General features: G+C 71.6%; 40 protein-coding genes, 1 tRNA gene and 2 pseudogenes (1 of these 43 running past the window's edge). 24 read left to right on the top strand and 19 right to left on the bottom strand.

The genetic code is table 11. The annotated features are described in order from the left end of the window. A protein-coding gene (locus tag WMF14_RS00215) for a hypothetical protein (protein WP_437798133.1) crosses the window boundary here: on the top strand, nucleotides 1-389 show its 3' portion. It extends 319 nt beyond the left edge of the window; 389 of the gene's 708 nt are visible here — the last part of the coding sequence; the start codon falls outside the window, past its left edge; the stop codon is at nucleotides 387-389. Next, nucleotides 358-672 (top strand): annotated as a pseudogene (locus tag WMF14_RS00210) (alkaline phosphatase PhoX); the annotation flags it as partial. The gene WMF14_RS00215 and the pseudogene WMF14_RS00210, both read left to right, overlap by 32 nt. Nucleotides 673-759: 87 nt before the next feature. On the opposite strand, the gene WMF14_RS00205 reads toward WMF14_RS00210, so the two are convergent. Beyond that, entirely contained in the window at nucleotides 760-3,210 is a 2,451-nt protein-coding gene (locus WMF14_RS00205) for a PBP1A family penicillin-binding protein (RefSeq protein WP_437798131.1), read from the bottom strand. Between the two features lie 639 nt (nucleotides 3,211-3,849). Beyond that, nucleotides 3,850-5,052, bottom strand: a complete 1,203-nt coding sequence (locus tag WMF14_RS00200; RefSeq protein WP_437798130.1) for a serine/threonine-protein kinase — start codon at nucleotides 5,050-5,052, stop codon at nucleotides 3,850-3,852. Between the two features lie 86 nt (nucleotides 5,053-5,138). Between WMF14_RS00200 and pgeF the strand changes: the two genes are divergently transcribed. Continuing rightward, a complete protein-coding gene (pgeF, locus tag WMF14_RS00195; RefSeq protein WP_437798128.1) occupies nucleotides 5,139-5,951 on the top strand; it encodes a peptidoglycan editing factor PgeF in 813 nt (270 codons plus the stop codon). Between the two features lie 9 nt (nucleotides 5,952-5,960). Continuing rightward, nucleotides 5,961-7,223: a bifunctional nucleoside/nucleotide kinase/histidine phosphatase family protein gene (locus tag WMF14_RS00190; RefSeq protein ID WP_437297096.1), complete on the top strand. Its 1,263-nt coding sequence runs from the start codon at nucleotides 5,961-5,963 to the stop codon at nucleotides 7,221-7,223. A gap of 78 nt (nucleotides 7,224-7,301) precedes the next feature. On the opposite strand, the gene WMF14_RS00185 is transcribed toward WMF14_RS00190, so the two are convergent. The 3 genes from WMF14_RS00185 to rpoN all read right to left on the bottom strand — a co-directional run bounded on the left by WMF14_RS00185 (nucleotide 7,302) and on the right by rpoN (nucleotide 10,983). Beyond that, the gene (locus WMF14_RS00185) at nucleotides 7,302-8,300 is read right to left on the bottom strand and encodes a hypothetical protein (protein WP_272097081.1); all 999 of its coding nucleotides are present in this window, start codon (nucleotides 8,298-8,300) and stop codon (nucleotides 7,302-7,304) included. Between the two features lie 126 nt (nucleotides 8,301-8,426). Continuing rightward, nucleotides 8,427-9,401 carry a hypothetical protein gene (locus tag WMF14_RS00180; protein ID WP_437798126.1) on the bottom strand — a complete coding sequence of 325 codons (975 nt, stop codon included), beginning with the start codon at nucleotides 9,399-9,401 and terminating at the stop codon, nucleotides 8,427-8,429. Nucleotides 9,402-9,462: 61 nt separating this feature from the next. Further along, nucleotides 9,463-10,983: an RNA polymerase factor sigma-54 gene (gene rpoN / locus WMF14_RS00175; protein WP_272097078.1), complete on the bottom strand. Its 1,521-nt coding sequence runs from the start codon at nucleotides 10,981-10,983 to the stop codon at nucleotides 9,463-9,465. A gap of 343 nt (nucleotides 10,984-11,326) precedes the next feature. Between rpoN and WMF14_RS00170 the strand changes: the two genes are divergently transcribed. Beyond that, nucleotides 11,327-12,085 (top strand): Crp/Fnr family transcriptional regulator, encoded by a 759-nt coding sequence (locus WMF14_RS00170; RefSeq protein ID WP_437798124.1) that lies wholly within the window; start codon nucleotides 11,327-11,329, stop codon nucleotides 12,083-12,085. On the opposite strand, the gene WMF14_RS00165 is transcribed toward WMF14_RS00170, so the two are convergent. Then, entirely contained in the window at nucleotides 12,039-12,746 is a 708-nt protein-coding gene (locus WMF14_RS00165) for a response regulator (RefSeq protein WP_437798122.1), read from the bottom strand. The genes WMF14_RS00170 and WMF14_RS00165 overlap by 47 nt on opposite strands. 457 nt (nucleotides 12,747-13,203) lie before the next feature. Here WMF14_RS00165 and WMF14_RS00160 point away from each other — a divergent pair. The 5 genes from WMF14_RS00160 (at nucleotide 13,204) to WMF14_RS00140 (ending at nucleotide 18,453) form a co-directional block, all read left to right on the top strand. Continuing rightward, nucleotides 13,204-13,288: transfer RNA gene (locus tag WMF14_RS00160), tRNA-Leu, on the top strand. Nucleotides 13,289-13,628: 340 nt separating this feature from the next. Further along, on the top strand, nucleotides 13,629-16,664 hold the full coding sequence (gene secA / locus WMF14_RS00155; RefSeq protein WP_437798120.1) for a preprotein translocase subunit SecA: 3,036 nt from the start codon (nucleotides 13,629-13,631) through the stop codon (nucleotides 16,662-16,664). 137 nt (nucleotides 16,665-16,801) lie between these two features. After that, the gene (fsa, locus tag WMF14_RS00150) at nucleotides 16,802-17,452 is read left to right on the top strand and encodes a fructose-6-phosphate aldolase (RefSeq protein ID WP_437798118.1); all 651 of its coding nucleotides are present in this window, start codon (nucleotides 16,802-16,804) and stop codon (nucleotides 17,450-17,452) included. Then, a complete protein-coding gene (ybeY, locus tag WMF14_RS00145) occupies nucleotides 17,424-18,080 on the top strand; it encodes an rRNA maturation RNase YbeY (RefSeq protein ID WP_437798116.1) in 657 nt (218 codons plus the stop codon). Before fsa ends, ybeY begins: the two co-directional genes overlap by 29 nt. Nucleotides 18,081-18,144: 64 nt before the next feature. Further along, a complete protein-coding gene (locus WMF14_RS00140) occupies nucleotides 18,145-18,453 on the top strand; it encodes an HU family DNA-binding protein (protein WP_272097071.1) in 309 nt (102 codons plus the stop codon). Here the strand turns inward: WMF14_RS00140 and lnt are convergent. Both lnt and WMF14_RS00130 read right to left on the bottom strand, forming a co-directional pair. After that, on the bottom strand, nucleotides 18,440-20,197 hold the full coding sequence (gene lnt / locus WMF14_RS00135) for an apolipoprotein N-acyltransferase (protein ID WP_437798114.1): 1,758 nt from the start codon (nucleotides 20,195-20,197) through the stop codon (nucleotides 18,440-18,442). The genes WMF14_RS00140 and lnt overlap by 14 nt on opposite strands. 138 nt (nucleotides 20,198-20,335) lie before the next feature. Continuing rightward, the gene (locus WMF14_RS00130) at nucleotides 20,336-21,247 is read right to left on the bottom strand and encodes an outer membrane beta-barrel protein (RefSeq protein ID WP_437798112.1); all 912 of its coding nucleotides are present in this window, start codon (nucleotides 21,245-21,247) and stop codon (nucleotides 20,336-20,338) included. Between the two features lie 236 nt (nucleotides 21,248-21,483). On the opposite strand from WMF14_RS00130, the gene WMF14_RS00125 reads away from it, so the two are divergent. The 3 genes from WMF14_RS00125 to WMF14_RS00115 all read left to right on the top strand — a co-directional run bounded on the left by WMF14_RS00125 (nucleotide 21,484) and on the right by WMF14_RS00115 (nucleotide 25,614). Continuing rightward, nucleotides 21,484-22,683 carry a class I SAM-dependent rRNA methyltransferase gene (locus WMF14_RS00125; protein WP_272097067.1) on the top strand — a complete coding sequence of 400 codons (1,200 nt, stop codon included), beginning with the start codon at nucleotides 21,484-21,486 and terminating at the stop codon, nucleotides 22,681-22,683. A 10-nt stretch (nucleotides 22,684-22,693) separates the two neighbouring features. Further along, entirely contained in the window at nucleotides 22,694-23,548 is an 855-nt protein-coding gene (locus tag WMF14_RS00120; protein ID WP_272097066.1) for an HAD family hydrolase, read from the top strand. A gap of 182 nt (nucleotides 23,549-23,730) precedes the next feature. Further along, entirely contained in the window at nucleotides 23,731-25,614 is a 1,884-nt protein-coding gene (locus WMF14_RS00115; protein ID WP_272097065.1) for a serine/threonine-protein kinase, read from the top strand. A gap of 219 nt (nucleotides 25,615-25,833) precedes the next feature. Here the strand turns inward: WMF14_RS00115 and WMF14_RS00110 are convergent, their stop codons facing one another. After that, entirely contained in the window at nucleotides 25,834-26,157 is a 324-nt protein-coding gene (locus WMF14_RS00110; protein WP_272097947.1) for a CxxC-x17-CxxC domain-containing protein, read from the bottom strand. A 138-nt stretch (nucleotides 26,158-26,295) separates the two neighbouring features. Then, nucleotides 26,296-26,436, bottom strand: a pseudogene (locus WMF14_RS00105) (zinc-ribbon domain containing protein); the annotation flags it as partial. A gap of 367 nt (nucleotides 26,437-26,803) precedes the next feature. Between WMF14_RS00105 and WMF14_RS00100 the strand changes: the two are divergent. The 3 genes from WMF14_RS00100 to WMF14_RS00090 are packed head-to-tail and all read left to right on the top strand — an operon-like array spanning nucleotide 26,804 to nucleotide 32,002. Continuing rightward, nucleotides 26,804-28,225, top strand: a complete 1,422-nt coding sequence (locus WMF14_RS00100) for a hypothetical protein (RefSeq protein ID WP_437798109.1) — start codon at nucleotides 26,804-26,806, stop codon at nucleotides 28,223-28,225. Nucleotides 28,226-28,250: 25 nt separating this feature from the next. Continuing rightward, the gene (locus WMF14_RS00095; protein WP_272097063.1) at nucleotides 28,251-30,047 is read left to right on the top strand and encodes an ABC transporter ATP-binding protein; all 1,797 of its coding nucleotides are present in this window, start codon (nucleotides 28,251-28,253) and stop codon (nucleotides 30,045-30,047) included. 29 nt (nucleotides 30,048-30,076) lie between these two features. After that, on the top strand, nucleotides 30,077-32,002 hold the full coding sequence (locus WMF14_RS00090; RefSeq protein WP_437798106.1) for an ABC transporter ATP-binding protein: 1,926 nt from the start codon (nucleotides 30,077-30,079) through the stop codon (nucleotides 32,000-32,002). Nucleotides 32,003-32,013: 11 nt separating this feature from the next. Here WMF14_RS00090 and WMF14_RS00085 read toward each other — a convergent pair whose 3' ends face one another. The 3 genes from WMF14_RS00085 to WMF14_RS00075 form a co-directional block, all read right to left on the bottom strand. Next, complete coding sequence (locus WMF14_RS00085) at nucleotides 32,014-32,526, bottom strand: hypothetical protein (RefSeq protein WP_437798104.1); 513 nt, start codon at nucleotides 32,524-32,526, stop codon at nucleotides 32,014-32,016. A gap of 66 nt (nucleotides 32,527-32,592) precedes the next feature. Then, nucleotides 32,593-33,576, bottom strand: a complete 984-nt coding sequence (hemB, locus tag WMF14_RS00080) for a porphobilinogen synthase (protein ID WP_272097060.1) — start codon at nucleotides 33,574-33,576, stop codon at nucleotides 32,593-32,595. 216 nt (nucleotides 33,577-33,792) lie between these two features. Continuing rightward, nucleotides 33,793-34,170, bottom strand: a complete 378-nt coding sequence (locus WMF14_RS00075; RefSeq protein WP_272097059.1) for a DUF4339 domain-containing protein — start codon at nucleotides 34,168-34,170, stop codon at nucleotides 33,793-33,795. 143 nt (nucleotides 34,171-34,313) lie between these two features. Between WMF14_RS00075 and cobA the strand changes: the two genes are divergently transcribed. Beyond that, nucleotides 34,314-35,978 (top strand): uroporphyrinogen-III C-methyltransferase, encoded by a 1,665-nt coding sequence (gene cobA / locus WMF14_RS00070; RefSeq protein WP_437804442.1) that lies wholly within the window; start codon nucleotides 34,314-34,316, stop codon nucleotides 35,976-35,978. A gap of 331 nt (nucleotides 35,979-36,309) precedes the next feature. Here cobA and WMF14_RS00065 read toward each other — a convergent pair whose 3' ends face one another. Both WMF14_RS00065 and WMF14_RS00060 read right to left on the bottom strand, forming a co-directional pair. Continuing rightward, the gene (locus tag WMF14_RS00065) at nucleotides 36,310-39,132 is read right to left on the bottom strand and encodes an ArnT family glycosyltransferase (RefSeq protein WP_437798102.1); all 2,823 of its coding nucleotides are present in this window, start codon (nucleotides 39,130-39,132) and stop codon (nucleotides 36,310-36,312) included. 260 nt (nucleotides 39,133-39,392) lie between these two features. Beyond that, entirely contained in the window at nucleotides 39,393-40,463 is a 1,071-nt protein-coding gene (locus WMF14_RS00060; protein ID WP_437798101.1) for a response regulator transcription factor, read from the bottom strand. Here WMF14_RS00060 and WMF14_RS00055 point away from each other — a divergent pair. Beyond that, nucleotides 40,462-41,532, top strand: coding sequence for an RluA family pseudouridine synthase (locus tag WMF14_RS00055; protein ID WP_437798099.1), 1,071 nt, complete (start codon nucleotides 40,462-40,464; stop codon nucleotides 41,530-41,532). The two genes, WMF14_RS00060 and WMF14_RS00055, sit on opposite strands and share 2 nt — an antisense overlap. Here the strand turns inward: WMF14_RS00055 and hrcA are convergent. Then, nucleotides 41,525-42,568 (bottom strand): heat-inducible transcriptional repressor HrcA, encoded by a 1,044-nt coding sequence (hrcA, locus tag WMF14_RS00050; RefSeq protein ID WP_437798097.1) that lies wholly within the window; start codon nucleotides 42,566-42,568, stop codon nucleotides 41,525-41,527. The genes WMF14_RS00055 and hrcA overlap by 8 nt on opposite strands. Nucleotides 42,569-42,900: 332 nt before the next feature. Here hrcA and WMF14_RS00045 point away from each other — a divergent pair, with 332 nt between their 5' ends. The 3 genes from WMF14_RS00045 (at nucleotide 42,901) to WMF14_RS00035 (ending at nucleotide 45,445) form a co-directional block, all read left to right on the top strand. Continuing rightward, the gene (locus WMF14_RS00045) at nucleotides 42,901-43,695 is read left to right on the top strand and encodes a hypothetical protein (RefSeq protein WP_437798095.1); all 795 of its coding nucleotides are present in this window, start codon (nucleotides 42,901-42,903) and stop codon (nucleotides 43,693-43,695) included. A 77-nt stretch (nucleotides 43,696-43,772) separates the two neighbouring features. After that, nucleotides 43,773-44,834: a hypothetical protein gene (locus WMF14_RS00040; RefSeq protein ID WP_437326871.1), complete on the top strand. Its 1,062-nt coding sequence runs from the start codon at nucleotides 43,773-43,775 to the stop codon at nucleotides 44,832-44,834. Nucleotides 44,835-44,932: 98 nt separating this feature from the next. Beyond that, the gene (locus WMF14_RS00035; RefSeq protein WP_437798093.1) at nucleotides 44,933-45,445 is read left to right on the top strand and encodes a Fur family transcriptional regulator; all 513 of its coding nucleotides are present in this window, start codon (nucleotides 44,933-44,935) and stop codon (nucleotides 45,443-45,445) included. 49 nt (nucleotides 45,446-45,494) lie between these two features. Here the strand turns inward: WMF14_RS00035 and WMF14_RS00030 are convergent, their stop codons facing one another. Next, nucleotides 45,495-47,933, bottom strand: a complete 2,439-nt coding sequence (locus tag WMF14_RS00030; RefSeq protein ID WP_272097049.1) for an HAD family hydrolase — start codon at nucleotides 47,931-47,933, stop codon at nucleotides 45,495-45,497. A gap of 1 nt (nucleotide 47,934) precedes the next feature. After that, nucleotides 47,935-49,197, bottom strand: a complete 1,263-nt coding sequence (locus WMF14_RS00025; protein ID WP_437798091.1) for an aspartate aminotransferase family protein — start codon at nucleotides 49,195-49,197, stop codon at nucleotides 47,935-47,937. A gap of 259 nt (nucleotides 49,198-49,456) precedes the next feature. Here WMF14_RS00025 and grpE point away from each other — a divergent pair, with 259 nt between their 5' ends. The 3 genes from grpE to WMF14_RS00010 all read left to right on the top strand — a co-directional run bounded on the left by grpE (nucleotide 49,457) and on the right by WMF14_RS00010 (nucleotide 56,129). Continuing rightward, the gene (gene grpE, locus WMF14_RS00020; RefSeq protein WP_272097046.1) at nucleotides 49,457-50,041 is read left to right on the top strand and encodes a nucleotide exchange factor GrpE; all 585 of its coding nucleotides are present in this window, start codon (nucleotides 49,457-49,459) and stop codon (nucleotides 50,039-50,041) included. Between the two features lie 187 nt (nucleotides 50,042-50,228). Further along, a complete protein-coding gene (gene dnaK / locus WMF14_RS00015; protein WP_437798088.1) occupies nucleotides 50,229-52,091 on the top strand; it encodes a molecular chaperone DnaK in 1,863 nt (620 codons plus the stop codon). A gap of 120 nt (nucleotides 52,092-52,211) precedes the next feature. Then, the gene (locus WMF14_RS00010; protein ID WP_437798087.1) at nucleotides 52,212-56,129 is read left to right on the top strand and encodes a serine/threonine-protein kinase; all 3,918 of its coding nucleotides are present in this window, start codon (nucleotides 52,212-52,214) and stop codon (nucleotides 56,127-56,129) included. 126 nt (nucleotides 56,130-56,255) lie between these two features. On the opposite strand, the gene dnaA is transcribed toward WMF14_RS00010, so the two are convergent. Next, nucleotides 56,256-57,671, bottom strand: a complete 1,416-nt coding sequence (gene dnaA / locus WMF14_RS00005) for a chromosomal replication initiator protein DnaA (RefSeq protein ID WP_437798086.1) — start codon at nucleotides 57,669-57,671, stop codon at nucleotides 56,256-56,258.

Below are 57,671 nucleotides of genomic sequence, written 5' to 3'. Positions count from 1 at the left end.
TCGCGAAGGGGCTGGCCCGAGAGGCGATGAGGGCCGCGGGCCGGGAGGTCCTGAAGGGCGCGGGCAAGGCGGCCGGTATCGGGTTCGTGCTCGACGGCGCCTTCGGTGCCTACGAGGGCGTCACGGCCTACCAGCGAGGCGAGATGACGCGGAACGAAGCGCTCGCGCACGCGGCGCAGGAGGCCTCGACAGGCGCGGTGGCGACCGGCGCCGGCGTGCTGCTCGCGGCGGGCCTCGTCGCGGTGACCGGCGGCGCCGCGGCGCCGCTCGTCTTCGCGGTCGGCGCTGGCGGCGCGATCGGCGCGAAGCAGGTCCTGCGGCGGCTCATCGGCCGGGTGTCCTCGAAGGTCCTGGCCCGTGACGTTGCTGACGGCGGCCAGGTGGGGTGACGCCGCAGAGTCGGAGTGTGTCCCGGCCAGCGCGCTCGCCGACTCGACCTCTCGGCGTGTGTGGCATTGCGTTCCTCCCGTTGCATCGGCCCCGCGGCGCCCCTGTGGCAATCGCCCCGTGCCTTTCGCGTGGTGGTGCTCCGACGTGGATCATCCCCATGCGACGACGCATCCGCCGGACAACATCACCATCGCCCCCTGGGGAGAGCTCTTCCTGGCGGAGGATGGCTATCGAGGGAACTACCTTCGAGGCGTGACGCTGGACGGGCAGATCTTCGATTTCGCGCGCAACGCGCGGAGCATGAGCGAGAGTCTCTCCCTCCACCTCGGCCTCCCCCGCCTCTCTCGCCGATCAGAGCGCTCGTGCCGCTCAGAACGGCGGCGGCGCCGTCTCGCCGGCCGGCAGCGGGCCCGGCTCCGGCGCGTGCTCCGACTCGACCGGCGCTGGCGCGCCCTCCGGCTCTACTGGCCGCGGCCCCTCCCCTGGCGCCGGCGCGGTCCCCTGCGGCTCGGCTGGCGCCCCGCCGTCCGCCGGCTCCGCGCCCGCGTCCGCCTCGGGGATCTGCGCCTCCTCGGTCGGCTCCGTCCCGGCGACGAACACCTCCTCGATGGCGTCTTCCTGCCCCTCGCGCGCGAGGAGACCCGTCCGCGGATCGATCTTCACGCGCACGACGCCGCTCGGCACCGGGAAATCGGCGGCCGGGCGCTTCGCGTGCGCCTGCTTCATGAAGTCCACGAACGCCGGCAGCGCCGCCGTGGCGCCCACCTCGCCGTTGCCGAGCGGCGCCGCGTCGTCGTAGCCGGTCCACACGGCGCACGCGATGTCGGTCGAGTAGCCCACGAACCAGGTGTCCTTCGCCTGGTTCGTCGTCCCCGTCTTGCCGGCGATCGGGCGCCCCAGCGAGCGCGCCTGCTTGGCGGTCCCGCTCTGCACGACCGACGTCAGCACGCTCGTGAGCACGTAGGCCTCCGCCTCCTCCATCACGCGATGCCCCGGAGGGCGCGGCGGCAGCGGGATCTCCACCCCGCCGGGCCCGACGATCTTCGTGATCAGGACCGGCTGCTCGTGGACGCCGCCCGCGGCGATGCTCGCGTACGCGGCGGCCATCTCGCGCGGCGTGACCTCGTAGGCGCCGAGGGCGAGCGACAGGTCTGCGCCGAGCTTCGACTGGACGCCGAGCGCGCCGGCGAAGGCGACCACGTTCGAGGCGCCGACGCGCGACAGCGCCGACACCGCGGCCACGTTCACGCTGTGCGCCACGGCCTCCCGGAGCCGCGCCGGCGACTCCCCCTCGCTCTCATCGTAGTTCTGCGGCTTGTACCCGGCGATGGCCAGCGGATCGGTGTCGAGGATCGTCGCCGGCGTCAGCGTGCGCGCGTGGATGCCGTAGCCGTAGACGAACGCCTTGAACGTCGACCCAGGCTGCCGCCGCGCGAACGTCGCCCGGTCGAGCCCCCCGCGCACCGCCTCGTAGCCGCCAACGAGCGCGACGATCTCTCGCGTCCGCACGTCGATCGCGACGAGCGCCCCCTCGGGTCCGAGCTCGAGCCGCAGCGGCGCCGGGGCCGCGGGCTTCCCCGGTTTGCCCGCGGGCGCGGCGCGCCCTCCCTCTCCGGCGGCGTCCTCGTCCTCTTCCTGGCCTGCGGCGGCCGCTTCGACGACCGGCTCCGGCGCGGGGCCGATCAGGCTGACGCGCACGACCTTGTCGACGTCGGCGAACTTGCTCGGCGGGAGGCCGTTCGGGTTGTACCGCTGCGCGCCGCGGAGCGTGACCGTGCCTTCCAGCGTGCCCACGCGCACCGAGAGCGTCCCTCGGGCGTCGTCGGCGCCCGTCACGACCCCCCGGAAGACCTTGTGTCCGGCGGGCGTCCCCTCGAAGGCCGGCGGCTCTTTCTTGCTCCGCGCGAGCGGGCCGAGGAGCTTGTGCCGCTTCGCGTAGGCGTCGAGGTTCTTGCGGACGGACGCGCGCGCCGCCGCCTGCATCGCCGGATCGATCGTGGTCGTGATCGTGTAGCCGCCCCGCTGCGCGGCGGGCCCGACGAGCTCGCGCAGCAGGCGCTGCGCCTCGGCGACCACCTCGGGCGCGAGCTCGGCGAGCGATTCGGTCTCGACGGCGAGCACGACCGGCTCCTGCTTCGCCTGCGCCACCTGGATCTCGTCCGCGAAGGCCTTGCGCTGCATCTGATCGAGCACGAAGTCCCGCCGCGCCACGGCGCGCTCGAGGTTCACCCGCGGCGAGTACACCGACGGCCCCTTCACGACGGCGACGAGCAGCGCGGCCTCGGCGAGCGTCACGTCGCGCACGCTCTTCCCGAAGTAGTAGCGGCTCGCCTCCTCGACCCCGTAGCGGCCGTGGCCGAAGTAGATCTTGTTGAGGTAGAGCTCCAGGATCTCGTCCTTGGTGAGCTCCTGCTCGATCTTCCGGGCGAGGATGATCTCGCGCGCCTTGCGGTTGAAGGTCCGGTCCGGCGTGAGCAGGACGTTCTTCACGACCTGCTGCGTGATGGTGCTCGCGCCCTGCCGGGCCCGGGTCGAGCGGAGGTTCACCGCGAGGGCGCGGAGCATGCCGAGGTAGTTCAGCCCCGCGTGCTCGTAGAAGCCCGCGTCCTCGGCGGCGAGCGCGGCCAGCTTCACCTGGCTCGGGATCTCGCCGATGCGCACCACGGTGCGCCGCTCGGTGAAGACCTCGCCGAGGCGCGTCCCGTCGCGCGCGAGGATGCGCGTCACCTGCGGGGGCCTGTAGTCCTTGAGCTCATGGGTCGAGGGGAGATCGGCCTCGTAGTGCCGGATGACGAGCGCGATCGTGGCGGCGGCGAGCACGAGCAGCGCCGCGAGCGCGATCCCGATGCGCTTCGCCCACGTCGCGATCCCGGGGCCTCTCTCCTGCGGGGGCGCGCCTTCCGGCTGGCTGGACGGGCGCTGCGCGCCCTCGAGGTGCGGCGCGCTCGCCGGCCGCGTTGCGCCGCTGATCCGCTCAGGCGGCTCGCTCCCTCGCCCCGGCGGCCCCGACCGCCGCGCGGGTGGCTCTGACGCCTGACGCAGCGGATCCGATGCCTGACGCAGCGGATCCGATGCCTGACGCAGCGGATCCGATGCCTGACGCAGCGGATCCGATGCCTGACGCAGCGGATCCGACGCCTGACGCAGCGGATCCGACGCCTGACGCAGCGGGTCCGATGCTCGGCGCAGCGGGTCCGATGCCTGACGCAGCGGATCCGACGCTCGGCGCAGCGGATCCGATGCTTGACGCACCGGATCCGACGCCTGATCCGGCGCATCGGTCTTCCTGACCGGATCGTCCCCGTTTCCCGCTGAGTTCCGTGATTGCTCCGAGGCCATGACGCCGTCCCCGTGAACGCTGGCGCAGGCGATGCGCATCCAGAGCGCCCGGCGCGCCGGCGCGGCGACGCTAGCACGCCCGCGGAGGCTCGCCTCGATCCGGGGCGCGCTCGCGGAGGATCAGCCCTGGAACAGCCGCATGGCCACGATGGTGATCAGGATGCCCGCGATCAGGCAGCCCGCCGCGATGCCAACGAGGAGCAACGGCTTCGCCTCCGCCTTGGCCGGCGCCTTGGGCTGCTTGGCGAGGGGCGCCGGCGCGGGCGCCGGCTTCGCGGACGGCGCCGGCGGCTGCTGGACCATCTTCACCGTCTTCGCCGGCGACTTGAACGCGGACGGCGCGGGCGCCTTGTTCGCCTGGAGCGCGGCGGCGTGCTGTTTCGACGCTTGCTCGAGCACCGCGTTCGCCTTCTTCGGCATCATCGCCGTGTAGCCCTTGCCCGCGCCGCCCGCGAACGGCTTGAGCGCGTCAGCGAACTCCGCGGCCGACTCGAACCGATCCTCGGGCCGCTTCTCGAGCGCCTTGGCGAGCACCGCGCTGAGCCCCGGCGGAAACTGCTTCCCGGGGACGCGGTCGTCGAGCGGGATCGGGTTCCTCGTCACGTGGTGCTGGATGTACTCCATGGGCGTCCGCGCCTCGAACGGCAGCTTGCCCGTGAGCACCTCGTACAGGATGGTCGCGAGCGAGTAGATGTCGCTGCGCGCGTCGAGCACCTTGCCCTGCGCTTGCTCGGGCGACATGAACTCCGGCGTCCCGAAGACCATGCCCTCCTGCGTGAGCATCACCGACCCCGGCCTGAGCTCCCGCTCCGTCACCTTCGCGAGGCCGAAGTCGAGCACCTTCGGGTAGTCCTTCAGCCCGCCGTTGGTCGACAGGAAGATGTTCTCGGGCTTGAGATCGCGGTGCACGATCCCCTGGATGTGCGCCTCCTGCAGCGCGCCGCAGACCTGGATGAGGACCGGGATCGCGCGCTCGACGGGCAGCGGCCCTTCCTTGCGGACCACCTGGTTCAGGTTCTTGCCCTCCAGGTACTCCATCACGATGTACAGCGAGCCGTCCTCGAGCTCGCCGTAGAGCAGCACCTTGACCGTGTTCGGGTGCGTGAGGTGGCTCATCGCCCGCGCCTCGCGGCGGAAGCGCGAGACGAGATCCTTCCGGTTCGCGAGCTTGGGGTGGAGGATCTTCACCGCCACCATCCGGTTCATCGCCGGCTGCGCGGCCTTGTAGACCGACCCCATGCCGCCGGAGCCGATCTTCTGAAGGATCTGGAACTGCCCTCCGAGCAGATCTCGACCGATATTCGGGTCCGGACCGGCAGCCATGCGTGGAGCCGGAAAATACCACGCAACCCACCCGTATCGTCTATGACCGAAGCAGCGGACGCATCGGATCCCACCGTGGAGCCAAAATGACCGTAAAAATTGACGCCCCCGGGGCCGCCGAGGCGCTCGAGAGCCCGCTCCTCGCCGCCGCCGGCTTCTCGCACGCCTTCTTCACCCGGCGCGGCGGCGTCAGCGCCCCCCCGTGGGACACCCTGAGCTTCGCCATCGCCCTCGGCGACGATCCCGCCGCCGTCCGGGAGAACCTGGAGCGCGCCGCGCGGCGCCTCGGCATCCCGGCGGCCCGGCTCTATTTCCTCAGCCAGGTCCACGGCGTCGAGGCGCGGGTCCTCACCGGTGAGGAGGATCGCGACGACGTCGTCCGCGAGGTCGGGGACGTGACCCTCTCGCGCGTGCCCGGCGTCGGCTGCGGTGTCCGCAGCGCCGACTGCGCCCCGATCCTCCTCGCCGATCGCCGGACCGGCGCCGTCGCCGCAATCCACAGCGGCTGGCGTGGGACCGTCCGCCGGGTCGTGGTCGAGGCGGCCCGCGCGCTCCGCTCGCTCGCCGGCCCCGGCGCGGAGCTCGTCGCGGCCATCGGCCCGCACATCGAGGCCTGCTGCTTCGAGGTCGGCGACGACGTCGCCGCCGATCTCGCCGCGTGCTCCAGCGCGGGCGCCGCCGCCGTCGTCCGCGGGGCGCCCGGCGCGCGCCCGCACGTCGACGTCCGCCGCATCCTCAAGGCCCAGCTCACCGAGGTCGGCCTGGACGCAACCTCGGTCGAGGACGTCCCTGGCTGCACGGCGTGTGACCCCGCCCGCTTCTTCTCGTACCGGCGCGACGGACAGCGCAGCGGCCGCCTGCTCTCCGTCATCGTCGCCGGCCGTACCGTCATCGGCTAGAACGCTCCCATGGTCTCGCTCGCGCGCGACTCCTCGCCGATCGTGCTCGCCATGGTGGGCCTGCCCGCCCGCGGGAAGACGTCCATCGCCCGCAAGATCGCGCGGTACCTGTCGTGGCTCGGCCACCCCACGCGGCTCTTCAACGTGGGCAACTACCGCCGCGCGCACCTCGGCACCGCGCAGCCGCACCAGTTCTTCGACCCCAACAACACCGCGGGACGCCAGGCGCTCCTCGGCATGGCGATGACCGCCCTCGACGACCTCATCGGCTGGCTCAGCTCCGGCGGCGAGGTGGCGATCTACGACGCCACGAACAGCACGCGCGCTCGCCGGAACCTCGTCACCGAGCGCTGCCAGGCGCACGGCTTCCCGGTCGTCTTCATCGAGTCGATCTGCAACGACGAGTCGATCATCGAGACGAACGTCCGCGAGACGAAGCTCCGCTCGCCGGACTACCAGGGCGTCGACCCGGAGGCGGCGCTGCGCGACTTCCGCGCGCGCATCGCGCACTACGCCCGCGCGTACGAGCCGCTCGGCGAGCCCGAGCGGAGCTACATCAAGATCATCGACGTCGGCCGCCAGGTCGTGCTGAACCGCATCCACGGCTACCTGCCGGCGCGCCTCGTCCCGCTCTTGATGAACATGCACCTCACGCCGCACCCGATCTGGCTGACGCGCCACGGGGAGAGCGTGTTCAACGAGAAGGGGCTGCTCGGCGGCGACTCCGATCTCAGCGCGCGCGGCGACGAGTACGCGAAGAACCTCTCCGCGTTCATCCGCGAGCGGGCCGGCGACGAGCACGTCAACGTCTGGACGAGCACGCTGCGCCGCACCATCCAGACCGCGCGCCCCATGACGCAGAACCACGTCGCCTGGCGCGCCCTCGACGAGATCGACGCGGGCGTCTGCGAGGGCATGACGTACGAAGAGATCCGCCAGCAGATGCCCGAGGTCTTCAACGCGCGCGCGGCCGACAAGTTCCGCTACCGCTACCCGCGCGGCGAGTCCTACGAGGACGTCATCCAGCGCCTCGACCCGCTCATCATCCAGCTCGAGCGCCAGCGCTCTCCCGTGCTCGTGATCGGCCACCAGGCGGTGCTGCGCGCGCTCTACGCCTACCTCGTGGATCGCCCGGCGCCCTCGTGTCCGACGCTGCCGATCCCGCTGCACACAGTCATCGAGCTGACCCCGACGGCGTATGCCTGCGAGGAGCGCCGCTTCCAGCTCGCGCCCGCCGTCCAGGGCGGCGACTCGAGCACCGCGCACCCCTGAGCCAGGCCACGCGGCCGCGCTGGACGCGCGCGCGGCCGTGCTGGAGCGCGGGCTGCGCTGCGGCGCGGCCGCGCCGGCTCAGCGATCCCGGCTGATCAGCTTGCGGAGGAGCTCCAGCGGGTGGAACGGCAGCATCGCGGCCATGTCGCTGTCGGTCCCGGCCCGCTCGAGCACCGCCCGCACCGCCGGCGCCACGATCCCCATCGGGTCGATCCGCTCCACGAGCGCGCGGAGCGCGCTGAGCGCCGCGCGCCCCGCGTCGATCCCGAGCGGGATGGCGAGGGCCGCCGGCACCGGCGCGAGGATCACGTCGCGCACCGCCACCGCCCTGGCCCAGGCGCCCGGGCTCGGGTCGACCTCGAGCTGCCGGATGGTCTCCGCCTCCGCGAAGCAGCCGAGCGAGAGCTCCCCTGCCCGCTCCTCGATGGCGCGCGAGAGGTGCCGGTAGTCGCGGCGCCAGTCGCCCGCGAGCAGCCCCATGTCCTCCCGCACCTCGTCCGGCCCGAGGATCAGGTTGATCCCGCGGGCGTCGCGGCGGAGCGCGACGCTCGTCCAGAGCTCCCCGCCCTCGAACAGGCCGATCACCACCGTCTTGCCGATCCCGGCGAGCGACTCCAGCGTGCCGCGCACGACGCCCGCCGAGGGGATCGGCACGCCGCGCAGCCTCGCCGGCCAGAGATCGATCCTCCCCACGAGGAGCTCCTCGCGGGCGAGCTGCAGCAGCAGGAGCGACTGGGCGATGAGGTCGTCGCCGCGCCGCACCCGCGCGCCGAACCGCTCCACGATGGCCTCGAGGACGCCCGCCTCGAGCACGGCGGCCCAGCTCGCGTGGTGGCTGGCGGCGAGCTCCTCCGCGGAGAGCGGGACGGCGCGCTGCGCGTCGTCGATCCGGAGCCGGCCCGCGTCCGTGTGCACGAGCTTTCTGAGCTTGCCGCCCGCGTGGACCGCGACGACGCCGCCGCGCGGCCGGCCGACCTCGCGCTCGTCGATGCCCGTGCGCCTGGGCCGGAACAACGACAGCACGCGAACCCAGTCGGTCGCGGTGAACCCCTCGAAGCGGACGTCGGGCGAGAGCACGGGGCGAGCCTACCGCCGGCGCGCTCCGTGCGCGAGCGCCACCCCGGAGCGCGTCGTCAGCCCGGCGCGAGCGCCACCCCGGAGCGCGTCGTCAGCCCGGCGCGAGCGCCGCCTGGCGGCGCACGGCTACGCCCCCCACCAGAGCATCTCGTGCACCTGGCTCTCGCCGCGGACGGGCACGATCACCCGGATCTTCTGGCCCTCGATCTGGACCACGTGGGCGGGGAAGCTGTCCGCCGGGTAGTAAAGCGACTTCACGAAGCCGTTCGCGTCGAGCCAGAGCAGGTGCACCCCGTCCGCTGTCGCCCCGTGCATGAGGAGCATCCGCCCGCCGCCGAGCAGCGCGAACTCCAGGCCCTTGAAGCCCATCTCCTCGAAGCGCTCCGGGGACGGGAAGTCGTCGCCCACGGACCTGAGCTCTGGCACGTGCGCGCGGAGGTGCTTGTAGAGCGTGTCGTAGCGGACCTTCGCGAGCTTCGGGATCCGTCGGTCGCCCGCGGCGATGATCGGCAGCCGCTCCGCGTCGAACGTCGGCACCTCCACGTGGGTGCGGTAGCGATCCACGAGCCTGCCGCGGCCGATCTCCTCGTCGCTGAGCGCCTTGAGCCACCACTGGAAGATCGCGAGATCGCCCGTCCCTGCGCGCGACTCGAGCCGGACCAGCGACTCCCACAGGGGCCTCCGGACCTGCCACTTCCCGCCGTGGTTCTTCACGACGCACGCCCCGACGTAGAGCGCCCCGTGCGTCACGAGGGTGACGAGCATGGGAGCATCTCCGCCCCCGCTCGCCGCCGGCGCGCCGCTGGATCCGCCTGCGGGCGCGAGCCAGGCGTCGCGTCGCTCGCGCGTCAGCGCCGCGCCCAGCCGGTGGACCGACGCATCGGAGAAGTCGAGCCCGAGGTCGGGCGCGCCGAACGCCGCGGGCGCGAGGCGGGCGAACACCTCCGCTGCGTGGTCGATCTGGGCCAGGATCGACGGGTTTCCCGCCGGATTCGCGTCCGCGGAGCGCACGCCTGCCAGGTCGGCGAGCGCGTCGGGCGGGTAGTGCGGCGCGAAGAAGCGCTCGAAGATCTGGGCAGCCGTGATCGGTTCGGCGGGCATGGCTCGGGGCCGTGAGGGTGGGCGTGGCGAGGGGCGGGCGACCGCGGCCGGCCGCCGCGGCTCAGAACATCTTCTTGCGCTTCGACGAGCTCAGGATGCCGAGCATCTCGCGGTACTTGGCCACGGTGCGGCGGGCGATCTTGATGCCGTCCGTCTCCTCGAGGATCTTGACGATCGCCTGGTCGCTGTAGGGGTTCGACTTGTCCTCGGCCACGATGATCTTCTTGATCGCCTGCTTGACGCTCTCCGAGGCGATGTCTTCGTCGGCGACCCTGTGGATGGATGAGTTGAAGAAGTACTTCAGCTCGAAGAGCCCCTGGGGCGTGTGCACGTACTTGTTCGACGTCACGCGGGAGATGGTCGACTCGTGCATGCCCACCGACTCGGCGACGTCCCTGAGGATCATGGGCTTCAGGTAGCCCACGCCGCGCTCGAGGAACTCGCGCTGCTTCTCGACGATGCACTCGGTCACCTTGATGATCGTGCGCCGCCGCTGCTCGATGGCCCGGATCAGCCACTGCGCGCTCCGGAGCTTCTCGCTGATGAACTCCTTCGCCTTCGGGTCCCGGAGCATCCGCTGGGCGAGGTTCTCGTTGATGTAGAGCCGCTGGAGCCCCTTGTCGTTGTCGGTGACGACGAACTGGGTGCCGTCCTTGATGACGTATACGTCCGGGGTGATGGCGATGGTCTTCTCGTCGACCTCGGCGAAGTTGCGCGCCGGCACGCTCTCCAGCTTCTGGATCTCCTGGACCGCGTCGTAGACGTCCTCCAGCGGGATCTTCAGCGCCTTCGCGATCGCGGGGAAGTTGCGCCGCTCCACGTTGTGGAGGTGGTCCTTGATGATGGCCATCTCGATGTCGTCGAAGCCCAGCACCTCCGCCTGCACCCGCAGGCACTCCGACAGGTCGCGGGCCGCGACCCCGACCGGATCGAAGCGCTGGATCATCGACAGCACCTCCTCGGCGTCCTCGGGGTGGAGCTCCGCCTCCCGCGCCAGGTCCACGAGGCTGATGTCGGGCCCCTTCGTGCCGTCCGGACGTTCGCCCCCCTTGAGGTCGAGGTACCCCTTCTCGTCGAGGTTGCCGATGACGAGCAGCGCGAACTGCCGCTCGTTCTCGACGAAATCGCTCATCTGGAGCTGCCAGAGCAGGTGGTCGCGCAGGTTCGACGGCTTCGTCAGGTTCTGGTCGATCGGCGGCAGCTCTTCGAAGCCGCCCCGGTGCGCGGGCATGGCCTGCTGGAGCTGCCTGTTTTCCAGGAATTGCTCCCAGTCCACCTCCTTGACCCGCTTCTCCGTCTCGCGCGCCGCGATGTCGGTGTCTCGGTCGAACCGCTCGCCGTTCTCGAGCCGCTGCTCCGTGGGCAGGTCGGCGTTCCTCCCCCGCTGATCCGCCTTGTCGCCGTCCCGCGCCTTCGGGTCGGTCATGTCGTCCGCGAGGACAGGGTTGCCGTCCAGCTCCTTCCTGATCTCGTCGACCAGCTCGAGCCGTGAGAGCTGCAGCAGCCGGATGGCCTGCACCAGCTGCGGGGTCATCACAAGCTGCTGCGACAGCTTGAACTGGAGCTTCATCTCCATGCCCATGAGGAGCTCCTTCTCTCAGTTCGCCGCCAGCGCCACCCGCCGAACGGGGGCCGGGGCATTGCGCGAGGTTCGTGCCATCGAGTGTCTCATTGGTGGCCTCACCCCCAACGTAGCATCGAACGGGGCAGCGGCCCGGGTCTTGCTTTCACGTCTGCACCAAAAAATAGCGCAGGGCTTGCATCCTACACCGCTGAACATGGTTTCAGCCTTCGCCGCGGTAGATTTTTCGCCCCGCGCGGAGCTCTGCCCGCAGCCAGTTCGGATTGGCCCCCATCTGCCGATCGTTGCACTATCGGCCGTCGATCGGGAGGCTTGAAATCCCGAAAGGTTGGGCGAAGGCGCGATGGGAAAGCCGAAGGTGCGCGGACCTACGCGCGGGCACGGGATGGAGGGCGTGCGCGGCGGGGCGTCGTCGCCGGATGTCGAGAAGGAGCGGATCCTGTCTCGCTCGCCCCTCGCGTCGCTGGCCTCGCCGAGCCGGCGTGCGCTGTTCGAGCTCGGCAGGGTCGAGCGGCTCACGCGCAGGCAGTGCGTTTGCCAGCAGGGTGCGCCGCCGAGGCACCTGTTCCTGATCGGGGCGGGTCGCGTGAAGGTCGAGCGCGTCGCCGACGGTCGGGTGGTTCCGCTCGGGCACCGCGGGCCCGGCGACCTCGTCGGCGAGGGCGCCCTCGCGGGCGCGACGGTCTCCTCCGAGAGCGCGACGGTGCTCGACGAGGGGGACGCGCTCGTGGTGCCGCTCGCCGGTCTCGAGCGGCAGCTCGCGTCCGACGCGGCGCTCCGCGGCGCGCTCGCCGCGGCGCTCGTGGCGCGCAAGCTAGACACCGAGGCGCGCCTCGGCTCGCTGCTCCTCTGCACGGTCGAAGCGCGCCTGATCGAGTTCCTCCGCGCCGCTGCGCGGCGCTGGGGGCAGCCCCACACCGCTGGACAGCTGGTGTCGGCGCCGTTCACGCACGCGGACATCGCGCTGCTGATCGGGTCCACCCGCGAGACGGTCACCCTGCTGCTGGGCAAGCTGAAGCGCGCCGGCCTGATCGCGTTCGACCGGCGGCGGATCGTCATCCGGGATGGCGAGCACCTCGAGGCGCACGCCGCGACGGCCTGAGCGTCCGCCCGGAGGGGCCGCTGCGCGGCCTGCGCTGGAGCCGGTACACCGCGGCGCCGTTCGGCTCGATGAAGGTGCGCCGCTCGGCGGGGCGGCCTCCCGCGCCTTCCACGCCCGCCGCAGCGCCAGGCGCGCTCGGGCGGCTCCCCTCCAGTTCGCCGATCTCGCCCTGGACCAGACGGAGGCGAGGAAAGATCCCGGACTGCGTGGATTCCCGGGCGCGGAGGTCGACGAAGATCGTGCTGAGCAGCCGACCGAAGGCGTACGGCTTGAGCAGGACCTCGCTGACGTCGTCCGTGCCGTCGCACGAGACCGGCTCTTCGGCACAGAAGATGACCCGCCGGGGCATCGTGCCCTCGCGCCGCAGGCGGCCCAGGATCTCCCGGGCGCCTTTCGTTCCGGGGGCGAGATCGATCAGCGCGACGTCGTAGACGCGCTCGCGGGAGAGGGAGATCGCTTCCTCCAAGGTCGCGGCCGGGCTGACGAGCGCGCCGCGGTTGCAGAGGAGGAGCGCCGTGGCCCTCCGGAGGACATGGTCCTGATCGAGGAGGAGAACGTTCGGTTGGTACGTCATCGGGTATCCCTGCGGCTTGCAGTCGAATTGCCCCGCATCGACGAGGACGGCGACGAGCGCGCCCCCTCCGTCGTTCAGCGGCAGCATCCGCGTCCGCGGACGGTCCCCCCTTCGCAACGCACGTGCCGAGGGGGAGGCGCCGCCGCCGCCCGGGCCTCGTTTCCCCTGTTCTCGGCGGCAACCCGGTCGTTCGAGCGTCGCTGCCGGTGAGGCTGCCCCGCCGACCCCGGGGCCGCCGCTGTGCCCATTTCGCGCTCCCTCCGCAGCGCCTCTCCGCCCCGACGAAGAGCGCCCCCCCACCCTGTCGGCTTGCCCACCGCGTCCTTGGCCGTCGGTGGGCGGTTCGTGCGCACGGGCCAGCCCAGGTTTGCGGCCCCTCCAGGGCGGCGCGGTCCGCCGATCCGCCGGTTGCTCCAGGCTCGACGTACCGCGGGCCACATGTCCGGACCGCTCGCGCTGCCCCGCCGTGACGCGTTCGGCGCAACGCAGCAAACTGATTTTCCCGCTTGATGAGGCTGGCGTGGGGTGCCACAAGCGTCCGCGCGCACGAGTGGCGGAATTGGTATACGCACCGGTTTTAGGTTCCGGCGCCGCTAGGCTTGGGGGTTCGAGTCCCCCCTCGTGCACCACGGCTTGGCGCCTGGAGGACTCGACCAGCTCGCGGCGTGACGCGCCGCCCCGGGGCGCCTCCGCCGGGTAGCCCGGGACGGTCGTGGTCCGCTGGGCGCGCGGCGCGGGGACGAGCGTTCGTCGTCGAACCGCGCGCGGATTTGAGGACGAACGCATGAAGGGGCCCGGGCCGCGGAACCTCGGACGGCCTCCGGCGGCCTCCAGCGGATCGCCTCGGCGGCGTGGTCGACCGCGCGCGCGGTCCCGGAATTGCGCGACGCCCGCGGCGCGACTACGTTCGCGTTCCTCGGCCGGACCCTCTCCTCCCACCTGACCGCCGCGGAGCCAAGGCACGTAAAGATGTTCACTTGGGCGATGAAGAAGATTTTCGGCACCTCGCACGAGCGTGCCATCCGCCGCATGCGACCCCGGGTCGAGGTGATCAGCAGGATGGAGCCGGAGCTGCAGAAGCTCTCGGACGCCCAGCTCCGGGCAAAGACGGCGGAGTTCAAGGAGAAGCTCGCCAACGGGGCGACGCTGGACGACATCCTGGTCCCGGCGTTCGCGGTCTGCCGCGAGGCGTCGAGGCGCGCGCTCAAGATGCGCCATTACGACGTGCAGCTCATCGGCGGCATGGTGCTCCACAACGGCTGCATCGCCGAGATGCGCACCGGCGAGGGCAAGACGCTGGTCGCGACGCTCCCCTGCTATCTGAACGCCCTCGAGGGCAAGGGCGTCCACGTCGTCACGGTGAACGATTACCTGGCGCGGCGCGACGCCGAGTGGATGGGCAAGCTGTACGGCTTCCTCGGCCTGTCGACGGGCGTGGTCGTCAACCAGCAGGGCGACGCCGAGAAGCGCGACGCGTACCGCTGTGACATCACGTACGGCCAGAACAACGAGTTCGGCTTCGACTACCTGCGCGACAACATGAAGTTCTCGGCGCTCGAGTACGCGCAGCGCCCGCTGCACTATGCGATCGTCGACGAGGTCGACTCCATCCTCATCGACGAGGCGCGGACTCCGCTCATCATCAGCGGGCAGGGGGAGCGCTCGAGCGACAAGTACCGCACGATCAACGAGGTGATCCCGCAGCTCCGGAACGAGGAGCATTACGCCGTCGACGAGAAGGCGCACTCGGTGACGCTGACCGACGAGGGCGTGGAGACGGCAGAGCGGCTGCTCGCCTCGCTCCAGGTGCTCAAGGGCACGAACCTCTATGATCCGGTGAACCTCGAGACGCTGCACATCCTGAACCAGTGCTTGCGCGCGCACACGCTCTACAAGCGCGACGTCAACTACATGGTACGCGACGGCAAGGTGCTCATCATCGATGAGTTCACCGGCCGCGTCCTGGCGGGGCGCCGGTGGTCGGACGGCCTGCATCAGGCCGTCGAGGCGAAGGAGAACGTCCGGATCCAGGAGGAGAGCCGGACGATGGCGACGATCACCTTCCAGAACCTCTTCCGGCTGTACAAGAAGCTCTCCGGGATGACCGGCACCGCGGACACGGAAGCGGCGGAGTTCCACAGCACGTACAAGCTCGACTGCGTCATCATCCCCACGAACAAGCCGGTGGTCCGCGTCGACTACGAGGATCTCGTCTACAAGACCGAGAAGGAGAAGTTCACGGCGGTCATCAACGAGATCCTCGAGAAGCACGAGCTCGGCCAGCCGATCCTGGTGGGCACGACGAGCGTCGAGAAGAGCACCGCGATCAGCCGGATCCTGACGAAGCGGGGCGTGAAGCACAACGTGCTGAACGCGAAGCACCACGAGAACGAGGCCTACGTGGTCGCGCAGGCGGGCCGCAAAGGGGCCATCACGGTCTCGACCAACATGGCGGGTCGCGGGACGGACATCATCCTGGGCGGCAACGCGGAGATGCTCGCCAAGCTCAAGTTCAAGGAGCAGAACCGCCAGCCCGAGGCGGAGCCCGAGGCGTTCGAGGCCCTGGTCGACGAGCTCAAGAAGGAGTGCTCCGCCGAGGGCGACGAGGTGCGCGAGATCGGCGGGCTGTACATCCTGGGCACCGAGCGGCACGAGTCGCGCCGCATCGACAACCAGCTGCGCGGCCGCGCCGGCCGCCAGGGCGATCCCGGGACGTCGAAGTTCTATCTGTCCCTCGAGGACGACCTCATGCGCATCTTCGCCGGGGATCGGGTGAAGAACCTGATGGAGCGCATGGGCATGCCCGACGACGAGCCCATCGAGCACCCGTGGGTGACGAAGAGCGTCGAGAACGCGCAGAAGAAGGTCGAGGAGCGCAACTTCGACATCCGCAAGAACCTGCTCGAGTACGACGACGTGATGAGCGCGCAGCGCAAGACGATCTACGACATGCGCCAGTCGCTGCTCGTCGGCCGTTACTCTCCCGAGATCATCGACGAGGAGGGGAAGCCGACGGGCGAGAAGCGGACGATCAAGCCGCTCGCGTCCATCGTGGAGCTGGTCCGGCCGGACGTCGGCTACCTGCTCGGCATGTTCGCGAACGACCCGGTGATGCCGCTCGACGCGGACGGCAACCGGCGCGAGATCGTGCGAAAGGACTTCGAGAAGACGGAGCGGTTCGTCGAGCTCGAGAACATGCAGCGCGAGATCTACACGCGCTGGGGCGTGAAGCTCGAGCTCGAGTCGCGCGCCGACAAGGTCCTCGAGATCTACGACGAGTGCTCGGAGCTCATGCCCCTGGCGCTCACCGAGCAGCGCGAGCGGCTGCTCGATCTGATGGACCGGATCATCGGCGCGATGGTCGAGGAGTCGTGCCCGGCCCGCAAGCCGCCGGAGGACTGGGACTGGGGCGGCATCTTCCAGGGCTTTCGCGAGCACTTCGGCGTCGAGCTGCCGGACGACATCGCGCACATCGGCGACCAGGAGACGCTGGCGCGGGAGCTCTACGACCGCGCCGAGAAGGCGTACGAGAAGCGCGAGGAGGAGATCGGCGTCGAGCTGTCGCTGCGCATCTTCCGCCACCTCTACCTGGAGGAGCTCGACAAGGCCTGGGTCGACCACCTGACCGACATGGACCACCTCCGCGACGGCATCGGTCTGCGCGGCTACGGGCAAAAGGACCCGAAGCAGGAGTACAAGAAGGAGGGCTACAACATGTTCGTCAACATGGTGGCCCGCGTCTCCTCGAACGTGGTCACGAAGCTCTTCAGCGTGAACGTCAGGCGCGCCGAGCAGGAAGAGGCGCAGATCGAGGCTGCGGATCGCGAGCGGCACGCCGCGGCGCTGCTCGACGCCGTCGCGCAGCACGACGAGTCCCTCCCGATCGGCGCGAACCCTGCCCCGGCGCTCCCGCAGCCTGCCGTCATGCAGGAGCAGGAGTGCCCCTGCGGCAGCGGCCAGCCGTTCAACAAGTGCCATGGCGTCGAGGACGAGGCGACGGCCTGAGCCGGCGCTTCCTGCCCGCTCCGCCTGATAGCTAGAACGAGGCAGCGAGGGCCCCTGCCAGGCCCTTGCTCCTCGGCATCTGACCCCCGCATGAACACCGCCTGAGGGCCGATCCATCGGTTCCCGGAGGCAGCATCATGAAGGTGTTCATCGATTCAGGGGATATCGCGGAAATCAAGGAAGCACAGTCGATGGGGATCATCGACGGCGTCACGACCAACCCGTCGCTCCTCGCCAAGGCCGGCAAGCCGACGAAGCGGGCGATCGCCGAGATCTGCGAGGTGGTCGACGGCCCCGTCTCGGCCGAGGTGGTGGCGGTCGAGAAGGACGCGATCCTCCGCGAGGGTCGCGAGCTCGCGAAGATTCACCGGAACGTGGTGGTCAAGGTGCCGCTCATCGACGAGGGGCTCAAGGCCGCCCGCATCTTCGCTTCCGAGGGCATCAAGACGAACGTGACCCTCTGCTTCTCGGCCGCCCAGGCGCTGCTCGCGGCCAAGGCTGGGGCCACGTTCGTGTCGCCGTTCGTCGGGCGCGTCGACGACGCCGCGGGAGACGGGATGGATCTCGTCCTGCAGGTCGTGACCATCTTCAGGAACTACGGCTTCTCGACGCAGGTGCTCACCGCGAGCGTACGGCACCCCGTCCACTTCGTGCAGGCCGCCATGATCGGCTCGCACGCCGCGACGATGCCGCTCAAGGTCATCAAGCAGCTGATCAAGCACCCGCTCACCGACGTCGGGCTCGCGCAGTTCTTGGCAGATGCGAAGAAGATCCCCGAGCTGGTATAGCGATCCCGTGGCCGAGAAGCGCAAGGAGAGCTCGGGGACGAAGCGCCGCGGGAGCCGCCCGGCGGCCCCCGCGGTCGTGTCCGTCACGACGCAGGGAGGGCCCTTCAAGGGGGTGTCGACAGCGGTCGTGCGCCGGCGGGCGAGCAAGATGCTCGCCCACCTCGCGTTGCAGGGCGTGGAGCTCTCCGTCGCCTTGGTGAACGATGAGGCCATCCACGAGCTCAACCGCAGCTACCGGCGCAAGGACAAGCCGACCGACGTCCTCGCCTTCCCGCTGCTCGACCAGAACGGAGCCAACTCGCGCAGGCGCGGCCGGCGGGGTCCCGTGGATCCGTCGGTGTGGCGCGGTCTTCTCGGCGACGTGATCATCTCGATCGACACGGCCGCGCGGCAGGCCGAGGAGCGCGAGCGCCCGCTGCTCGACGAGATCACGATGCTGCTCGGGCACGGCCTGCTCCACCTGCTCGGCTATGACCACAAGACCGACGCAGAAGAGCGGGAAATGACGGATTTGACCCGGGAGCTCGAGGTCGCGGCGGCGTCTCGAAGCAACAGCTCCACTGTAATCAAACCACATCGCAGCACCGCGACGCCAAACGCGACGCCAAAGAAGACGGGGGCGCGATGAGTTATCGCTTGCGATGCGAAACCTCGCTTGTTAAACGGACGCCCCCTTTCGACTTGGAGGAGACATGCCCGGTTCGAACAAGCTGACCAAGGCGCAGATGATCGTCGGTCTTGCCGAGGCCACCCACCTCGACAAGAAGTCCGTGGCCAGCGTGCTCGATGCGCTCGGCGAGCTGGTGAAGAAAGAGCTCGGTCCGGAGGGGCCGGGCGAGGTCACGGTTCCGGGCCTCGTGAAGATCAAGGCGAAGGAGATCCCGGCCACGCAGGACCGGGAAGGCGTCAATCCGTTCACGAAGCAGCCGATGACCATCAAGGGCAAGCCGGCGAGCCGCAAGCTCCGCGCGGCGCCCGTCAAGGCGCTCAAGGACGGCTGAGCGGCGCGTCCGTGGCCGCAGCTTGCGTCGCCGCATCGGGCGGCGCGAGCTCCGGGGGCCCCGCAGGCGGTCGCGCCCCCGAGCTGACGCCCCGGGCTCGTTGCGGGGCCTTCGCTGTGGAGCGTCGCGCCCGGAGCGCACAGCCGATGCTCGCGAGGGCGAGCAGCGTCGCCATCGGGGCGTCGCCCAGCCGGGTGTAGAGCGTCAGCGGCGTGTCCCTGATCGAGGGGGTCGCAAAGGTCACCCCCGGCGCTGCGCTCTCGTCGCGGCTGCGCACCACGCCTCGGGCGTCGATCCACGACACGACGCCGAGGTTCACGGCGCGCACGAGATCCCGGCGCAGCTCGATGGCACGCATGACCGCGAGCCTCGCGTGCAGCTCGGGCTCGGCGCTCCCGGTGAACCAGGCGTCGTTCGTGATGTTGACGAGGAGGCTCGGGGCGAGCGTCCCGGTGATCCGCCGCCCCACCCCGGTGAGCGTGTCCTCGTAACAGTTGAGCACCCCGATCCGGAGCGCGGGCCCGTGCTCTCGGGGCAACGTGAGGGCGCGCGGCTCTACGCCCGGGATGAGCCCGCCGCTCTTCTGGAAGATGCGCCGCAGCCAGGGCAGGTAAGCGCCGCCCGGGACCATCTCGCCGAACCAGAGCAGCTGCAGCTTGTCCTGCGTCGGCTGCATGCTCCCATCAGGGAGCACGAGGGTCGCGGAGTTGTAGCTGTTCCGTTCCTCGACGCCGTCGGCGGCCTTCACGGGCGGCGCCTGGGTGATGAGCCCCGCGAGGACGGGGCCGCGGATGTCGGGCCCCAGGATCGCTCGACCGCCGCGCGGCGCCTGCCGGGCGCTGTGCGAGAGGGGGTAAGGATACGCCGCCTCGGGCCAGAGGGTGAGCTCTGCGCCGCCGGCCTCGGCCTCCCGGGTGAGCTCGTGCAGGGTCCGCAGGATCCGCGGGTGGTTCTTCGCCTGCCAGCGCTCATGCGGCCCGACCGCCTGGTTGACGAGCGCGACCCGCGCCGTCGGCAGGCCGGCGCTGGCGCGCTCGACCGCGGCCATCCGCAGCGCACCGTGAACCGCGAGCAACCCGAACAGCGCGACGCTCGAGAGCGCCGGGTAGAGGATCGCTCGGGGCAACCGAAGGCGGACGGGCCGCGATTCCTGAGCGAGCGCGCTCTCGAGCGGCCGCCCGCCCGGCGCTCTCCCCGAAGCGGCCAGACCGGCGCGGGTGAGCAAGGCCGCCCCGACGGCGAACAGCACGGAGACGCCCCGCTCGCCGATGAGGTCGGCGAGCTGCACGAGCGCCGGCCAGGGGCTCATGAGACCGGCAGGAGTCCAGCCGAAGACGGTCGGGATGGCCACGGCGGCGAACACGCCGGTCGCGAACGCGAGCTCGAGGGGAGCGCGCAGCCGCCGGATGAGCGCGCTCGTGATGCCGCCGCAGACCGCCCAGACCAGCGACTGAGCGGCCGCGAGCAGCACCAGCGCGAGGTACGAGGCGGCCGCGCCGAGAGGTGTGAACCGCTGGATGACCTCTGGCACGAAGCGCAGGCCCACGATGCCCGCCGCCGTTCCCCACACAGCGCCGCGCCCGAAGGCGCGCCAGACCGTCGGGGCGTCGTGGACGGCGGCCGCCAGCAGGGCGAGGCCAACGATGACGGCGGGGACCAGATCCGTGGGCGGCGCCGTGAGGGCGAACGTCGCGCCGCCAGCAAGCGAAAGGAACAGCGGGGCGCGGCCACGGAGCGCGCGCATGATCGAGGCCTGGGGCACGATGCGGCGTTATACCGCGTGGAGACGGTCCGGACCGCGACCGCGACGACAGCCTGGCCGAGAGCAGGACGGACGCGCGCACCGCACGGTCAGGGCGGACAGGAGGCTATGACGAGCCCCTCACCAGTAGATGCTGAGCCCGCCGCGGAAGAGCCCGCCGCCCGATGTATTGGTCGTGCGGCCGGTGTCCGGATCCGTGAACTCGGGAACGAGCCCACCGTCCGTACGGCTGCGCACGAAGCCGAGCGCATCGACGTTCAAGGCGATGCGAGGGGAAAGCCGGAACTCGAGGCCGATGCCGCCGTGCGCGCCGAAATAGTCGTACTCCGTATTCGGAACGAACTCGGTGCTGCCAGCCGCGGCCTCGCTCGAGGAGCGATCGACCTCGGCGTGCGCGATGTTCAGGCCGCCCATGAAGTAGAACTGGGTGCGGCTGCGCGGGTTGACGAACAGCATCCCGCTCAGCGAGAGCGGCACCTCGGTCCGCTGGTCGCCGTTGTAGTCCGTGCCCGCGAGGAAGTCGGCGCCTGCGTCGATCGCAAACGCCGGGACGGGCCGGTAGCGCAGGCTGATCCCGACGCCTCCCATGCCAGCGTCCTCCGCGCCGCCGTGCTCGCGCCCCAACATGACGCCCTCCATGCGGAGGTTGATCCCCCAGTGGCGCCGCCAGCGCCGCTTCACCGGCGGAGGCGGCGCCGGGGGCGCCACGCGGCGCACAATCACGCGCGGCGGAGGGGCCGCCCCAGGCGTCACGACGATCACCTGAGGAGGCGGGCCCGACGGCGAGGTCTCGTAGACGACGACCGGCGGGGCGGGACGAGCTCCTCTGGCCGGCGGCGGGGGCGGCGGCGCCTCGGCAGGCGCGGCCTCGGCAGGAGCGGCGGGCGGAGGTTCTGCGGCGGGATCGCGAGGCGGCTCCACTTCCTCGCAGAACCACGCGCCGGGAGGACAGTTGCTGTCCTCCTGCGCGAACGCGCTCATCGGCGCGGTCATCGCCACCGCAACAAGGGCATGGGTCAAGCAACGGCGCATCGGGCGACTCCTCTTCGGTGCAGGGAAGTTAGCAACCGGGATGCCATCGACCATCTTGCGGGATCGTCGTCACCATGGCCACGCAGCACGCCGGCGTGCATCGGCCGCCACGGCGCGCTGTGGCGGAAGGTTCACACGCGCGCCGTTCCGCAGGGTACTAGCTCCCACGGCAGACGTCACGGCGCGGTCGCCCCCGTCGGGAACCCTGCCAACATCGAGACCGATCGGATTCCATCATGCCTACGGTTACGTTGAAGCAGGGTCACGTTCGGCCGGTGTGGTCGGGGCATCCCTGGGTGTTCGCTCAGGCGGTCGCGCGCATCGAGGGCGGCGCGGTGGCCGGGGACGAGGTCGTCGTCACCGACCCCTACGGCAGCGTGCTCGGGCGCGGGCTCTACACCCCGCGCTCGGCCATCCCGGTGCGCATGTACACGCGCGAGGACAGGCCGATCGACGCGGCCCTGTTCCGGCACCGGATCGAGCGCGCCATCGCGCACCGCCGCGAGCTCGGCCTGCCCGCGCGGGCGCCTGGCCACGAGACCGACGCCTTCCGGCTGATCCACGCCGAGGGGGACGGCCTGCCCGGGCTCATCGTCGATCTGTTCGGCGACGTGGTGGTCGTGCAGCTCGGGACGATCGGGATCAAGCGCCGCGAAGGGGTGATCTTCGACGCCCTCCAGGCGGCGCTCTCGCCCCGCGCGATCGTGGACAGGACCCCGGAATCCCTCGCGAAGCTCGAGGGGTTCACCGCCGACGCGGGCGTGGTGCGCGGCGATCCCGGGCTCGATCAGCTCCGGTTCGTCGAGCGAGGGCTGCGGTACACGATCCCGCTCGCGCTCGGCCACAAGACCGGGTTCTACCTGGACCAGCGGACGCTGCGGACCCGCGTCGAGCAGCTCGCCCACAACCGGCGCGTGCTCGATGCGTTCTGCTTCGTCGGCACGTTCGCGATGGCGGCGGCCCGCGGCGGGGCGAGCGAGGTCCTCGCGATCGACGAGAGCGCGACGGCGATCGAGGTCGGCGCGGAGTGCGCGCGGGAGAACGGGCTGCTCGACCGGATCAAGTTCACGCGCGACGACGCCCGCAAGGCGCTGCAGAACGCGTCGAGGCAGGAAGGCTACGATCTCGTCATCTGCGACCCCCCGAAGCTCGCGGGCACGCGGGCCTCCAAGGACACCGCGCTCACGGCGTACCGGCGCCTCGCGGCCGGGGCGTGCCGCGCCACGCGCCCGGGCGGCGTCCTCGTGCTCTGCTCCTGCTCCAGCGCCGTGAGCCTCGACGATCTGACCCGGGTGCTCGCGCTCGGCGCGCGCGACGCGCGCATGCAGGCCGCGGTGTTCGACCGGCACTTCCAGGGAGGGGATCACCCCGTCCCCGCCGCCTTCCCCGAGGGGCTCTACCTGAAGAGCCTCATCGCGCGCATCGACGCCCTCTGACGCTCGCCCGATGAAGCCGCTCTCCCTTGTGCCTCCCGACGCCGCGCGCGCCCTCGCCGGGGTGATCTTCGATCTCGACGACACCGTGCTGGATCACGGCGCCCTCACCGAGGCGGCGTACGCGGCGCTCTTCCGTCTACGCGAGACGGGGCTCGCGCTGATCGCCTGCACCGGCAGACCCGCCGGCTGGGGAGAGGTGCTCCAGCGGCAGTGGCCGATCGACGCGACGATCGTCGAAAACGGAGCCGTCGCGCTGGTCCGTGAGCAGGAAGGCGACGTCTCCGGCCATCGGGAAAGGCACGCCCAGCGCGCCGGCGCAAGCCGCGTCGTCACGCTCGACGACCTGGACCGCGAAGCGCGGAGAGCCCGTCGGGCCGAGCTCGTCGGGCTCGCCAATGACATCGTGCGTCGTTTTCCGGCGGCGGCGCTCGCCGACGACAACGACCAGAGGGTGACCGACGTTACCATCGACATCGGGGAGCATCGGCATGTCCCGCCCGAGGACGTGCAGAAGATGCGCGCGGAGCTGCGCGAGCGGGGGGTGAGGACGCTGCTCTCGAGCGTCCACCTCCACCTGACGCGCGACCCGTCGGACAAGGCCACGGGGATTGTGCGCCTGCTCGCCGCTCGGTTCGGTGAGGACCCCACCCGGGCGCGGCACCGCTACGCGTTCGTCGGCGACAGCGGCAACGACGGCGTCGCCTTCGCCGCATTCGTGCTGACCTTCGGGGTGGCCAACGTGCGCGCCCACCTCGGCAAGCTGTCCGTGCCGCCGCAGTTCGTGGCGTCCCTCCCCATGGGCCGCGGGTTCGGGGAGATCGCCCAGAAGATCGCCGAACTGCGGAAGAATGCACCCGAACCGTGATCTTGCCGCGCGCAAGTCACTTCGCGCTGCGATCCGCCCCACACCTGACGCAGGTAACCTAGCCGCAGCACGCACCGACGGAATAGGATCGGCTTTCGGGAGGGGCGTGCCTCCCAACCCTTTACAGGGACGCGTGTTCTCGGGGACCATGACGTTGGTCCCTCGCCCGCCAGCGGCAGCAGATGGCGTTTCGACCCCCGACCCCCGGCCTCCTCGTCGACAACAAGTACCGCCTCGCGGAGCGCATCGGCGGGGGCGGCATGGGGGACGTGTTCCGGGCGGAGCACGTGCTCGCAGGTCGCGCCGTTGCGATCAAATTCCTCCACCCCGAGCTGGCGGACAACTCGGAGCTCTCCCACCGGTTCTTCCAGGAAGCGCAGGCGGTCAATCGGATCCGCCACCCGAACATCGTCGACGTGATCGACGCCGGCGTCGGCGAGCTCGGTCCGTACATCGTGATGGAGCACCTCGACGGCGAGTCGCTCGGCATGGCGCTCGCGCGCTTCGGTCGCCTCGACATGGAGGCCGCCGTCGGCGTCGCGATCCCGGTGCTCGAGGCGCTCGACGCCGCGCACCGCGCGGGGATCATCCACCGCGATCTCAAGCCCGAGAACATCTTCATCGCCTTCGATCCGAGCCGCGGCTCGGCCGTCGTCCGCCTGCTCGACTTCGGCATCGCCAAGGTGCTCGACTCCGACGGTCCCTCGCCGCGGACGCGCACGGGCGTCGTGTTCGGGACGCCCGACTATCTCTCGCCCGAGCAGGCCACGGGGGAGTCGCCGCTCGACGGTCGGAGCGATCTCTTCTCGGTGGGCGTGCTGCTCTACGAGGTGCTCACGGGCACGCGGCCGTTCCGCGCGCCGACCGCCGTGGCGACGGCGTTCCGCGTCGTGCACGCCGAGGTGCCCACGCTCGCCTCGGCTGGCGTGACCGTCGACCCGCGGCTCGAGGCGATCGTGCAGCGGCTCTTGCAAAAGGATCCCGCGAAGCGGTTCCAGACGGCGGGCGACGTCGTCCGCGAGCTCGAGCGCGTCGCGCCTGATCCGCCCCGAAGGACGACGGCGCTCGGCAGGCTGATCAACGTGCAGCGGCGGATGGCGCTGAGCCTGGGGAACGCCCCGGAGAACGAGCGCGATCGCCTCTCGTCCTCGCGCGATCGATCGCGCCCGGGGTTCGACGTGAACCCCCCGCCGATGCGCATCTCGCCGTCGATCGTGCCGGGCGGGCGCGTCACCGAGGCGCCGCCCGGGATGCGGCCGTCCTCCGAGCCAGCGAAGCCCGCGCCCGGCGTGACGCTCTCGAACGCGCTGCGAAGCCGCGGCTCGGAGCCCACGATGCTCTCGCAGCGCGGCGAGTCGCTGCCCACGGTGCGCAGCGCCGATCTCGGCCTCCGGGCCGAGCCGACCGTCCGCAGCGCGGACTTCGGCTCCCTGATGAACCGGACACGCGACACGCGGCGGCCCAACGTCACCCCGGTCCGACCGCTGCCGGCGCGCTTCGCTGGGCAGTACCAGGTGCGCGGCCCGGTGCTGCGGAGCGTGGATCGCACCATCGTCGATGAGTACGGGAGGAGCGCGCGCGACGAGGTCGTCTCGCAGATGCCGCTCCGCTACGCCGACGACTTCAAGCACGACTCGATCAACGCGCTCGTCGGGTACGAGCTCGAGGCGCTCGACGCTTACATGGAGCTCGCGACATCGCTGGTCCTGCGCGATCTCGAGCGCTGGCGCGACATCGGCAGGCTCGGCGTCGGCGGCGAGCTGCACAGCCTCGTGCGCACGCTGTTCGCTCGCCCGCTGACCGACATCGCGTCGCTCATGCGCCGCGGGACCTCGATCTGGTCGCGGCTCTTCACGTTCGGCTCGTGGCGCGTGGCGACTGGCCCGACCGGGCGGGTCACGCTCCACATCGGCGACTTCGACCCTGCTTCGCTGCCGCTCCGGCTGTGGGTCGTGGGGATGGTCGAGGAGACAGCGCGACGCGCGTCCGGCGGCGGCGTGAAGGTCACGATCACGCTCGGCGAGCTCGGCTTCACCTCCGAGCTCGCCTGCGAGATCAGCCTCTAGCTCCGCCCGCCCGAAGTCCGGCCAGAGATGGCGGGACTTCGGCGCCGCTTCGCGGCGACCTCGCGCCGGCGGCCCTGGCCTCGGTTCCTCGGGGCTCCGCCCCGCTCCGCGCCGCGCCGGCCGCACCAAGAGCGGCCGCGCCGCGCCGGCCGCACCAAGAGCGGCCGGTGCTCGGGGATGTGCCGCGGCGCGATGGCTGCGCGTCGCTGGAGGCGTCTCTCAGGAAGGCTTGCGCGCGCGGTAGCACGCCTGACAGAACACGTCGCGGCCCTCGACGGGCTTGAACGGGACCTCGCCCTCGGAGCCGCACGACTTGCAGGTGATCGAGAACGTCGGACGAGTACGCGGCGCGCGGGGCTGCTGCGCCGGGCCGCGGCTCGGCGCAGCAGCGCGGCGCTCACCGGCGAACGAGGGGGCGCGGTAGTTGCCATCATCTCGGAAGGGCGCGCCGCCGCGCGGACGATTCGGGTAGTGGCTCGGCACCGCCCAGGTGGGCGTCAGCCCCGAGTACGCGTCCTGCATCGGGCTGCGGTACTCGTTCACGTCTCCCGTGTAGCGCGGCTTCCGAGGCTGGCCGTCGCCGCGCGCCAGGCCGCGATGCCCCCCGGCACCTCGGGCCGGACCAGGGCGCTGGCGCTCCGCTGCGCGAGCCGGCGATCCGCTCTCCCCTCGATTGTCCTTGCGCGCACGGCGGCAAGTCCGGCACCGCTTGGGCGGAGCCGCGAGCTTCCGTTCGGCGTAGACGGCAGCTTCCGCAGCCGAGAATAGGAACGACGTGCCGCAGCTCGCGCAGACAATGTGCTCGTCTCGATGCTGTTCCATGATTCCTCTTTCGTCAGGCCGACGGGCCTCGCAGGCTCACGGGCTCGGGTGACTCGGATGACTCGGGTGACTGGAGCGCCCGGAGCTGCCCCGCTGCGCTGGAGAAGCGCGATTTACGCGGGGTTCTACGTGATATCGGTGGGATCGCCCTCTTGATGGGGCACGGGAGTGCCTACGGTGACATGCTTGTCAGGGCGGTCAAGCGTGCCGCCTCCACGCAACGCCAGGATCGATCGCGCGGCGCGGAGCTTTGATTTCGAAGCTCCTCACGATACCATCCGCGCGACTTTCACGAGGAGCGCAGCTCCTCCCGTGACGGACCACGAGCCGCATCTGCCCACGCCGCGCATCGCAACCAGTCGAAGCAATGAGCCATCCCTCCCTGCACCTCACCGCTCGTGACTTCGACGCGTACGCCGCCGAAAAAGCGACCTCGAAGGCCTACTCACGCCCCCGCCTCGAGGTGAAGCAGCGCGCGCTCGCCTGGGCGCGCGGCGTCGTCGCCCGGCTCGCCGAGCTCGGCATCTCGGTCGACGTCCATGGCTCGGACGAGCACCCCTCGATCCGCAACAAGCACCGGGCCGACTGCCAGTGGGTCTTCTTCTGGCGCGATCAGGCGGCGCGCGACGAGCTCGATCGCCTCCTCGACCGCGGCCGCTCGATCTCCGACGCGATCGACGATCCGAGCCCCTTCACGCGGCACGCGTTCCTCGCGCTGCGCATCTCGGAGAGCGAGGTGCAGGTGTGCTTCGCGGTCCACCCGGACGCGAAGGTGGACGTCGACAACCTCCGGGCTCGCCTCTCGGCGACCGAGGAGGCGACGGGCGCGCCGGCCTCGCCGCTCTCCGCGGAGCTCACGAGCGCGCTCCACGCGCTCCCGGAGCAGTTCTCGTTCGGCGCCGCCGGCGGCGATCGCGTGGCCTGCAGCGCGGCCACCCCGGACGCGATCGCCGAGATGCTCCGCCGCGCCGCCGACGGCCAGGTGCCGCTCTGGATCGGCTGGGCGGTCCCGCGCGAGACGGCGGTCGAGCACGCCGACATCCTCGACGAGCAGCTCGAGGACGCGCTCGTCGCGCTCGCCCCGATCTACCGGCTCGTCGCGTGGTCGCGCGAGAACGACCGCATCGCGCTCGACCGCAAGCTCGAGGGCATCGAGCAGGAGCGAGCGCGCGCCCACGCCGAGATCGAGGCCGAGAACGAGCGATGGCGCTCCGAGCAGGCCAGAGCGCGAGAGCGCTCGATGGAGCAGGCGCGAGCGCGCGGCGATGAGCGCGTCGAGGCCGCTCTGCCCGCCCGCCGACCGACCCTGGCGACGCTGTTCAAGTCGCCGAACAACGCCGGCGCTGGCGCTGGCCGCGGCGGAGAGCCGCGGCCCTCGCTGAAGCGCGTCGGAGAGGGCGTCACCCCCGCCCGGCGAGCGCCGCAGGGCGAAGCGGAGCAGCAAGCGAAGGTCGAGGCTCCGCAGAAGCCCTCGGCCGATCACGCGCCGCGAGCGCAGCGTGGTCCGTCCGGCGAGCCAGACGCTGCAGCGAAGGTCGCCCCGGAGCCCGCGAAGGGCGGCGTGCTGGAGAAGGGCAGCCGGGTCCGCGTGCGACGAGGCCCGTTCGGCGACAAGATCGGCGTGGTGAGCGAGCTCGACGGGCGCGGAGGCGCGCGCGTCCTGCTCGGCCTGCTCTCGACGAGGCTCGAGCTCGACGATCTCGAGCTCGTGGTCGATGGAAGAGATCGGCCCGCGCTCTCGACGTCGCACCGCAAGCCGCTCGCACCGACGCCGCGCAAGGCGCGCTGAGCGTCGCCGCGCAGCCCCCCACGCAATGGTCAAGCGCGATCCATCAACCTACCCTGTCGGCCTCGGCGCACAGTTCCGCAGCAAGCTTCCGCTCTACCTGACGGGCGCGGCGCTGCTCGCTGCGCAGCAGTTCCTCATGGCCAGGCGAGATTTCCTGGTCAAGGACGCCGTCGACGCCGCCGTGAAGGCGCAGTCGAGCGAGGCCGCGCAGGCGGCGCTCGTCATGCTCGCGGTCAGCGTGGGCGCCGCGATCATGCGCGTGTTCTCGCGGGTCACCATCTTCACGGCGGGCCGCAACGTCGAGTACGAGCTCCGGGCGATCCTGCTCGCGCGCCTGCACAAGCTCGGGCCGTCCTTCTTCCGCAAGATGGCGACCGGCGACATCATGAGCCGGGCGACGAACGATCTGACGCAGGTTCGCCTCCTCCTCGGCTTCGGCCTGCTGAACGTCGTCGGCTCGATCTTCGCGTTCACGAGCGCCCTGTACGTGATGCTCCACATCTCGAAGAGGCTCACGCTCGCGGCGCTCCTGACGATGCCCGCGCTGATGCTCGTCACCCGGTCGTTCTCGACCAAGCTCTTCGCCCGCACCCGCGACAACCAGGAGGCGATCGGCGCCATGAGCGACCGCGTCCTCGCGAGCCTCGCGGGGGTCAGGGTCGTCCGCTCGTTCGCGCTCGAGGCGTCCGAGATGGCCGCGTTCACGAGCACGAACCAGGGCTACCTCGAGAAGAGCCTCGCGCTCGCCAGGCTGCGCGGCTCCATGGGGCCGCTCATGGGGGCCATCAGCTCGGTCGGCGTGCTCATCGTCTTCTGGTACGGCGGGCGGCTCGTGCTGGAGCAGCAGATGACGAGGGGGGACTTCGTCTCCTTCTGGCTGGCGCTCTTGCGGCTCACCTGGCCGATGCTCGCCCTCGGCTTCGTCGCCGCCATCGTCCAGCGCGGTCGCGCCGGCTACGTCCGGCTCAAGGCGATCTTCGAGGCCATCCCCGAGGTCGTGAGCGGCCCGATGCCCTCCCCCGATGTCGTCCGCGGCGCCATCTCCGTCAAGGAGCTGACGTTCTCCCACGGCGCGAGGAAGGTGGTCGACGGCGTGAGCTTCGAGGTCGAAGCGGGCAGATCGCTCGCCATCGTCGGGCGCACGGGCTCGGGCAAGAGCACCATCGCCACGCTGCTCGCCAGGCTCATGCCCACGCCGCGCGGCGCTGTGCTCCTGGACGGCGTCGACATCTGCGACCTGCCGCTCGACACCGTGCGCGCGAGCATCGGCTACGCGCAGCAGGATGCGTTCCTCTTCTCGACGACCGTGGCCCGCAACATCGGCTACTCCCTCGACGATCCGGACTCGCCCGCCGCGTTCGAGACGATCCGCGCGGCCGCCGCCGAGGCCGAGGTGCTGAACGAGGTGCTCTCGCTGCCTGACGGCTTCGACACCGTGGTCGGGGAGCGTGGCGTGCAGCTGTCCGGCGGACAGCGCCAGCGCGTCGCGCTCGCCCGCGCGCTGGTGCGCGAGCCGAACGTCCTCGTCCTCGACGATCCGCTCTCCGCCGTCGACGCGAAGACCGAGCAGGCCATCCTCGCCGCGATCGAGCGGCAGGCCGCGCGACGGACCGTCATCCTGATCACCCACAGGGTCGCGGCCGCGCGGCGGTGTGACGCGATCGTCGTGCTGGAGCAGGGTCGGGTCGTCGAGCGCGGCACGCACGACGAGCTCGTCCGCGCGGGCGGGATCTACGCGTCGTTCGCCGAGGAGCAGCAGCTCGAAGAGGATCTCGCGACCTTCGATGCGTCGCCGCCCTCACAGCCGGTGGGGCTCTCGTGACGCAACCGGCACACGGAGACAGCCCGACGATGCGGTCGAAATCTGGCAGCGTCTCGGCCGCGGGCGAGGCGGGCGCGGGCCCGCGGCGGCCGGCGCAGGCGGCGACGGCCAAGGGCCGCGGGGCGACGAAGGCGAGCCGCACCGAGGACGTGCTGAGCCGGTTCCACGAGGAGACACGGCTCGGCGAGGCGTACGACGCGCGCATGCTGCTGAGGCTGTGGCCGTTCGTGCGCCCGCAGGGCAAGCACCTCGCGGTGTCGCTGGCGCTGCTCGTCCTCACGGCGCTGCTGGCGCTCCTGCGCCCGCTCATCATGCGCGACGCGCTCGACGCGTTCGACACGCCCGCCGGGCTCGATCACCTCACGCGCAGCGGCCTGTTGCTCACGGGCATCATGCTCCTGGAGCAGTCGCTCGCCTTCCCGCAGCTCTACCTGATGCAGCTCGCCGGCGCGCGCGCGATGGCCGACCTGCGCGTGCGCGTCTTCGGCTTCCTGCACACCCGCCGCCTCGGGTTCTTCGATCGCACGCCGGTCGGCCGGCTCGTCACGCGCGTGACGAACGACGTGGACGCGATCGGCGAGATGTTCGCGTCCGGCGCGCTCAACGCGTTCGGCGATCTCCTCCGGCTCTTCGTCATCGTCGCGGTGATGGTGTCGCTCGACTGGCGCATGTCGTTGCTCGCCTTCGCGGCGGTCCCCCCGGTCGCCCTCGGCGTCAACTGGACGCGGCGGCGGATGCGCGACGCGTTCCGGGAGGTGCGGGCGAAGACGGCCAGGATGAACGCGTACCTCAACGAGCAGGTGTCCGGCATGGCCGTCGTGCAGGCCTACGCCAGGGAGGAGCGCTCGGCCGAGGAGTTCGACGAGATCAACGCGGCGTACCGCAACGCGAACAACCGCTCGATCGTGCTCGACGCGACGCTCGACGCCGCCATCGAGATGGTCTCGAGCGTCTGCATCGCAGCGGTGCTCTGGTACGCCGGCGTGAACAGCCTGAAGGACGAGATCTCGTTCGGGACCTTGTTCGCCTTCGTCGCCTACATCGACATGTTCTTCGTCCCGATCCGCGATCTCTCGGCTCGGTACACGCTCCTGCAGTCCGCGATGGCCGGCGCGGAGCGCGTCTTCGAGCTGCTGGACAACAAGGACGAGGACGCGACGGCGGCGGCGGCGACGAGCGGCGGCGACGCGACGAGGCCAGCGGACGAGGGCGTCGCGTTCGAGCTCGACAACGTCGGCTTCGGCTACAAGCCAGGCGTGCCCGTGCTGCGGCACGTGTCGATCGCGGCGAGGCGCGGCGAGAAGGTCGCGCTGGTCGGCGCGACCGGCGCCGGTAAGAGCACCGTGGCGTCGCTGCTGCTCCGCCTCTACGACGTCGATGAGGGCGTCGTGCGGGTCTTCGGCCGCGACGTCAGCGCGTACGCTCGCGACGAGCTGCGCCGCCAGTTCGCCGTCGTCCCCCAGGACGTGTTCCTGTTCCCGGGCACGGTGCTCACCAACGTCGCGGCCGGCGACGCGATCCCCGATCGGGCCAAGGTGGTGAACGCGCTGAACCGCATCGGCGCCCTCGACCTCTTCGAGCGGCGCGAGGGCGGGCTCGACGCCCCCGTGCTCGAGCGCGGCAGCAATTTCAGCGCTGGCGAGCGCCAGCTGATCGCCTTCGCCCGGGCGCTCTACCGCGACCCGCCGCTCCTCATCCTGGACGAGGCCACGGCCAACGTCGACAGCGACACCGAGGCGCGCCTCCAGCGCGCCCTCGAGGGAGCCATGGAGGGGCGCACCGCGTTGATCATCGCGCACCGCCTCTCGACGATCCGTGCCGTCGATCGCATCGTCGTATTCCACAAGGGCTGCGTCGTCGAGCAGGGCACGCACGAGGACCTGCTCGCCGCGGGCGGCGTCTACAGCAAGCTGTACCGGCTGCAGTTCGCCCGGCAGGCAGCGACGAACGCCTAGGAGCGCGGGTCCTAGGGCTCCGCGCTCCCTCCGCCGGGATCGGCGTCGGCGCCGTAGCACCTGCTGACGCCGGTGCCCCCGGCGGCTCCCATCCCATCGCCGTCGGCGCCGGCCGCGCCTCCTGCGGCTCCGGTCGCGCCGTCATCGGCGCCGATCGCGCCCCCGGCGACCACCCGCAGCCAGTACTCGGAGCAGCTGCCGTTGACGATGATCAGGTGCTGGTCGTCCACGCAGGTCACCTCGGCCTGGTTGCCGGCCGCCTGCGCCAGCGTCCCGCCGCTCTTCGTACCGTCGCGCTCGAACGACAGGTACACCTGCCACCACCGCGGGCGCGCGCCGAGGTGATGCTTGAGCGCGTACCGCATGCCGCCCGGGAAGTAGAGGAGATCGCCGTCCGGCGCCGAGGTCTCGTAGATGCCCCCCTCCGGGGTGGCCTCGACGAACTCGATCGGCGGGTTCGATTCCTCGGACCTGTCGCACCTGTTCGGCGCGCACCCCGCCGCGAACGCCGCCGACGCGCCCACCGCCCAAGCGGCGGCCCATCTCAAGCGCTGCGCGGCGCTCCCGCCTGCGCCCTGGCTCCGCATCGCTCAGCCGAGCCAGCGCGCGGCGTCGAGCGCGTGGTAGGTGAGGATGAAGTCCGCCCCGGCGCGCCGGATCGACGTCAGCAGCTCGATCACGGCGCGCTTCTCGTCGATCATGCCGCGCTCCGCGGCCGCCTTGATCATCGCGTACTCGCCGCTGACGTTGTACGCGCCGAGCGGGAGCGTCGTCACCTCGCGCACGCGCGCGATGACGTCGAGGTACGCGAGCGCGGGCTTGACCATGAGCATGTCGGCCCCCTCTTCCTCGTCCAGCGCCGCCTCGCGCAGGCCTTCGCGGGCGTTCCCGGGGTCCATCTGGTAGCCCGCCCGGTCGCCGAACTTGGGCGCACAGTCGGCCGCCTCGCGGAACGGCCCGTAAAAGCCGGACGCGTACTTCACGGCGTAGGAGAGGATCGCCGTCCCCGTCAGCGACTCGGCGTCGAGGGCGCGCCGGATCGCGGCGACGCGGCCGTCCATCATGTCGCTCGGCGCGACAACGTCGGCCCCCGCCTTGGCGTGGACCACCGCCGCCCGCGCGAGCACCTCCAGCGTCGCGTCGTTGTCGACGTCCACCGCCCCGGACGCGTCCTGCCGGAGCAGGCCGCAGTGGCCGTGATCGGTGTACTCGTCCACGCACACGTCGGTGATCACGAGCAGCTCCGGCACGGCCTCCTTCATCGCCTTCACGGCGCGCGGCACGGGCCCGTCCGGATCGTAAGCGCTCGTGCCCGACGCATCCTTGATGCGCGGGAGCCCGAACAGGATCGTCCCGCCGATGCCGAGCTCCTTGCAGAGCCGCGCCTGCGCTGCCGCGGCGCTCACGGGAAGCTGCGAGACGCCCGGCATCGTCCCGACCGGCCGAGGCGCGTCGAGCGCCTCGTTGAAGAAGAGGGGGAGGATGAAATCTCCCGGATGGAGGGTCGTCTCGCGCACCAGGGCGCGGAGGGCGGGCGAGCGACGGAGCCGGCGCGGTCTCTTCGTGGGGAACACGGCGGCGGAGCATAGCAGCCCTGCGCCCGCGTGAGCCGCTCCGGTCCAGAGGAGCGCGCGATCCGTGGATCGCGTGGGCGCTGCGAATCGGTTAGTGTTCGCCCGAAACCGCCAGCATGAGAACGGCCCTCCACTTCCCGTTCCCGTTTTCCGGCCGCGCTCGCCCCGCCGCGCGCGGCGCTCGCGCCGGGCGCGGTCCGCGCGCGCGGCCGTCGCTCAGCGGTGGGCCGCTCCAGAGCGCGCGGCCGAGCGCGCCGCCGGGCCGGGACGCGACGTCATCGGCTGGGGAGTCTGCTGGGACGAAAGTGGCAGCGTGTCGTCGTCCTCATCCGCTTCCGAGCCGTCCTCCGGCTGTTCCGCAGGCGTCGCCGTGGCGGCGACCGTGACCGTTGCAATGTCGGACAGCGGGCACCACACGGTCCATGCCTCATTGCGGACGAAGCTATCGAGGGGGACCACTCCGCTCTCGATTCCGCGCGCGAGCTGGTCGAGCTTGACCGGCCCGACCGAGCGCTCCCCGTTGGTGACGTACCATCGGTCCGGAAAGCCGCGCTCCGAGCTCAGCAGCTCCTCGACCAGTTTCACAGATCTCATCGAATGGACTCCAGAAACCGCCGGACGTTGAATCGACCGGGTGCGATTCTAATCGCATAACGCACCGGGTCAACATCACTGCAGAATCGCTATGACAATCAACGTCTGCCATGCATCAACGAGAGAATGACGGGAGTTTGACTGTGTTTCCGAGGCGTAACGATCCTTCCGAGGAGAGCCCCGGCGCGGCGGCCGCGGGGGCGATGAACGACGGAGCGCCGGGCGCGGCCAGGCCAGGCATCGTGTACCTGGTCGGCGCCGGCCCGGGGGATCCGGGGCTCCTCACGCTGCGCGGCGCGGAGCTCCTCGCCACAGCCGACGTCGTGCTGCACGACGAGCTCGTCCACACGGCGCTGCTCGACCGCGTGCGGGAGGGCGCCGACGTGCGCTCGGTCGGCAAGCGCGGCGGCGATCGGGTGGTGAAGGACGCGAAGCAGGCGGAGATCGACGCAGAGCTCGTCGCGCTCGGCCTCGCGGGCCGCAGCGTCGTTCGCTTGAAGGGCGGCGATCCGTTCCTCTTCGGGCGTGGCTCGGAGGAAGCGGAGGCGCTCGCGCGGGCCGGGGTGCCGTTCGAGGTGGTTCCGGGCGTCTGCTCTCCGCTCGGCGCGACGGCCTACGCCGGCATCTCGCTGACGCACAGGCACATCGCCTCCAGCGTGATGATCGTCAGCGGCGTCACCCGGGCTGGCAGATCCTTCGACTGGAGCGAGCTCGCCTCGGTCCGCGGGACCATCTGCGTCCTGATGGGCATGCAGGCCCTCGACGCGGTGGTCGCGGGGCTGATGGGGCCGGGGCGCCGCGATCCCGCGACGCCGGCGGCGGCGATCCAGTGGGGTACGCGGGCCGACCAGCGCGTCGTCTCGAGCCGCCTCGACGAGCTGCCTCGCCGCGTGAAGGAGGCAGGGATCGAGAGCCCCGCGGTCATCGTCGTGGGCGCCGTCACGGGCCTGCGCGACACGCTCCGCTGGTTCGATCGGAAGCCGCTCTTCGGCAAGCGGGTGCTCGTGACCCGGCCGCGTCACCAGGCGCGCTCGACGTCGAGGCTGGTGCGCCTCCGCGGCGGCGAGGCGGTGGAGCTGCCGACCATCGAGATCCACCCGCCCCCCGACCCCGCGCGGGTCACCGAGGCTGTCCGCGGCCTCTCCGGTTACCACGCCGTCGTCTTCACGAGCGAGAACGGGGTGGCCTGCTTCTTCAAGGAGATGGAGCGGCTCGGCCTGGACGCGCGCGCCTTCGGCCCTGCGCGCCTCGCCGCGATCGGCGTCGGGACCGCAGCCGCGCTCGCCGCGCGCGGCGTCCGCGCCGACATCGTCCCGCGGGAATTCCGCGGCGAGGAGCTCGCGGAGGCCATCCTCGCCGACCCCGCGCTGGCCGAACGCCGGGCGGCGTCCCATCGCGTCCGCGTGCTCCTCGCGCGCGCGCTTGTCGCCCGCGAGGTGCTCCCCGAGCGCCTCCGCGCCGCCGGTTGCGAGGTCGATGTCGTGCCTGTCTACGAGACCCGCCCTGCGTCGGCCGGTCGCCGCGAAGAGCTGCTCCGGGCGCTCTCGGCGGGCGAGATCGACGTCGTGATGCTCACCTCGAGCAGCACCGTCGACAGCCTCTGCGATCTCCTCGGCGAGGGCGCCGCAGCGCGCCTCGACCGCGTTCTCCTCGCGAGCATCGGGCCGATCACGACCGCGACCGCCGAGAAGCGGGGGCTCCGGGTCGGCGTGACCGCCGAGGTGAGCACCACAGCAGGTCTCCTGGACGCGCTGGATCGACATTTCACTGCATTGCAAGCTGCCCCTGGGAGCGCCAGGAGCGGATGAGCTGGTCACACGATGTGCGACCGGCGCACCTGCGGAAATAAAGAGAGCGTCGCAGCGGACCTGGGGGGGAAAGGTCTCCGCCGCGACGCTCGATCCCACGTGAGAGCAGGGCGCGTGCCCACGACTTCTTCAAGTCGATTCAGGCACTTAGGACGCCCTGGCAGGAGCCTCCTTGCGCTGCTGCGCGGCCACGGCGACAGAGATGCAAGGACGCTCCTGATTCGGCATTACCGTCGAACATCGACAGCGGCATTCCCCGGGGCCGGAGCAGGCGTACAGCGTCACAGCCGGACAGCGCTGGTGAGATGAGCGCCTTCCGGTGCCGTTCGGCTCACTCGAACGTCGCTCGCACCACGACGAACTTGTTGTTGAGCTCGATGGAAGTGAGCTTCTCGAAGATGCGAGGGCTGCCGAGCTCGTTCGACAAGGAGCCCGTGCGCCCGTGTTCGGTGACGAAGTAGAAGGTCTTCAAGCCCTTCTTCTTCTGCTCATTGATGTAGTCCTGGAACTTCTTTCCGCTCGACACGAAGGCCGCCAGCCGGTTTCCGGCATAGAAGTTCTCGCCCTTCCAGTTCAGCTGGTAAGCGACGAGCGGCCCTGGGATCTGCTGATTCGCGCGCACGTAGGCGAGCAGCGTCTCGCGTTGCCCCCAGTGCGGCGACGTCCGCACGAAGTACACGTCGATGCCCCACGCCGTGAACACGACGGCGAGCGCCAGGAGCGCGTAGACGACCTGGCGGCGCCAGCGCGCGACCATCAGCAGCAAGCACAGGGCAGCCGCGGCGGCGGTGAAGGCCCACAGGGCCGCCGAGAAGTCGAGCGACTGCGGCCAGGGGCGCTTGTAATTGTACGTGAACAGGTGCAGCAGCCTGGCCTGGCTCGGCTGTCCCTCGCGCACCATCGCGAGATCGCGCCCGACGAGGAACACGAGGAGCGCAGCGCCGAGCGCGATGGCGCCGAGCATCGCGCGCTCGTAGCTGACCACCGCGGCGGAGCGCGCCGATTGCGCCGGCGAGGAGGCGCCGCTCGAGCGGCGCGCGAGCCCTCCCACGCGGCCATCGAGGCGCAGCATGTCGTCGAGCAGGATCCCCGTGAGCATCGCCGCCGGCGGGACGGCCGGCAGGATGTAGTGATGGAACTTCGTCAGCATCAGGGAGAACAGCGCGAAGCCGAAGAGGAACCATATCGCCAGGAACACCGAGGCGTCGCCCTGGCGGACGTCGGCCGAGCCGCGCTCCCCCGGCGCCGCCCCCTCGCGCCGCCTGAGCCACCACACGAGCGACGCGGGCACGAGCCCGGTCCACGGGAACATCGCGTAGCCGAGCTGCCACACGTAATAGCGGAAGCTCACGTCGTCGCCCTCGTTCGTGTCGTGGACGTGGGTGAAGGCGCGCTTGAACATGTCGTGGAACAGGAGCCTGTCGGTGAACGGCTGGCCGTGCCGCGCGTACATCGCGACGAACCACGGCAGCGCGACGCACGCGAGCACGAGCAGCCCGACGGGGATCTCCATCTTGAGCAGGTCGCGGTACCGGCGGGAGACGACGACGTAGCCGAGCGCGCAGAGCACCGGGAGCCCGAAGCCCGCCGGCCCCTTGGCCATCGTGGACAGGGCAGCGAAGAACCACGCCGCGAGGAAGAGGAGCCGCTGGACGCGCCGCTCGCCCCAGCTGGCGTACAGGACGATCGCGAGCGTCTGCGCCCAGACGAGCGCCTGGAGCGCAGGCTGTAGGCCGGGGAGCACGGGCAGCACCGACCGGCAGGCCTCGTTGCCGGGGAGACCGCAGTTGCCCGGTGAGCCCGAGCTGAAGACGTCGCCGCGGAAGTGGAGGCCGAAGGGCGAGAGGCCGATCTCGACGTGACGCGAGAGCAGGTAGAGGATCTGCGGCAGCGCGCAGGCGAGGATCGCCCCCAGCACGAGGTGATAGGCCGAGAGGCCCACCTTGAGCGGGCCGAGATCCACCTCGTAGACGCGCGCCTCCTCCGCGTCGTCGGTGTGGATGCCGAGCAGGAGGAGCGCCATCGCCGCGGCCATCGTCGCGACGAAGGGCATGTCGGTCATGGTCTGGTGGGAGACCAGGAACCACTGCGGCATCGTGGCGAGGACGAGCCCCGCGAGCAGCCCGGCGCGGCGGCTGAAGATGCGCGAGACGGCCTTGTAGAGGAGGTAAACGGCGATGAGCGTCAGCGCGAAGACGGGGAGCCTGACGGCCCACTCGGGCCACGGGGTGCGCCCCTCGGCGGCCGCCGAGAGCATCTCGCCCGACCGGTAGCGGACGCCGAACGCGGCCATCGCGAGCGCCTGCATCCAGAAGTCGAGCACCGGCTTCGACCAGAACCAGCCGTCCTGCGCCCACCACAGGGAGATCCAGTCGTTCCTGGCGAGGATCTCGCGCGCGACCTCGCCGTAGTGCGTCTCCCAGGGATCGGTGAGCGAGTGGCTCCCGAGCATGGGCAGGTAGAGCAGCGTGACGAGGGCGACGAGCCAGAAGCCGTGCCGCCGGCCGAGAGGGCGCGGCGCCCCCGCCTCGTCGACGCGGCAGGGACCGAGGCGCTCGCCGAACCGGAACGCGCCGATGACCGCCGTGAGAAACGCGACAGGGACGGCGACCGCGGGCACCGCCAGCGAGAGCAGCGTCGGCGCGCCGTCCGACGAGAGAGGGCTCGGCGAGAAGAAGCCAGCGACGCTCAACGCGATCAGGGCGAAGAGCGCGACGAGCCCGCCCCCGAGCAGCGCGAGCGGGCCGAGGAGGTCGCGGATCGCGACGCGCGTGGCGACGCGCTCGGGCCGATCGTCGAACGTGCCGAGCAGATCGAGCAGACCGATCGCCGCGATGGCGACGCCGAGCGCGCCGATCGGGACACCCCAGCGCAGCTGGGGCGCGAGCGCCATCACGACGAACGTGAGGAGGGCGCCCGCGGCGGACACGGCAGCGCCACGCCAGCGGAGCGGGTTGCCCTGCGGCACGAGGCGAGCCTCCTCGGCGTCGCCCGCGGCCCCGTCCATCCCGACCGTGCCGTCGCCCCCCGCAGCCCGGTCGTCAGGGGAAGGCGCGCGCGGCTCAGGTGCGCTGGGGCTCTCCAGATCGCCCGCGGCCGTCCCGTCGCGGGCGTCCGCGGGCGCACCGCTGCGTTTGTCGTGTGTGTCGTTCATGGCTGCGCCAACCGCGGAACGAGGCGCGGCCCTGGCGTAGCAACTCCAGGTCGCCGGGCAAAGCAGCGGTCGCATGCGCCTGCGCTGCGCTCCCGAACGCGCGCGCTCCGCGAACGACGTCGCGGCGCAAGGAGCGCCCCTACGTACTTGGATCGGTGGGCCTCACGCGCCCACGAAGGCGCCCCGCCCCGTTCGTGCGTCTCGCGGGCGCGACAGGAACAGGGGCGGGTCGACGGCCACGGCCAGGCCGCGGCCGCCGCCTACTTCGTCAGGCGCGCGATCTCTTCCTTGATGATCGTCTCGGCGAGCACCGGCACGACCTCCCACACGACGCGCTCCACGACGTCGCGGGACAGCGCCATCACGGCCTCCACCTGCTCGGAGGTGAGGCCGAGGCCCTCGAGCTTGCTCGCCATCTGGCCGTTGACCTGCGCGGAGGCGGTCGCGGCGACGGCGGCAGGCCCCGTCGCGGTCTTCGGCACGCCGGACACCGGCGTCGGCGAGAAGGCCATCGTCGTCGTGACCGGCACGTTCGCCGGGCCACCGGGCGCCGTCTTGACGGAGGCCTGGGCCGGCGCAGCGCTCGTGGCCGGCGCGTTGGGCGTGTAGATGAGGGTCTTCGCGCGCTGGAGCGGGCTCGCTGCCGCCGGCTGCGCGGCGGCTGCCGGCTGCGCGGCGGCCGCGGGCTGCGCGGCGGCGGGCTGCGCCGCAGGAGAGCGCGCGGGCGCAGGCGCCGCGGCAGCGGAGGCCGCTGCGGCGGCGGGCTTCGCTTCGCCGCGCGACGCCAGCAGCTTCTTGACCTTGTCGATCATCTGCTGCGTGTCGAACGGCTTGTCCATGTGATCGTCCGCTTGCGCGCCCGATCCCTTCGCGGGGTCGAACGGGTTCTGCTTGGACGACAGGATCAGGACGGGCGTCGCCGGTGAGGCCTGCTTGATCGCCTTGCACAGCTCGTAGCCGTTCTTCGGCTCGAGCGTGACGTCGGCGATCACCAGGTCGGGTTTATCGCTCTTGAGCTTCTGCAGCGCAGCGTCGGCGCTGCTCGCCGTCACGACGCGGAAATCCTGACCCGCAAAGGTGATTTCGAGCACTTTGCGCATGGTCACGCTGTCGTCTACGGCGAGAAGGGTGCTGGCCACGAACGGGTCTCCTCTCAGATGGCGAGAAAGCGATGACGGCTCTGGATATCTTCGGCTCCGGTCGCGCGATGTGTCAACATTCGCGGTGTATTTCGCCCCCGCGGGCCCCGCGGATGTGCGTTTTTCGCGCCGGTAGAGCCCGGTCCCACGCTGGTGGGCGGAGCCGAGGCGCCCCCCGGTGAGCTTGTACATGCGTCCGCTCCGACCCGCCACTCCGCCGAGCCAGGAAGACAAAGCCGCCGAAACGACCGGCGTCCACCCCGCCGCCCAGGTGCGACCTCCGCAGGACGGCCGCTGGACGGTGCCAGCCGAGCTGGATCGACGCCCGCTGGACGGGGCCGTCCGTGCGCTGGCCGCGGTCTCGTGGTCCGACGCGCGCCGCTTGATCGAGACCGGCAAGGTGCTGGTCGGGAGCGCGGTGGCGACGAGCGCCCGCCGGCGGGTGCTCACCGGGGAGCAGATCGAGGTCCGCTTGCACGCGCCGAGGCCCGAGACCGTGCGGCGGCGCAAGCTCGAGGGCGAGCTCGTGGTCTACGCGGACGCGAGCGTCGTCGTGGTGAACAAGCCCGCCGGGGTGAGCACCATCCCGTACGGCGACGAGGATCCCGCGGAGCAGGCCGCGACCCTCGACGCGCTGGTGCGCGAGGTGCTGGCCAGGCGCGATCGCCTGCGCGGGCGCGCGCCGCTCGGCGTGGTGCAGCGCCTCGACAAGGGGACGAGCGGGCTGCTGGTCTTCGCGCGGACGCTCGCCGCGAAGAAGCACCTCGCGCAGCAGCTCCGCGTCCGCGCGATGCACCGGCAGTACCTGGCGCTCGCGCACGGCGCCGTCCCGCGCGGCACCTACCGCAGCTACCTCGTCGAGGATCGGGGCGACGGGCTGCGCGGCTCGGCGCGAGAGGGGCGGCGCGAGGGGCAGCTCGCGGTGACGCACGTGGAGCCGATCGAGGTGCTCCGAGGGCCGCAGGAGGGGGCCGGCGCCGGCGGCGTGACGCTCGTCGCGTGCCGGCTCGAGACGGGACGGACGCACCAGATACGCATCCACCTCGCGGAGGCCGGGCACCCGCTCGTCGGCGAGACGGTCTACGTGCGGGACTACCGCGGGGCGAAGATCCCGGCCGCGCGGCTGATGCTCCACGCGGCCGAGCTCGGCTTTGACCACCCGGCCGACGACCGGCCGATGCGCTTCCAGGCGCCGCCGCCCCCGGACTTCGACGACGTGCTCGATCGGCTCCGCGAGCCGCAGCGGAAGGGCGCTACTTGACCTTGCCGCGGACCTCGGTCATCGCCGCGGCCGTGGCGTCGACCAGCGGCATGACCTTCGCGTAGTCCATCCGCGTCGGGCCGAGCACGCCGACGGTCCCGGCGACGCGGCCGTTCTCCATGTAGGGCGCGGCGACGAGGCTGAGCTGGCCTCCGCCAAGATCGCCCGCCTCGCTGCCGACGAACACGGTGACCTCACCCGCGCCGGCGGCGAGCGTCCGGTCGAGCAGATCGACGAGCTCCTCGCGCTCCTCGAGCGCCTTCATCAGCTTCTTGAGCCGATCGACATCGGCGTACTCGGGCAGATCGATCAGGCGGTTCTGCCCCTCGATGACGACCTCGCTCCGCCGGGTCAAGTCGGCCGTCGCCTTGCTGCCGAGCTCGAAGGCGCGGCGCCTCAGCGCGTCGATCTGGAGGCGCTCGTCCGCGAGGCGGCGGGCGAACAGGTCCCGGATCTCGCCCAGCGTGCGCCCCTCGATGACATCGGCGAGCAGGTTGTGGATCCGGGTGAGCTCGCCCTCGTTGATCGCCTCGTCGGCCGAGATGAAGCGGTTCGCGACCGAACCGTCGGCGAAGACGAGCACCGCGAGCAGCTGCCCGGGCTTGGTCGGGATGAAGCGCAGCTGGGCGAGGGCGCGGAGCTCCGCCCGCGGCGCCGCCACGACCGCCGCGGCGCCGGACAGCTCCGAGAGGTAGCGCCCGGTCTCGCGGAGCGGATCGCTCGCCCCCGCGTAGATCTCGGTGAACCTGGCGCTCAGCTCGGCCTGCTGCTCGGGAGACAGCGACCGGAGCTCGACGAGCGCGTCGATGAACAGCCGGAGCGCGCGATCGGTCGGGATCCGCCCGGCAGAGGTGTGCGGCTGGTGGAGGTACCCGGCCTCCTCGAGGTCAGCGAGCACGTTGCGGATCGAAGCAGCCGAGAGATCCAGCCCGTACTTCCGGGCGAGCGTCCTGCTGCCAACTGGGTCGCCCGTTGCGATGAACTCGGTGACCGCGGCGAAAAGGATCTTCCGAGATCGATTGGAAAGATCACTCATGTCAGCTGCATGCAGCGCACAAGCGCGCCGCCGTGGCTACCTGGACCAGGGACCGCCCGGACCGGGAAGCCATGCGGGCCGGACCTTCGCTCCCGTACGTCAAGCTGCGCGTGCGGGCGCTCGACCCACGGACGCGCATGCGACCCATTTTGAGGCGATCGCGCGGCCCGGTCAAATGTCGCGGTAGGATCGGCGAGTAGCCACCCCGCGCACGGGGCCCCGCTCCGTGGGATGGCGGCGCGATCGGCCACGTGGCACGTGGTCGCTCGGCCCCCCGAGAGGCCCCGAGAGGGCCTGCCTGCCTTGCTTCGCACGAGGGATGTACCGCAACGATGCCGCCCGCACGCCATGCCGCCGCTGCCTGCGCGCTCGCCCTCACGCTCGGCCCCCTCGCCGCCGCGCCGAGCGCGCAGGGCAAGCCGAAGGTCAGGTACCACCAGGACTGGGCGAAGCACCCGTCGGCGCGCTACGCGGCCCTGAGCGCGGCGCAGTGCCGCGCGGCGCTCACGCAGCGGAAGATCGCGTTCGAGCCGGTGCCGCGCGCGCCGGGCGTGCTCGCTCCCGTGCGGCTGAGGCAGGGGGTCGGCGGGGTCCTCTACCGGACGGCGCTGCCGGCGCATCAACGCGCGGACAACCCGTACGACGTCTTCGACTGCCGCCTCGCGCTCGCGCTCTCGGACTTCAGCCGGATCCTCCGCGCGCACGACATCGACGAGGCGCTGATGTTCTCGGCCTGGCGGCCTCCGTCCAGGATGTGGCCCGAGGGCAGGCTCGCCACGCGGCACCCCGGCGGGCTCGCGATCGACCTCTACAGGCTCATCAAGGAGCCCGTCGGCGGCGGGTTCGCGGAGGATTGGCTCGACGTGGAGCGCGACTTCGTCGGCAGGCGCGGCGCGCCGGTCTGCGGCGAGAGCGCAGGCCCGACGGGGAGGCCCCGCGGGGCCGGCAAGGGGGCGGGGGGCGGCCCTCCAGCGGACGCGGCGGCGCGAGAGCTGCGGTCCATCGTGTGCGAGGCCGTGGATCAGCACATCTTCACGTCGATCCTCACGCCCAACTACGATCGGGCGCACAAAAATCACCTGCATCTCGAGGTGACCCCCGGCGTCCAATGGCATCTCGTGCGCTGATCCGGGACGGGACGTCGTCCGTCCTCCCGCGCGCAAACCCGCTCTCCCTCCGAGGTCGACCCGCTATGTTAGCCCGCGTGCCCGCACGAAGACCCCCGCTCTCCCGCGCGTCCGCCGCGCTGGCGCTCGCCGCTGTCGCGCTGTCGTTCACGTTCGTCGGCTGCCCCTGCGTCAGCGGCCCCGTGAACGCGAGCCCTGGCCTCCGCTGGTTCCTGTTCTCGAACTTCGGGGCCAGCAAGATCTGCCCCGAGATGCTGAAGAGCGGGGTCTCGCTGCGCCTGCAGGACAGATCGGCGTCCATCGGGCGGTTCTTCCCGATGCAGTGCTCGTACGACGTCAACGACGCGGCCCAGACGATCACCGTCCACATCGCCGGCACGGGGTACGGCTACATGCAGCCGGCCAAGCGGGTGGGCTTCTCGCTCACGACATCCGTCGAGTACCGACCCGACTTCCAGCTCGCGGACGACAACGTCTACGTGTGGGGACGGCTGAACCGGATCGTGCAAGGGCCGAGCTTCCAGCTGGGCTACGTCGAGAACCCCGTCATCGACGTGATGGCCAACGTCCCGCCGTTCGGAGGGCTCGCCAACCTGCTCGGCAACCAGATCGTCGCGGGCGAGCTGACCCGCGGGTTCACCGTCCTCTACAACGAGGAGACCGGGAAGGACTTCACGCTGGGGATCCTCATGCCGCCCCAGCGACCGCACCACCCGTTCGAGGCCGAGGACGAGGAGCGGTACACCTTCGCGAACGAGACCATCGAGGTGCACGCGCACCAGCGCGACTACCTCGGGCCGTTCGAGATCGCCGACGCGGACCAGGCGCTCTACCTCAAGGTCAGCGCGCAGGGCGCGCCCGTGGACCTCATGATCGTCGACAAGCCCACCGGCGACGCGTGGCGCGAGGCGTACCAGACCGGCAAGCCGCTCGGCCCCCCGCCAGGCCCGGTGCAGGCAGGCGGCCCTCTCCAGCCCGGGATCATCGAGACGCGCCGCTATGCGCTGCGCCCGGGCCTCTACTACGTCGTCGTCGACAACACGGCGGCGGCCGGCCTGGTCGCGCCTCCCATCACGCTGCTCAGCCCCCTCGGGGGGCCGGCCGCTCAGGTCAGCTACATGGCGCAGGTCGGCGAGTAGCGCCGACGAGCAGTGCACGGACAGCGTCGGCGAGGTCACGCCAAGTAGGCTCGGTCGCCGGCCTTGACGCGGTTCGCCGCGAACGGGATAAACTTGCCATGGCCGTCATGGAGAGAGAGGGGAGCAGCGCCAGCCACGTCGACCAAGTTGCCCTCGACCGGCTACGCGCTCGCCTCCAGGCGTACATGGCCAAGAAGGGGCTGAGATCGACGGCGCAGCGCCGGCTGATCGTCGACACGTTCTTCTCCGGCGCCCCGCACATGACCATCGAGGACCTGCTCGCGGAGGTGCGCGCGCACGACCGAGGCATCGGGTACGCGACGGTGTACCGCACGCTCAAGCTGCTCGCGGAGTGCGGCGTGGCCTCCGAGCGCCGGTTCGGGGACGGCCTTAGCCGCTACGAGCTGGCGGACGACGCCAGCGCGCACCACGACCACCTGATCTGCGTCAACTGCGGGAAGATCATCGAGTTCGAGGAGCCGCGGATCGAGGCGCTCCAGAAAGAGATCGCCGCGAAGTACGGCTTCGAGGTGACCTGGCACAAGCACGAGATGTACGGCGTCTGCGCGGACTGCCGCGACGGCAAGGACACCACGCCCGACGTCTCGTAGCCCGCCGCGGCGCGGCGAGGAGCCCCGCGCCGGCGACCGCGCCCGGCGCTCAGCTCTTCGCGTCGAGCGCGCGGGCGTGGACGACGGCCATGACGCCGCCGAGCAGCGAGGCGATGGGCGCGTAGGCCGGCGGGAGCACGAACGCGGCGATCACCGCGGCGCCGACGAGCGCCGGGGCGACGCTGAGCGCGAGCCCGACGCGCGCCTCGAGGCGCGTGCGGTGCGCGAGCGCGAGGGAGAGCGCGGCGTCACGAACGTCGTCCGACGCGAGGACCGTGGAGAAGTCGGCGGGCGCCGAGCCGGCGGCGCCGAGCGCCACGGAGACGTCCGCGGCGCCGAGCGCGGCGTCGTCGACGCCCGCGTGGCCGAGGACGGCGACGCTCGTGCCCGCGTCGATCAGGCGACGCACCTCCGCGCCGCGATCCGCGGGGAGGATCTCGGGGCGGATGTGATCGATGTCGAGCGAGCGGCCGATCGCCTCGCACGTCTCGCGCGCGTCGCCCGACATCAGCACGGGCTCGATCTGCGCGTCGAGCAGGTGCTGGATGGCGGCCCGCGCCCCGGGGCGCAGCCCGTCCTGCAGGCCGATGATGCCGACGAGGCGGGCGCCGACCGCGACGAGGACCACCGTGCGCCCCAGCGCCTCGAGCTCGGCGACGCGGCTCTCGGCCGCGGCGATCGAGATCCGCTGCTCGAGCATGAGCGCGCGGTTGCCGACGCACAGGTCCTCGCCGGACGAGGTGACGGCCGTCACGCCGAGGCCGGGGTGGAAGTTGGGGTTGCGCACGCCGTCGGGCCGCAAGCCGCGGGCGCGCGCGGCGCGGACGATCGCCGTCGCGACGGGGTGCTCCTCGGTGCGCTCCGCCCCGGCCGCGAGCGCCAGCACGTCGCTCGGCTTGAGCTTCTGCCCGGTCGCCTCCAGCTCCGCGAGCTCGGGCTCGCCGAGCAGCAGCGTGCCGCGGGCGCAGAACACGGCGACCGAGGTCTTCCCTGCGCGATCCCAGGCGTCGGCGCTCTTGTAGACGATGCCCCGGCGGAGCCCGAGCAAGATGCCCCGCGCGACGTGCACCGACGCGATGGATGCCGTGATCGCCGTGGACAGCGCGGCGAGCACGGCGGCCGCGGTCATCGCGATCTCGACCGGAGCGCGCCCGGCGACGAAGGCGGAGAGCGCGCCGATCGCCGCGGCGCCGATCGCCCAGCGCTCGGTCAGGGCGCGGGAGGCCTGCGCGATGGGCGCGAGGGCGTCCGCGCGCCGGCGGGCGTCGAGCAGGACGCGCGCGACCGCGCGATCGCCGCCGGAGAAGGTGCACGCGCCGACGAGGCGACCCCGGACCACGGTGGCCCCGGCGACGACCGGGTCGCCGTCGCGGCGGCGGGTCGGCGTGGTCGCGCCGATCCAGGGGAGGACCTCGACATCGCCGCCCGTGACGACGAGGTCGACGGGGACGACCTCCCCCGCGTCGACCTGGACGCCCTCGCCCGGTCGCAGCTCGTAGAGCTCATCCCCGGCGCCCTCGAGAGAGCCGCCGTCGCTGCCGCGCTGCGAGGCGCGGTCGGCAGGCGCCTGACCCTGCGCCCACGCGCCAGGCGGCCGGCGCGCCGGCGTCGAGAGCACGGATCCGATCCACGCCCGCTCCGCGAACACGCGATGTCGGGCGCTCTCGATGAGCCACGCGCTGATCGCGCTGGCGGTGGCGATCACGCCGGCGAGCGACGCGGCCTCGGCCGCGAGGGCGCGGTCCTGACCGAAGAGGGCCCAGACGGCGGCCACGAGCCCACCCAGGACGGGCGCGAGCATCGGCGCCGGGTGCGGATCGGTGGCGTCGCGCGCGGTCGTGGCGGCGCGGCCGAGGAGCATCCCGGCGCTCACCGTGGCGAGCACGATGCGCGCGCCGATGACGAGCTTCGCGTCCCCGGCGAGGGTGAGCGCGACGGCCAGCGTCCCCGCGATGATCGCGAGCACGAGCAGGAGCGCGCCGATGTCCCGCGCCTCGACCGCATCGTAGCGCTGCGGCTCCTCGCTCAGGATGGTGTTCCCGATGGGCTCGAGCAGCGCGCGATCGTCGTCGAGGACGGGCAGGTCCGGGAGCTTCTCGTCGAGCGACACGGGCGGGAACGCGTCGACGATCGGCGCGTCGAGGTCCGCGACGCGCGCCGCGCCCTCGTCGGCGCTCGCCCGCGCGGGCTCGGCGCGCGCCGCGGAGGCGTGGTGCCCGCCGGCGCCGGGCGGCGCGCCCGACGGGAGCCCCCGGGGAGGAGCGCCGGCGAAGGGCGCGCCCGACGCCGCGAGGCCAGCAGGCCGGCCGTCGCCCGGCGCAGGCGCCGCTTCACCGAGGAAGGCGTGGCGGCACCGCGCGTTGCAGAAGTAATGGAAGCGCTGATCGAAGATCGCCACCTGCCCCGCGCGCAGCGGATCGATCAGCTTGCTGCAGCCCGAGCACGGGACGGGGGCGGCGGCGGGACCCGCGGCGCGCGAGGCGACCACCTCAACCCGCAGCCGGCGTCTCGGCGAGCGCGGCCTCGACCTCGGCCAGCGCCTCGTCGATCTGCGCCTCGCTCACGATCAGGGGCGGCGTGAACCGGAGCACGCTGTTGCCCGCGATCGTGAGCAGCACGCCCCGATCACGCACGCGGCCGAGGGCGGCGCGCGCGTCGACGGTCGGCGCGAGGATGAGCCCGCGGAGCAACCCGCGCCCGCGCTCGCCGAGGCACACGCCCGGCAGCCGCGCGGCGATCGCGGCGAGACCGCGGCCGAGCCGCTCGCCGCGCTTCACGGCGGCCTCGCACAGCTTCTCTTCCTCGATGACCGCGAGCACCGTGCGCGCCGTGGCGGAGGCGAGCGCGTTACCGCCGTAGGTCGAGCCGTGCGAGCCCGGGGGCAGCGCGCCGTTGAGCCGCTCCCGCAGCACCAGCGCGCCGACCGGGAACCCGCCGCCGAGCCCCTTCGCGAGCGCCGCGGCGTCGCTCTGGACGCCGTCGTACGCCGCGCCGAGCCAGTGCCCCGTGCGCCCGATGCCGGTCTGCACCTCGTCGACGAGCAGCAGCGCGCCGTGCTCGTCGGCGATGCGCCGCAGCTCGGCGAGGAACCCCGCCGGCGCCGGCAGCACGCCGCCCTCCCCTTGCACCGGCTCCACGAGGATCCCCGCGACGTCCGGGCCCATGGCGGCGCGCACCGCGGCCACATCCCCGTAAGGCACGTGCGTGACGCCGTCGAGCGAGGGGCCGAAGCCCTCGCGGTACTTCGGCGTCCCGGTCAGGGCGACCGCGCCGAGGGTGCGGCCGTGAAACGCGTTGTCGAACGCGATGATCCGGTAGCGCCCCTCCTCGCCCCGGTTGAAGAAATGGCGGCGCGCGAGCTTGAGCATCGCCTCGTTCGCCTCCGTGCCCGAGTTGCAGAAGAAGGCGCGATCGAAGCCGGTCTTCTCGCAGAGCTCCTCGGCGAGGCGGAGGTTCTCCGCGTTGAAGAAATAGTTGGAGACGTGCATCAGGCGGCCCGCCTGCTCCGAGATGGTCGCCACGAGCCGCGGGTGAGCGTGCCCGAGCGAAGCCACAGCCACCCCGGCGCACATGTCCAGGTACCGGCGCCCCTCCGTGTCGAAGAGCTCGCAACCCCTGCCGCGGTCGAGGACGAACGGCGGCTGGCGGTAGTTGCCGAGGAGGTGCTTCTGCGCCGCGAGGAGCGGCGCGCTGGCGGGCGTCGAGGCGTTCGCCGGAGGGGGTTCGGCGGCGCGGCTTGTGGCGATGCTCATGGGGGGCGATCTAACGCCGGGCGGGGCCTCGGAGCAAACGGTCGATGCGGCGCCCGCAGCGGATCGTGGAGACCCGGGCAATCCGTACCTCCGGAGCGCGTCCGGAGCGCCTCCGAGCGCCCGGGCGCCGACCCACGCGGGCGTCCTGGGCCGGGGCGGCGGCACGCGCCGGCGCGCTCGGGCGCCGGCGCTCGCCTCCTGCCGACCATGGGCGTGGCGATTGCCAGCGGATCGCGGCTGGTTATAGTGCCGCCGTCCTATGAGCGATTCGGAACAAAATGGGTCGAACCAGAACACGGGGGAGACGGCGGAGGCGCAGGCTGAGCGCGCAGAGCCTGCGGAGCAGCAGGCCCCCGCCCCCGAAGACAAGCTAGGCGAGGTGCAGGCGGAGGCCGCGCGGATGCGCGAGCAGCTGCTGCGCACCGCCGCGGATTTCGACAACTTCCGTAAGCGCTCCCGGCGCGAGGTCGAAGAGGCGCAGCGCCGCGGCCGCGAGGCGATCCTGAAGGATCTGCTCCCGGTCTTCGACAACCTCGAGCGCGCGGCCAGCCACGCCGAGAGCGCGCCGGACGTGAAGTCGGTCGCCGAGGGCGTCCGGATCGTGACGAAGCAGTTCGTCGACACGCTGGAGCGCATGGGCATCAAGCGCATCGCCGCGGTCGGCAAGCCCTTCGATCCCAGCGTGCACGAGGCCATCCAGCAGCTCGACTCGACCGAGCACCCCGCCGGCGTCGTGATCGCGGAGGTCCAGCCGGGATACATGCTGGGCGATTACCTGATCCGCGCGGCCATGGTCGTCGTCTCGAAGGGCTCGCCCGTCGAGCCGGCGCCCGCAGCGAACTGAGCCTCCGCGCGGCGTCGCGCCGGCTCCCTCGGCGCACACCTCCGGCACGGTGCGCATCCTGGCGGTGATCCTGTCCGGGATCTGCCGTGCCCCGCTACCTCACCGCACGATCTCCCCAAATATCACGGGCGCCCAGGTCGTCTCCCCACCCGGCGAGCATCCAGGCCTGTAGTATCTTTCGCCGCATATGGGGAAGGTGATCGGCATCGATCTCGGGACGACGAACTCGTGCGTGGCTGTCGTCGAAGGGGCAGGCGTCGCCTCGGCGAGCGATGTTCGGGTGATCCCGAACGCCGAGGGCGCGCGCACCACGCCTTCCGTGGTCGGCTTCCCCGCGAGCGGCGAGCGCCTGGTCGGACAGGTCGCGCGCCGCCAGGCGGTCACGAACCCGCAGAACACCATCTATGCGGTGAAGCGGCTGATGGGCCGCAAGTTCACCGCGCCCGAGGTCAGCAAGCAGATCAGCCTCGCGCCCTACAAGATCGTCGAGGCGCCGAACAGCGACGCGTGGGTCGAGGTCAAGGGGCGCAACTACTCGCCCCCCGAGATCTCGGCGGTGATCCTCGGCCAGATGAAGCTGGTCGCCGAGCGGTTCCTCGGCGAGCCCGTGACGGAGGCGGTGGTCACCGTCCCCGCCTACTTCGACGACGCGCAGCGGCAGGCGACGAAGGACGCAGGGCGGATCGCCGGGCTGGACGTGCGCCGGATCATCAACGAGCCGACCGCCGCGGCGCTCGCCTACGGCCTCGACAAGGTGAAGGCCGAGACGATCGCGGTCTACGATCTCGGCGGAGGCACGTTCGATATCTCGATCCTCGAGATCGCGAGCGGGGTCTTCAGCGTCAAGGCGACCGGCGGCGACACGCACCTCGGCGGCGAGGATTTCGACCAGCGGATCATCGACCTGCTCGCCGACGAGTTCGAGGGGAAGAGCCGCATCGATCTGCGCCGGGACCGCATGGCGCTGCAGCGGCTCAAGGAGGCGGCCGAGAAGGCGAAGCACGAGCTCTCGTCGTCGCTCGAGACCGAGATCAACATCCCCTTCATCGCCGTCGGCCCGGGCGGCGGGCCGCTCCACCTCGAGCGGACGATGCGGCGCAACGAGCTCGAGATGCTCTGCGAGGGCCTCATCCGGCGGACCATCGACGTCTGCCGCGCGACGCTCGGGGACGCCAAGCTCCCCGTCTCCGCCGTCAACACGGTGGTCCTCGTCGGCGGCATGACGCGCATGCCCGCGGTGCAGGCGGCGGTGCGCGAGTTCTTCGGCCGGGAGCCGAACAAGGGCGTGAACCCCGACGAGGTCGTCGCGGTCGGGGCCGCGCTGCAGGGCGCCGCGCTCTCCGGACAGGTGGACGAGGTGCTGCTCCTCGACGTGACGCCGCTGTCGCTCGGCGTCGAGACCGGCGGCGGCGTGAGCTTCAAGCTCATCCCGCGGAACACGACCATCCCCACCGAGCGGAGCGAGATCTTCACGACGAGCGTCGACAACCAGAGCTTCGTCCCCGTGCACGTGCTCCAGGGCGAGCGCGAGATGGCCGCGGACTGCCGGAGCCTCGCCCGCTTCGAGCTCACCGGCATCCCTCCGGCGCCGCGCGGGCTGCCCAAGATCCAGGTCACCTTCCGCATCGACGAGAACGGGATCGTCCGCGTCGAGGCGCGGGATCTCGGGACGGGGCGGGTGCAGGAGATCCGGGTGACCCCCACGAGCGGCCTCACGCCGGACGAGGTCGATCGGCTCGTCTCGGAGGGCGAGCGGTTCAAGGAGACCGACGCGCTCCGGCGCGATCTCGCCGAGCTCCGCAACCAGGCCGAGACCCTGGTCTACACGACCGAGCAAGCCCTCGAAGGCTACGGCGATCTGCTCGACGCCGAGCTCCTCGGCGAGGTCCACGCCGAGTGCGCGGCGCTGCGGAAGCTGCTCGAAGGCGGCGGCGACCTCGACGCGCTCCGGGACGCGTACGCGCGCCTCGAGGGGGCGGCGTTCCGGATCGCGGAGTCGATGTATGGAGGGGACGATGACGCCGGCGCGAACAAGGCCGTCGAGACATGACGCGCGGCTAGGCGACGCGGCCGGGGCGACGGCGCCGGCTCGCGCGCCGATCGCGGGCCGTCCCCTCCGGAGCGCCGCGCGCGCCAGAGGCGCGAGGCTGCGTGGCGCGCAGGCGGGGCGATGCTGAGCGAGACCTTCGGGCGGTATCGCTTGCTCGAGCGCCTGGGCGAAGGCGGCATGGCCGAGGTCTTCAAGGCGAAGAGCTTCGGCGTCGAGGGGTTCGAGAAGGTCCTCGTCATCAAGCGCATCCTCCCCAAGCTGGCCGAGCAGGGGCGCTTCGTGGACATGTTCGTGCACGAGGCCAAGCTCGCCGTGCGCCTCTCGCACGCGAACATCGTGCAGGTGTTCGACCTCGGCCGCGTCGACCATCCGAACGGCGATCCGACGAGCTACTTCATCGCGATGGAGTACGTCCCAGGGCTCGACCTGGCGACGCTCCTGGCCCGCTGCCGGAGGGCGAAGAGGCCGATCCCCCTCGCCATGGCCGTCTTCATGGCGGCCGAGATCGCGAAGGCGCTCGATCACGCGCACCGGCGGCGCGACGAGCAGTCGCGCCCCCTCGGCATCGTCCACCGCGACATCTCTCCGCAGAACATCCTGCTCTCCTGGGAAGGCGAGGTGAAGGTCACCGACTTCGGCATCGCGAAGGCGACGCAATCGATGACCGACGAGGAGGTCGGCGAGAACCGTGCAGGGAGGATCCGCGGGAAGCTCGCCTACATGAGCCCGGAGCAGTCGCGCGCCGGCGCGATCGACGGCAGGAGCGATCTCTTCTCGCTCGGCACGGTGCTCTACGAGATGCTCGCCGGGTCGAACCCGTTCGCGGCGCCGACGGCGTTCGAGATCATGCGGCGGCTGCAGGCGAGCGAGTATCCGCCGCTCGCGCTCGTGCGCCCCGACGTGCCCCGGTCGCTCGTCGACGTCGTGAGCACGATGCTCGCGAAGAACCCGGAGGATCGGTTCCCCGACGCCGGGCGGCTGCACGAGGCGCTCCTCGGCTTCTTCTATGCGACGGCCGAGCGGTTCGGGGCGAACGACCTGGCCGAGTTCCTGGAGCCGTTCCACGAGGAGAAGAGCGCCGAGATCCAGGCGGGCGCCGTGCTCCAGGAGGAGCCGAACGGGGCCAACGAGCGCACGCCCGTCGAGGTGCCGCACACGACGAGCACGCGCAGCCGCTCGGCGTCGGGGCTCCTCCAGCTGCTCGAGAAGGCCGACAGCGGCCCGGCCGCGCGCGGGCTCGGCGAGCGGCGCGAGGTGACGGCGCTCGTGCTCATCTTCACGGGATCCGAGGACGACGCGGCGAGGCGCATGGCGCGGGCCCGCGATGTGCTGGCCCGCTACGGCGCGCTGCTGCTCGAGCAGGAGGCGTCGCAGCTCGTCGCCGTCTTCGGGCTCGGCGACGCCGACGGCCGCGACACGGAGGCCGCGGTGCGCGCCGCCCTCGTGATCCTGCGCTCGCGCGGCGGGGGCGCCGCGGTCTCCGCCGGCATCCACCTCGCCCGCATCCTCGTCGACAGCGCCGGCGCCCCGATCCGCGACGAGCGGCTCACCTCGCTCATCGCCTCCGCCCAGGCGCTCGCCCGCGCGACCGAGTCCCAGGTCGCCGTGTCGAACCTCACCGGGCGCGTCCTCCGCGACGCCTTCACGACCGAGGAGCTGCCCGGCGCGGGCCGGACGGCGCCGGAGGGGGGGCGCGTCGTCACCTCCGCGCAGCCCCCGGACGGCGCGTACGGCCGCTTCATCGGCCGCCGCGACGAGCTCAAGCAGCTCGGCGACATCCTGGCCGCCGCCACGAGGAAGCGCGCGCAGATCGTCGTCATCCAGGGCGAGCGCGGCATCGGCAAGACGCGGCTGCTCGCCGAGATGGAGCGGCGGCTCTCCAAGGGAGACTACAACGTCGGTGTCTACGTCGCCTCGTGCCCGCACAACGGCGCCGACGTCCCGTGGAGCGGCCTCACCGCGATGCTCCAGGTGCTCTGCGGCATCCAGGAGGGCGACGACGAGGAGCGCATCCGCGCGGTGCTGCCGCGGCTGCGGGCGCTCGGCCTGCGCGAGGACGAGTCCGCGGCCGTGCTCGGTCAGCTCGGCGCGGCGCTCGCCGAGAGGCGGGCGCCCCAGGGGACGACCGCGATCCTGCGCACGGCGTTCCCGCGCATGGTGCAGAGCCTCTGCGAGGATCGCCTCCACTGCTTCGCGTGGGACGACGCGCAGGCGATGGACCAGCTCACCGCCGAGACCCTGCTCGCCACCGCGGGCCGCGCCGGCGGGCTCCGCGCCGTGCTGATGCTGGCGACGCGCAGCGACCCGCCGCCGCTGCTCGAGGCGCACCCCCACTTCTACCGGCTCAAGGTCGGGGAGCTCTCGGACAGCGACAGCGCGCGCCTCATGTCGGCGCGCATCGGCGCGACCTTCCTGCCGCCCGACGTCGTCGCCTTCTGCCGCGAGCGCGCCGGCGGCCACCCGCTCTTCCTCGAGGAGCTCATCAAGGAGCTCCTCGACTCCGGCGCGCTCAGCGTCGCCGGCGGCGTCGTGAAGGCGCGGCTCGACGGCGCGTCGGCGGTGCCGCGCTCGCTGCGCACGCTCATCGCGACCCGGGTGCGGCGGCTCGACCCGAGCGACCGCGCCGTGCTCCAGGCGGCGGCCATCCTCGGCGATCCGGTGCCGACCGAGGTCCTCGCGGCGCTCCTCCAGCAGAAGCTCCCGGCGGTGAACCGCGCGATCTCCGGGCTCGCGACCCGCGATCTCTTGCGGCTCAAGGGCCCCGCGCAGGCGAGCTTCGCGTCGCCCATGCACGGGGAGATCGTCCTCGACGCGATACCGCCGGAGCTCCGCCGGGAGCTGCACGCCGCGGCCGCGGCGGCGTACGTCGCGGTCGTCGGCGAGGAGAGCGCCGAGCACGCCGAGCGCATCGGGCAGCACTTCTACCAGGCCGGCGATCGCGACCGCGCCGCCACGTTCTACGCGCGGGCGGCGCTCCACAAGATCCGCGCGAGCCAGCTCGATCCGGCGCTCCGGCTCATCTTCCAGGCGCTCGATCTCGGCGACCACGCCCACCGCTCGCCGGCGGAGCTCTCCGCGTGGCTCGGCGCGCTCGCGGACGTCGTCGTGCGCGTGCGCTCCGCGCCCGATCTCGCCGACGTCGCCGCCCGCGCGCTGAGGCGCGTCGACGAGGCCGGCACGCCGGAGCAGAAGCTCTCGGCCCGCGTCGACCTGGCGCGCGCCCTCGGCGCGGTGGATCTCTTCGCGGACGCGTACGCGAGGCTCGAGGAGGCCTACGCCCTCGCCGGCGATCGGGAGGACCTCCGCCGCAAGGCGCTCGCGTGCGAGACGGAGATCGGCGTCCGGACGGGCGACTTCGCGCGCGCGGAGCGCGCCGTCGAGCAGCTCGAGGCGACGGGCGCGATCGACGATCCGAGGCTCTTGCTCGCGATCTCCCAGACGCGCGCGGCGACGGGCGACATCGCGGCGGCGCTCCGCGCCCTCGATCGGGCGGAGGCGCTCGGCGATCCGGGCGACCTCGCGGCGGCGAGCGAGCGCGAGAAGCAGCGCGTCCTCGTGCACGTGTTCCTGCGCGACTTCGACGCGGCGGTGAAGAGCTCCGCCCGCGCCGTCGACCTCGCCCGGTCCGCGGGCCTGCGCTTCGAGACCGCCGCCGCGCTGCACAACCTCGGCGACGCGAGCCGGCGGCTCGGCGATCTGCCGCGCGCCTACGCGTCGCTCACCGAGTCGAAGGAGCTCGCCGAGGAGAGCGGCCACGAGCGCCTCGCTTCCATCAACCGCGCGCACCTCGCTTACCTGGACGGGCTGAGCGGCGCGGCCGGCGCCGGCGAGCTCCTGCGCGAGCTCGCGCGCTACGCCGACGCGCGCTCCTACCGCACCGACGCCCTCGAGAGCCGGTACCTGCTCGGCGCGCTCCTGAAGCAGCGGGGCCTGGTCAAGGAGGCGCGGCGCGAGCTCGCCGAGGTGCTCGATCTCGCGTCCGCGTACGGCAACAAGCTCGTCGCGGACGACGCGCGCTCGGCGCTGTCCGAGCTCTGATCCATCGCGCTCGTCGCTCGTCGCGCGGCGATCCACGCGACGAGCGGCCCGCCGGCGGACAGAGGGCCCGTCAGCCGGCAGGTCGCTCTCGTGCCGCGCGCGCCTTCCGCGTCGCGCGCGCGGGGGTCACTCGTCGGCGAGCTTCTTCTCGAGCGCTTCGAGGTGGGCGCGGACCTGCGGATCCGAGTCCCGCTGCGCCTCGATCTTGCGGACGGCGCTCATCACCGTCGTGTGATCGCGGTTGCCGAAGGCCCGCCCGATCTCCGGGAAGCTGCACTTCAGCCGCTGCTTGCAGAGGTACATCGCCACGTGGCGCGCGAAGGCCACGCTCTTGTGGCGGTCCTTCGAGGTGAGGTCGATCGAGCGCAGGTGGAAGTGGTGGCACACGGCGCGCTGGATGTCCTCGACGCTCATCATCTGCGCGCGCGGCGGCGACGTGGCCGTGATCTCGGCGCGCGCGAACGGGAGGTCGACGGGGCGGCCCGTGAGCGAGCTCTTGGCCGCCAGCCGGATCAGCGTCCCCTCGAGCTCGCGGACGTTGGAGCGGACCATCTGCGCGAGGTAGAGCGCCACGTCGTCCGTGAGCGCGATGCCCTCGAGCGCCGCCTTGTTCCGCACGATCGCGACGCGCGTCTCGAGCTCCGGCACCTGGATGTCGGCGACGAGCCCCCAGGAGAACCGCGAGACGAGCCGCTCTTCCATGCGCTCGAGGTTCTGGGGGTACTTGTCGCTCGTCACGACGATCTGCCGGTCGAGCGTGTGGAGCGCGTTGAAGGTGTGGAAGAACTCCTCCTGCGTCTGCTCGCGTCCGGCCAGGAACTGGATGTCGTCGACGAGCAGCACGTCGCAGCTCGACCTGTACCGCGTGCGGAACTCGTCCATCCGGTGGTGCTGGATGGCCGTGATGAAGTCGTTCGTGAACTTCTCGGCCGAGACGTAGATGATCCGCGCGTCCGGCCTGCCCTCGAAGACGCGGTGCGCGATCGCGTGCATGAGGTGGGTCTTGCCGAGCCCCGTGCCGCCGCAGATGAAGAGCGGGTTGTAACGGCGTCCCCCGCCGCCCGCGGCCGCGATCGCGGCCGCGTGCGCCAGCTGGTTCGAGGGGCCCACGACGAAGCTCGCGAAGGTGTGCTTCGGGTTGAGGTCGTCCGGCATCGACGGGACGCGCCGGAGCGTCGGCTCGGGGCGGGGCGCCGGCGCCGGCGCCGCGCTGGTCGGGCGCACGACGAGCGCCCGCGGACGCACCGGGGTGAGCTCCACGCGCTGCGCAATGGGCGCGACGAGGTTCTGATCCACCGTCCACGCGACCTGGACCGACCAACCGGTGAGCTCTCGGATCTTGTCCGTGAGCGCCGGCAGGAAATTGTCCCTGACCCACTCGAGGACGAACTCGTTCTGGACACGCAGCGTCAGCACGCCGTCGGTCAGATCATCGAACTGAACTCCCCCGAACCACTGATCGAAAGTGGCCGGGGAAAGCGCCCGCGTATGCTCGATCGCCCGATCGAAGACCTCGCGCGGCTCGTGTTTCGGAATCGTCAT

The organism is Sorangium sp. So ce693 (genome assembly GCF_051521375.1).
In the GTDB taxonomy this organism is placed as follows: domain Bacteria; phylum Myxococcota_A; class Polyangia; order Polyangiales; family Polyangiaceae; genus Sorangium; species Sorangium atrum.
The sequence above is the reverse complement of the archived record's forward strand: the minus strand, read 5'-3'. Positions and strand labels throughout refer to the sequence as shown.

Excerpts from the sequence above, each read along its gene's own strand:
- dnaA (WP_437798086.1), bottom strand. The coding sequence starts at position 57,671 with ATGACGATTCCGAAACACGAGCCGCGCGAGGTCTTCGATCGGGCGATC.
- WMF14_RS00115 (WP_272097065.1), top strand. The coding sequence starts at position 23,731 with ATGGCGTTTCGACCCCCGACCCCCGGCCTCCTCGTCGACAACAAGTAC.
- WMF14_RS00180 (WP_437798126.1), bottom strand. The coding sequence starts at position 9,401 with ATGCCCGCCGAACCGATCACGGCTGCCCAGATCTTCGAGCGCTTCTTC.
- WMF14_RS00190 (WP_437297096.1), top strand. The coding sequence starts at position 5,961 with ATGGTCTCGCTCGCGCGCGACTCCTCGCCGATCGTGCTCGCCATGGTG.
- dnaK (WP_437798088.1), top strand. The coding sequence starts at position 50,229 with ATGGGGAAGGTGATCGGCATCGATCTCGGGACGACGAACTCGTGCGTG.
- WMF14_RS00090 (WP_437798106.1), top strand. The coding sequence starts at position 30,077 with ATGCGGTCGAAATCTGGCAGCGTCTCGGCCGCGGGCGAGGCGGGCGCG.
- WMF14_RS00165 (WP_437798122.1), bottom strand. The coding sequence starts at position 12,746 with ATGCTGCCGCTGAACGACGGAGGGGGCGCGCTCGTCGCCGTCCTCGTC.
- WMF14_RS00140 (WP_272097071.1), top strand. The coding sequence starts at position 18,145 with ATGCCCGGTTCGAACAAGCTGACCAAGGCGCAGATGATCGTCGGTCTT.
- rpoN (WP_272097078.1), bottom strand. The coding sequence starts at position 10,983 with ATGGGCATGGAGATGAAGCTCCAGTTCAAGCTGTCGCAGCAGCTTGTG.
- WMF14_RS00065 (WP_437798102.1), bottom strand. The coding sequence starts at position 39,132 with ATGAACGACACACACGACAAACGCAGCGGTGCGCCCGCGGACGCCCGC.
- lnt (WP_437798114.1), bottom strand. The coding sequence starts at position 20,197 with ATGCGCGCGCTCCGTGGCCGCGCCCCGCTGTTCCTTTCGCTTGCTGGC.
- WMF14_RS00125 (WP_272097067.1), top strand. The coding sequence starts at position 21,484 with ATGCCTACGGTTACGTTGAAGCAGGGTCACGTTCGGCCGGTGTGGTCG.
- fsa (WP_437798118.1), top strand. The coding sequence starts at position 16,802 with ATGAAGGTGTTCATCGATTCAGGGGATATCGCGGAAATCAAGGAAGCA.
- WMF14_RS00035 (WP_437798093.1), top strand. The coding sequence starts at position 44,933 with ATGGCCGTCATGGAGAGAGAGGGGAGCAGCGCCAGCCACGTCGACCAA.
- WMF14_RS00010 (WP_437798087.1), top strand. The coding sequence starts at position 52,212 with ATGCTGAGCGAGACCTTCGGGCGGTATCGCTTGCTCGAGCGCCTGGGC.
- hrcA (WP_437798097.1), bottom strand. The coding sequence starts at position 42,568 with ATGAGTGATCTTTCCAATCGATCTCGGAAGATCCTTTTCGCCGCGGTC.
- WMF14_RS00095 (WP_272097063.1), top strand. The coding sequence starts at position 28,251 with ATGGTCAAGCGCGATCCATCAACCTACCCTGTCGGCCTCGGCGCACAG.
- grpE (WP_272097046.1), top strand. The coding sequence starts at position 49,457 with ATGAGCGATTCGGAACAAAATGGGTCGAACCAGAACACGGGGGAGACG.
- WMF14_RS00120 (WP_272097066.1), top strand. The coding sequence starts at position 22,694 with ATGAAGCCGCTCTCCCTTGTGCCTCCCGACGCCGCGCGCGCCCTCGCC.
- ybeY (WP_437798116.1), top strand. The coding sequence starts at position 17,424 with ATGCGAAGAAGATCCCCGAGCTGGTATAGCGATCCCGTGGCCGAGAAG.
- WMF14_RS00200 (WP_437798130.1), bottom strand. The coding sequence starts at position 5,052 with ATGGCTGCCGGTCCGGACCCGAATATCGGTCGAGATCTGCTCGGAGGG.
- pgeF (WP_437798128.1), top strand. The coding sequence starts at position 5,139 with ATGACCGTAAAAATTGACGCCCCCGGGGCCGCCGAGGCGCTCGAGAGC.
- WMF14_RS00055 (WP_437798099.1), top strand. The coding sequence starts at position 40,462 with ATGCGTCCGCTCCGACCCGCCACTCCGCCGAGCCAGGAAGACAAAGCC.
- WMF14_RS00130 (WP_437798112.1), bottom strand. The coding sequence starts at position 21,247 with ATGCGCCGTTGCTTGACCCATGCCCTTGTTGCGGTGGCGATGACCGCG.
- secA (WP_437798120.1), top strand. The coding sequence starts at position 13,629 with ATGTTCACTTGGGCGATGAAGAAGATTTTCGGCACCTCGCACGAGCGT.
- WMF14_RS00025 (WP_437798091.1), bottom strand. The coding sequence starts at position 49,197 with ATGAGCATCGCCACAAGCCGCGCCGCCGAACCCCCTCCGGCGAACGCC.
- WMF14_RS00100 (WP_437798109.1), top strand. The coding sequence starts at position 26,804 with ATGAGCCATCCCTCCCTGCACCTCACCGCTCGTGACTTCGACGCGTAC.
- WMF14_RS00060 (WP_437798101.1), bottom strand. The coding sequence starts at position 40,463 with ATGTACAAGCTCACCGGGGGGCGCCTCGGCTCCGCCCACCAGCGTGGG.
- WMF14_RS00170 (WP_437798124.1), top strand. The coding sequence starts at position 11,327 with ATGGGAAAGCCGAAGGTGCGCGGACCTACGCGCGGGCACGGGATGGAG.
- WMF14_RS00045 (WP_437798095.1), top strand. The coding sequence starts at position 42,901 with ATGCCGCCCGCACGCCATGCCGCCGCTGCCTGCGCGCTCGCCCTCACG.
- WMF14_RS00075 (WP_272097059.1), bottom strand. The coding sequence starts at position 34,170 with ATGAGATCTGTGAAACTGGTCGAGGAGCTGCTGAGCTCGGAGCGCGGC.